The 56952-nt window shown below is 72.3% G+C and carries 48 protein-coding genes (2 of these 48 running past the window's edge); 21 read left to right on the forward strand and 27 right to left on the reverse strand.

Annotation, left to right across the window (positions count from 1 at the left end; all coding sequences use genetic code 11):
- Together AB5J54_RS17140 and AB5J54_RS17145 are read right to left on the reverse strand one after the other, a co-directional pair.
- On the reverse strand, positions 1-594 hold the beginning of the coding sequence (locus AB5J54_RS17140; RefSeq protein ID WP_369144779.1) for an MFS transporter. Its footprint begins 1332 nt before the window's first position; the window shows 594 of its 1926 coding nt (coding positions 1-594); it begins with the start codon at positions 592-594; its stop codon lies off the left edge, out of view.
- 187 nt (positions 595-781) lie between these two features.
- The gene (locus AB5J54_RS17145; RefSeq protein ID WP_369144780.1) at positions 782-3157 is read right to left on the reverse strand and encodes a D-alanyl-D-alanine carboxypeptidase family protein; all 2376 of its coding nucleotides are present in this window, start codon (positions 3155-3157) and stop codon (positions 782-784) included.
- Positions 3158-3340: 183 nt separating this feature from the next.
- Here AB5J54_RS17145 and AB5J54_RS17150 point away from each other — a divergent pair, with 183 nt between their 5' ends.
- The 3 genes from AB5J54_RS17150 to AB5J54_RS17160 all read left to right on the forward strand — a co-directional run bounded on the left by AB5J54_RS17150 (position 3341) and on the right by AB5J54_RS17160 (position 5504).
- A complete protein-coding gene (locus AB5J54_RS17150; protein WP_116160457.1) occupies positions 3341-4039 on the forward strand; it encodes a GPP34 family phosphoprotein in 699 nt (232 codons plus the stop codon).
- Between the two features lie 224 nt (positions 4040-4263).
- Positions 4264-5124, forward strand: a complete 861-nt coding sequence (locus AB5J54_RS17155) for a helix-turn-helix domain-containing protein (protein WP_369144781.1) — start codon at positions 4264-4266, stop codon at positions 5122-5124.
- 179 nt (positions 5125-5303) lie between these two features.
- Positions 5304-5504: a DUF397 domain-containing protein gene (locus AB5J54_RS17160; protein ID WP_093875591.1), complete on the forward strand. Its 201-nt coding sequence runs from the start codon at positions 5304-5306 to the stop codon at positions 5502-5504.
- Between the two features lie 97 nt (positions 5505-5601).
- Here AB5J54_RS17160 and AB5J54_RS17165 read toward each other — a convergent pair whose 3' ends face one another.
- A complete protein-coding gene (locus AB5J54_RS17165) occupies positions 5602-6429 on the reverse strand; it encodes a hypothetical protein (RefSeq protein WP_369144782.1) in 828 nt (275 codons plus the stop codon).
- Between the two features lie 92 nt (positions 6430-6521).
- Between AB5J54_RS17165 and AB5J54_RS17170 the strand changes: the two genes are divergently transcribed.
- Positions 6522-7304: an SDR family oxidoreductase gene (locus tag AB5J54_RS17170; RefSeq protein ID WP_369144783.1), complete on the forward strand. Its 783-nt coding sequence runs from the start codon at positions 6522-6524 to the stop codon at positions 7302-7304.
- 216 nt (positions 7305-7520) lie between these two features.
- On the opposite strand, the gene AB5J54_RS17175 is transcribed toward AB5J54_RS17170, so the two are convergent.
- From AB5J54_RS17175 to AB5J54_RS17185, 3 genes are all read right to left on the reverse strand, one after another.
- Positions 7521-8639, reverse strand: coding sequence for an ADP-ribosylglycohydrolase family protein (locus AB5J54_RS17175; RefSeq protein WP_369144784.1), 1119 nt, complete (start codon positions 8637-8639; stop codon positions 7521-7523).
- Between the two features lie 380 nt (positions 8640-9019).
- The gene (locus AB5J54_RS17180; protein ID WP_369144785.1) at positions 9020-11605 is read right to left on the reverse strand and encodes a bifunctional FO biosynthesis protein CofGH; all 2586 of its coding nucleotides are present in this window, start codon (positions 11603-11605) and stop codon (positions 9020-9022) included.
- A gap of 69 nt (positions 11606-11674) precedes the next feature.
- Positions 11675-12505: an LLM class F420-dependent oxidoreductase gene (locus tag AB5J54_RS17185; protein WP_369144786.1), complete on the reverse strand. Its 831-nt coding sequence runs from the start codon at positions 12503-12505 to the stop codon at positions 11675-11677.
- A 169-nt stretch (positions 12506-12674) separates the two neighbouring features.
- Between AB5J54_RS17185 and AB5J54_RS17190 the strand changes: the two genes are divergently transcribed.
- Positions 12675-13415, forward strand: a complete 741-nt coding sequence (locus AB5J54_RS17190) for a GNAT family N-acetyltransferase (RefSeq protein ID WP_369144787.1) — start codon at positions 12675-12677, stop codon at positions 13413-13415.
- 122 nt (positions 13416-13537) lie between these two features.
- Positions 13538-14005: a carboxymuconolactone decarboxylase family protein gene (locus AB5J54_RS17195; RefSeq protein WP_369144788.1), complete on the forward strand. Its 468-nt coding sequence runs from the start codon at positions 13538-13540 to the stop codon at positions 14003-14005.
- Here AB5J54_RS17195 and AB5J54_RS17200 read toward each other — a convergent pair.
- A complete protein-coding gene (locus AB5J54_RS17200; protein ID WP_369144789.1) occupies positions 13971-14444 on the reverse strand; it encodes an N-acetyltransferase family protein in 474 nt (157 codons plus the stop codon). The genes AB5J54_RS17195 and AB5J54_RS17200 overlap by 35 nt on opposite strands.
- 23 nt (positions 14445-14467) lie before the next feature.
- Here AB5J54_RS17200 and AB5J54_RS17205 point away from each other — a divergent pair, with 23 nt between their 5' ends.
- Positions 14468-14926 (forward strand): carboxymuconolactone decarboxylase family protein, encoded by a 459-nt coding sequence (locus AB5J54_RS17205; protein WP_369144790.1) that lies wholly within the window; start codon positions 14468-14470, stop codon positions 14924-14926.
- Positions 14927-14963: 37 nt separating this feature from the next.
- Positions 14964-15182, forward strand: a complete 219-nt coding sequence (locus tag AB5J54_RS17210; protein WP_369144791.1) for a hypothetical protein — start codon at positions 14964-14966, stop codon at positions 15180-15182.
- A gap of 93 nt (positions 15183-15275) precedes the next feature.
- Here the strand turns inward: AB5J54_RS17210 and AB5J54_RS17215 are convergent, their stop codons facing one another.
- The 8 genes from AB5J54_RS17215 to AB5J54_RS17250 form a co-directional block, all read right to left on the reverse strand.
- Positions 15276-16847 carry an APC family permease gene (locus AB5J54_RS17215; RefSeq protein WP_369144792.1) on the reverse strand — a complete coding sequence of 524 codons (1572 nt, stop codon included), beginning with the start codon at positions 16845-16847 and terminating at the stop codon, positions 15276-15278.
- Positions 16848-17130: 283 nt separating this feature from the next.
- Complete coding sequence (locus AB5J54_RS17220; RefSeq protein ID WP_369144793.1) at positions 17131-18588, reverse strand: aldehyde dehydrogenase family protein; 1458 nt, start codon at positions 18586-18588, stop codon at positions 17131-17133.
- The gene (locus tag AB5J54_RS17225; protein WP_369144794.1) at positions 18585-20318 is read right to left on the reverse strand and encodes an amidohydrolase family protein; all 1734 of its coding nucleotides are present in this window, start codon (positions 20316-20318) and stop codon (positions 18585-18587) included. Before AB5J54_RS17225 ends, AB5J54_RS17220 begins: the two co-directional genes overlap by 4 nt.
- A 431-nt stretch (positions 20319-20749) precedes the next feature.
- Positions 20750-21874, reverse strand: a complete 1125-nt coding sequence (locus AB5J54_RS17230) for an LLM class flavin-dependent oxidoreductase (protein ID WP_369144795.1) — start codon at positions 21872-21874, stop codon at positions 20750-20752.
- Positions 21875-21973: 99 nt separating this feature from the next.
- A complete protein-coding gene (locus AB5J54_RS17235) occupies positions 21974-22735 on the reverse strand; it encodes an SDR family NAD(P)-dependent oxidoreductase (protein ID WP_369144796.1) in 762 nt (253 codons plus the stop codon).
- A gap of 11 nt (positions 22736-22746) precedes the next feature.
- Positions 22747-23664, reverse strand: coding sequence for an LLM class F420-dependent oxidoreductase (locus AB5J54_RS17240; RefSeq protein WP_369144797.1), 918 nt, complete (start codon positions 23662-23664; stop codon positions 22747-22749).
- Positions 23665-23823: 159 nt separating this feature from the next.
- Positions 23824-25071 (reverse strand): hypothetical protein, encoded by a 1248-nt coding sequence (locus AB5J54_RS17245; RefSeq protein ID WP_369144798.1) that lies wholly within the window; start codon positions 25069-25071, stop codon positions 23824-23826.
- 189 nt (positions 25072-25260) lie between these two features.
- Positions 25261-26478 carry an amidohydrolase family protein gene (locus tag AB5J54_RS17250; protein ID WP_369144799.1) on the reverse strand — a complete coding sequence of 406 codons (1218 nt, stop codon included), beginning with the start codon at positions 26476-26478 and terminating at the stop codon, positions 25261-25263.
- 167 nt (positions 26479-26645) lie between these two features.
- Between AB5J54_RS17250 and AB5J54_RS17255 the strand changes: the two genes are divergently transcribed.
- Both AB5J54_RS17255 and AB5J54_RS17260 read left to right on the forward strand, forming a co-directional pair.
- Entirely contained in the window at positions 26646-29690 is a 3045-nt protein-coding gene (locus tag AB5J54_RS17255; RefSeq protein ID WP_369144800.1) for a BTAD domain-containing putative transcriptional regulator, read from the forward strand.
- 210 nt (positions 29691-29900) lie between these two features.
- Complete coding sequence (locus AB5J54_RS17260; protein WP_369144801.1) at positions 29901-30131, forward strand: hypothetical protein; 231 nt, start codon at positions 29901-29903, stop codon at positions 30129-30131.
- A gap of 338 nt (positions 30132-30469) precedes the next feature.
- On the opposite strand, the gene AB5J54_RS17265 is transcribed toward AB5J54_RS17260, so the two are convergent.
- Positions 30470-31117 carry a hypothetical protein gene (locus AB5J54_RS17265; RefSeq protein WP_369144802.1) on the reverse strand — a complete coding sequence of 216 codons (648 nt, stop codon included), beginning with the start codon at positions 31115-31117 and terminating at the stop codon, positions 30470-30472.
- A gap of 92 nt (positions 31118-31209) precedes the next feature.
- A complete protein-coding gene (locus tag AB5J54_RS17270; protein ID WP_369144803.1) occupies positions 31210-32790 on the reverse strand; it encodes a FadD3 family acyl-CoA ligase in 1581 nt (526 codons plus the stop codon).
- Between the two features lie 84 nt (positions 32791-32874).
- Here AB5J54_RS17270 and AB5J54_RS17275 point away from each other — a divergent pair, with 84 nt between their 5' ends.
- From AB5J54_RS17275 to AB5J54_RS17290, 4 genes are all read left to right on the forward strand, one after another.
- Positions 32875-34017, forward strand: coding sequence for a lipid-transfer protein (locus AB5J54_RS17275; protein WP_369144804.1), 1143 nt, complete (start codon positions 32875-32877; stop codon positions 34015-34017).
- Between the two features lie 5 nt (positions 34018-34022).
- On the forward strand, positions 34023-34448 hold the full coding sequence (locus AB5J54_RS17280; RefSeq protein WP_369144805.1) for a Zn-ribbon domain-containing OB-fold protein: 426 nt from the start codon (positions 34023-34025) through the stop codon (positions 34446-34448).
- The gene (locus AB5J54_RS17285) at positions 34445-35221 is read left to right on the forward strand and encodes an enoyl-CoA hydratase/isomerase family protein (RefSeq protein WP_369144806.1); all 777 of its coding nucleotides are present in this window, start codon (positions 34445-34447) and stop codon (positions 35219-35221) included. The genes AB5J54_RS17280 and AB5J54_RS17285 overlap by 4 nt, the downstream gene beginning before the upstream one ends.
- Before the next feature lie 127 nt (positions 35222-35348).
- Positions 35349-36518 carry a hypothetical protein gene (locus AB5J54_RS17290; protein WP_369144807.1) on the forward strand — a complete coding sequence of 390 codons (1170 nt, stop codon included), beginning with the start codon at positions 35349-35351 and terminating at the stop codon, positions 36516-36518.
- A gap of 3 nt (positions 36519-36521) precedes the next feature.
- On the opposite strand, the gene AB5J54_RS17295 is transcribed toward AB5J54_RS17290, so the two are convergent.
- Positions 36522-37139, reverse strand: coding sequence for a hypothetical protein (locus tag AB5J54_RS17295; RefSeq protein ID WP_369144808.1), 618 nt, complete (start codon positions 37137-37139; stop codon positions 36522-36524).
- Positions 37140-37264: 125 nt separating this feature from the next.
- Here AB5J54_RS17295 and AB5J54_RS17300 point away from each other — a divergent pair, with 125 nt between their 5' ends.
- Positions 37265-37861, forward strand: coding sequence for a hypothetical protein (locus AB5J54_RS17300; RefSeq protein ID WP_369144809.1), 597 nt, complete (start codon positions 37265-37267; stop codon positions 37859-37861).
- Here the strand turns inward: AB5J54_RS17300 and AB5J54_RS17305 are convergent.
- Together AB5J54_RS17305 and AB5J54_RS17310 are read right to left on the reverse strand one after the other, a co-directional pair.
- Positions 37858-40332, reverse strand: coding sequence for a PQQ-binding-like beta-propeller repeat protein (locus AB5J54_RS17305; protein ID WP_369144810.1), 2475 nt, complete (start codon positions 40330-40332; stop codon positions 37858-37860). The genes AB5J54_RS17300 and AB5J54_RS17305 overlap by 4 nt on opposite strands.
- A 142-nt stretch (positions 40333-40474) precedes the next feature.
- A complete protein-coding gene (locus tag AB5J54_RS17310; RefSeq protein WP_369144811.1) occupies positions 40475-41266 on the reverse strand; it encodes a VOC family protein in 792 nt (263 codons plus the stop codon).
- A gap of 374 nt (positions 41267-41640) precedes the next feature.
- On the opposite strand from AB5J54_RS17310, the gene AB5J54_RS17315 reads away from it, so the two are divergent.
- On the forward strand, positions 41641-42288 hold the full coding sequence (locus tag AB5J54_RS17315; protein WP_041129739.1) for a TetR family transcriptional regulator: 648 nt from the start codon (positions 41641-41643) through the stop codon (positions 42286-42288).
- 133 nt (positions 42289-42421) lie between these two features.
- Here AB5J54_RS17315 and AB5J54_RS17320 read toward each other — a convergent pair whose 3' ends face one another.
- Complete coding sequence (locus AB5J54_RS17320) at positions 42422-42892, reverse strand: nitroreductase family deazaflavin-dependent oxidoreductase (RefSeq protein WP_369144812.1); 471 nt, start codon at positions 42890-42892, stop codon at positions 42422-42424.
- Positions 42893-44089, reverse strand: coding sequence for an acyl-CoA dehydrogenase family protein (locus tag AB5J54_RS17325; protein ID WP_369144813.1), 1197 nt, complete (start codon positions 44087-44089; stop codon positions 42893-42895).
- A 106-nt stretch (positions 44090-44195) separates the two neighbouring features.
- On the opposite strand from AB5J54_RS17325, the gene AB5J54_RS17330 reads away from it, so the two are divergent.
- From AB5J54_RS17330 to AB5J54_RS17340, 3 genes are all read left to right on the forward strand, one after another.
- Positions 44196-45359, forward strand: a complete 1164-nt coding sequence (locus AB5J54_RS17330; protein WP_369144814.1) for an acetyl-CoA acetyltransferase — start codon at positions 44196-44198, stop codon at positions 45357-45359.
- 123 nt (positions 45360-45482) lie between these two features.
- The gene (locus AB5J54_RS17335) at positions 45483-46745 is read left to right on the forward strand and encodes an FAD-dependent monooxygenase (protein ID WP_369144815.1); all 1263 of its coding nucleotides are present in this window, start codon (positions 45483-45485) and stop codon (positions 46743-46745) included.
- A complete protein-coding gene (locus tag AB5J54_RS17340) occupies positions 46742-47398 on the forward strand; it encodes a pyridoxal 5'-phosphate synthase (protein ID WP_369144816.1) in 657 nt (218 codons plus the stop codon). The genes AB5J54_RS17335 and AB5J54_RS17340 overlap by 4 nt, the downstream gene beginning before the upstream one ends.
- Positions 47399-47446: 48 nt before the next feature.
- Here AB5J54_RS17340 and AB5J54_RS17345 read toward each other — a convergent pair whose 3' ends face one another.
- Together AB5J54_RS17345 and AB5J54_RS17350 are read right to left on the reverse strand one after the other, a co-directional pair.
- Positions 47447-49333: a long-chain fatty acid--CoA ligase gene (locus AB5J54_RS17345; protein WP_369144817.1), complete on the reverse strand. Its 1887-nt coding sequence runs from the start codon at positions 49331-49333 to the stop codon at positions 47447-47449.
- A 108-nt stretch (positions 49334-49441) separates the two neighbouring features.
- Positions 49442-50020 carry a TetR/AcrR family transcriptional regulator gene (locus AB5J54_RS17350; protein WP_369149371.1) on the reverse strand — a complete coding sequence of 193 codons (579 nt, stop codon included), beginning with the start codon at positions 50018-50020 and terminating at the stop codon, positions 49442-49444.
- A gap of 179 nt (positions 50021-50199) precedes the next feature.
- On the opposite strand from AB5J54_RS17350, the gene AB5J54_RS17355 reads away from it, so the two are divergent.
- On the forward strand, positions 50200-53433 hold the full coding sequence (locus AB5J54_RS17355; RefSeq protein ID WP_369144818.1) for a tetratricopeptide repeat protein: 3234 nt from the start codon (positions 50200-50202) through the stop codon (positions 53431-53433).
- Positions 53434-53490: 57 nt separating this feature from the next.
- On the opposite strand, the gene AB5J54_RS17360 is transcribed toward AB5J54_RS17355, so the two are convergent.
- Positions 53491-54831, reverse strand: coding sequence for a dicarboxylate/amino acid:cation symporter (locus tag AB5J54_RS17360; RefSeq protein ID WP_369144819.1), 1341 nt, complete (start codon positions 54829-54831; stop codon positions 53491-53493).
- Positions 54832-55188: 357 nt separating this feature from the next.
- A complete protein-coding gene (locus AB5J54_RS17365) occupies positions 55189-55455 on the reverse strand; it encodes a DUF4229 domain-containing protein (protein ID WP_369144820.1) in 267 nt (88 codons plus the stop codon).
- 135 nt (positions 55456-55590) lie between these two features.
- On the opposite strand from AB5J54_RS17365, the gene AB5J54_RS17370 reads away from it, so the two are divergent.
- Positions 55591-56124, forward strand: coding sequence for an N-acetyltransferase family protein (locus AB5J54_RS17370; protein WP_369144821.1), 534 nt, complete (start codon positions 55591-55593; stop codon positions 56122-56124).
- Between the two features lie 52 nt (positions 56125-56176).
- Here AB5J54_RS17370 and mqnE read toward each other — a convergent pair whose 3' ends face one another.
- Positions 56177-56952: the 3' portion of an aminofutalosine synthase MqnE gene (mqnE, locus tag AB5J54_RS17375; protein ID WP_369144822.1), read on the reverse strand. 388 nt of this gene lie beyond the right edge of the window; 776 of the gene's 1164 nt are visible here — the last part of the coding sequence; the start codon falls outside the window, past its right edge — the gene reads right to left on this strand; the stop codon is at positions 56177-56179.

Consider the following 56952-nt stretch of genomic DNA (forward strand, 5'->3'; position numbering starts at 1 on the left):
GAAGGTGACCCGGCCCGAGAGCGCGTTGCACAGGAAGGCGAAGACGGCCGCGATCGAGCACACCATCGGGTTGCGGACCGCCCGCACCCGCACCAGGATCAGCGCGGTCAGCGCGGCCGACAGCGTGCCGGCGACCATCATCGTGCTGCGGACGCCGAGCACCGACATCAGGTAGGGCGAGACCACGCTGTACGAGACGGGGTGCATCCCGCCGTACCAGGCCAGGTTGTACGCGGAGTCCGGGTGCCGTCCGACGAACTCGGCCCACGCGTCCTGCGCGGCCAGATCCCCGCCGCTGTTCGCGAAGAAGAAGAACCACAGGATGTGCGTGAGGGCGGCGAGCCCGGTGGCCGCCATGACCGTGTAGCGGCGCTTGCGCCGCGGGGCGGCGACGGGGGTTGCCGGGGGCGGCGCGAGGGCCGTGGTCGGGGCGGGCCGCTGGGTCGGGAGCACTATTCGCGAGAGCGAAGTGGGTCCGGTATCGGCGTGCGAGTCGCGGGCGGTGTCCCGGGGGTCACGAGCGTCATGGCCCTCACGGTAGACGTCGGGGTCGGACTCCGCGCGGTCGGCGCGTGTCGGCTCGGCGGTGGTCACTGCGGCCCTTTCCCGTGCTGCCGTCTCGCTTCTCGCGTGGTCACGCGTGCTGCTCGTCCCCCGGAAACGCTAACAGCCGGGCACCACGGAGAACCGGGGTGCCCGGCTGTTGCGGGTGGCCTCTCGCCCGGGCGACGGGCCCGGGCGATGGACTCGGGCGATCGGTCCGGGCGATCGGCCCGGGCCGTCAGCCCACTCGGGTGAGCTTCTTGTCGAAGCCCGGCTCCACCAGGTCCGACTGGAGGGCGACCGGGGAGCTGACCTTGCCGGCGCCCGTACCGATCGACACCTGGCCGACGATGTCGCCCGCCTTGCCGGAGTGCGGCAGGGCCTTGCCGCCGTCGGTGAGCTCCAGCTGCACCTTGAGGCCCGGCCAGCCGACCGCCTTGAGCTCCTTGGTGGCGATCACCGGGGTCTGGCCGCCGAGGCCGTCGTCCACGTAGCCGAGGACCTGGCCCTTTTTGACCACGGCCGCCGAGGTGACGTCCTTCTGGGCCTGCTGGATCAGCTTGAGGCTGTTGTCGATGGCGAGCTGCAGCTTGTCGATGAGCAGCTTGGCGTCCTTCGCCCCCATGACGATGCCGAGGATGCGGCGGTCCTGACCGTCGACGACGGTGTTCGCCGCCCAGAGCAGGTTGCCGCCGGCGGGGGTGGAGGACCCGGTCTTGATGCCGCTCACACCGTCGTGGAGCAGGATGTTGTTGTTGTTCTCGATCCGGCCGGGGATGCCGTCCACCGTCACGTTCGGCATGTTCACGATCTCGCGGAACACGTCGTACTGCATGACCGCCTTCGCCAGCTTCAGCTGGTCCTGCGGGGTCGACATGGTGCTGTCGAGCAGACCGGAGGGGTCCGTGTACGTGGACTGGGTCATGCCCAGTTCCTTCGCGGCGGCGTTCATCTTCTCGACGAACGCGGCCTCCGAACCGGCGTCCCAGCGCGCGAGCAGCCGGGCCACGTTGTTGGCGGAGGGGATCATCAGGAGCTCCAGGAGCTCCCTCTCCGTGTAGGTCTGGCCCTCCTGGACCGGCGCCGTCGACTCCGAGTCGTGCTTCGCCTGGTCGGCGGCCTTCTTGTCGATCGTGATCTCGGGACCCTGCTGCTTCCCCTTGATCGGGTGGTCGCGGAGGATCACGTACGCCGTCATCGTCTTGGTCACGGACGCGATCGGGGCCGGCTTCTGCGCCCCGTACATCCCCATGGAGCCGACGCCCTCGACCTCGACGGCGCCCTGCCCCTCATTCGGCCACGGCATCTTCAGCTCGCCGCCCTCGAACGTGAACGTCGGCGCGGCCGACAGCGTCAGCGCGGGCGCCGGCAGCGGGCGGACCATCTGCACGATCGCAAAGACGATCAGGAGCAGCAGGACGAGCGGCGTCCAGATCCGCACCCGGCGCAGGGTCGTCCGCAGCGGGGTCGGCGGCGGGGGCGGCGTGTTCGTCAGTTCCGCGAGCAGGTCGAGCGGGGGCAGCGGCGGCAGCGGCTGCTGCCGGGTCCGCTCCGGCTCGGCGAGCGCCGCCGGCGTGGGTACGGGGGCGGGCGCGGCCTTCTCCTCGGCCGCGGGCGCCTTGGGCACGGCCGGGGCCTCGGGGGCGGGCGCCGGGGCGGCGGAGGCCTTGGCGGCCTCCTGCGCGGCCTTCTGGGCCTTCTGCTCGGCCGGGATGTCGGGACGCAGCGCACGGAAGACGCTGGTGCGCTCGCTGTCGGAGTCCGCGGTCAGGGAGGACGGCAGCTTCAGGGCGGTCGTCGGCTGGTCCACGACGGGCGGACGGACCATCTTGAACATGGTCGTCGGCTGGTCGACCGGCTTCTCGTCCTCGGAGGAAGAGGAACCGGACGACGCCTCCTCGGACTCCGCCGGCTTGTCGTCGGCGGAGGGCTTGTCGTCGACGGGCTTCTCGTCGGCGGAGGGCTTCCGCGCGGCGAACCAGGACGCGGAGGGGGCCTTGTCGTCGGCGGGCGCCTTGTCGTCGGTGGTCGCCGTGTCCTCGACGGACGCCGTGTCCTCGGCAGACGCCTCGACGGACGCCTCGACGGGCTCCTCGTCCGTCTCGTCGTCGGACTCGTCGTCCGCCTCCTCGGGGCCGGCCTCGGCCTCGTCCCCGGCCTCGTCGTCCGGCTCGTCGTCCTGCGGCTCGTCCTCGCCCTCGGAGTCGTCGGCCTCGGCCTCGTCCTCCGGCTCGGGCTCCTCCTCGGCCGCCGGGTCCTCGTCCTCGGGCTGCTCCGCCGTCGCGACCCAGGCCGCCACAGCGGCCTTCAGACGGTCGCCCTCCGGCTCCGACTCCGCCGTGGCCTCCGCCTCGGGATCCGAGTCCGACTCCGAGTCCGGCTTCGCGTCCGCCGCGGCCGCCGCCGGCTCGTCGTCCTCCGGCGTGCGCGGTGCCAGGGTCTTGAACACGGCCGTCGCCTGGTCGACCTGAACCGCCGAAGACGCCGCCGAGGACGGCGAGGACTCTGACTCACGGAGCACGAAAAGCCGAGGATCCCGGCCGCCGCCGCCCGAGGCCGCCGTCTCCTGAGACGACCCCTGCTGCTCCGCCTTGTCGGGGGACTCGCCCGCCACCGTGCCTCCTCCATGCGTCATACGTACGTCCGAACCGTCTACCAGTGTCCTGTGTGAACCCCTTGGCTCCCGTGCTAGACGAGAACGACATACCTACTGGTTCCCGGATGAACCACCCAGGCACTCTCGACAGATGAATGTGAGAGGGGTCACCCTGTCATTCATCCACGCGGGGAGGCATGGATGGGCAGGAGCCGCAGAACCATTCCGGAAGAGCTTCTGCTGCTCGCTCTGGACCCGACCACGGGTACCACAGCGCAGCCGCAGTCGCTCGACCTCGGTCTGGCCGGAGCACAGCTAGTGGAGCTGGCTCTGGCAGGCCGGATAGCCCCTGACGGGGATCGTATCGCCGTGGTGATGCCACGGCCGACCGGAGATCCGACACTGGACTCCGCACTGGAGCTGCTGCGCAGGCGCGGCAGCCCGGTTCGGGCCGTCCACTGGATCGGCGGGCCCCGGCTGGGGCTCCGTCAGACGTATCTCTCGCATCTGGAGCGATGCGGCATGGTGCATGCCGTGGAGGGCCAGATGTGCGGGGTGTTGCCGACGACTCGCTACCAGGCGACGGACACGGCGATCAGTCGGGAGATCCGTGCCCGACTGGACAGTGCGATCCGCACCGGCGTACCGCCGGACCCGCGGACCGCGGCGCTTGCCGCGCTGGCCCACGCGGTCGGTCTCGGGAAGCACCTGTACCCCGGCAACGAAGGACGGTCGTCGCGGTCCCGGCTGCGCGATCTGATCCGGCACGACCCCATGGGCGGACTCGTGGCGCACGCCGTGATGGACGTCCAGAACGGTGCGGCGGCGCAGCCGCGCCGGAGCGCCGCGGGCGTCCCGGCGCAGCCTCGCGGCAGCATGGCCCGCGCGGCCGCGCACTGAACCATCGCTCGTACGGAACACGCACGACCGAGAACCACGAACCACCTGGAACCCTCCGGGAGCCGCACAGCTGTGCGGGGCGGTCTGGGCGGCCGTCCCGCACATGTGCGTTGCCCGGCTTTCCCGTTGTCCGGGTTTCCCAGCGCACACCCGGCCATTGGTGGCAGTCTGCCAAGCGGTAGATACTCACAGCTACGCAGCAGACAGCCGGAGGTGCAGTTTCCGTGGCGTCCAACGTCAACCCCACCGTCAGGCGACGCCGATTGGGCCAGGAGCTGCGCAAGCTCCGCGAGGCGAAGAACATGACGGCCGAGCAGGTCGCCGAGCGTCTCCTCGTCTCCCAGTCCAAGATCAGCCGGCTGGAGAACGGCCGTCGCTCCATCAGCCAGCGGGACGTCCGGGACCTGTGCGGGGTGTACGAGGTCGAGGACGAGCGCATGGTCGACTCCCTCATGCAGATGGCCAAGGACTCCCGTCAGCAGGGCTGGTGGCACGCCTTCGGCGACATCCCGTACAGCGTCTACATCGGTCTGGAGACGGACGCGGAGAGTCTGCGGATGTACGAGTCGCAGATCATCCCCGGGCTGCTCCAGACCCCGGCGTACGCGGAGGCCGTGATCTCCGGGGCGATGCCGGAGTCGACCGCGGCGGACATCGAGAAGCGGGTCACGGTGCGGACCCGCCGCCAGGAGCGGATCCGGGACGAGGAGCGTCCGCTACGGCTGTGGGCCGTCATCGACGAGGGCGCGCTGCACCGGATCGTGGGCAGCCGGCAGCTGATGGTCGATCAGCTGGAGCACCTGATCGAGCAGTCGCACCTGCCGCACGTCACCGTGCAGGTGATCCCGTTCGAGATGGGCGCGCATCCGGGGATCAGCGGGCAGTACTCGATCCTGGAGTTCCCGGACACCTCGGACTCCAGCGTCGTGTACATCGAGGGCGTGACGAGCGATCTGTACCTGGAGAAGGCGCAGGACGTCGGCAAGTACTCCGTCATGTACGAGCACCTCAGGGCGCAGGCGCTGAACGTCGACCAGACGCGCGAGTTCATCTCGAAAATGGCGAAGAAGCACGCCCAGGGGTGATCGTCCGGGGGCGGGGCAGGCACCGTACACGGGTTGATCGCTCCCACGGAAGCGCAGTTGGAATATGCCACTCGGACGTGTGAACGCCGGTCCCGCCGGACGGGGCCGGCGAGTAGCGTCGATCACGCCATCAAGAACGTTGGCGAGACACCCTACTCGGCAGAACCGGAGTGAGCAGCATGGCGATTATTCAGGGCGGTACGGACACCTGGACGAAGTCCTCGTACTCGGGCGGGAACGGAGCCTGCGTCGAAGTGAAGTCCCCCGTCATGGCCGCGATCGCGGTGCGGGACTCCAAGGCCCCCGAGGGCCCGTCCCTCTCTTTCGGACCGGGCTCGTGGAACGCCTTCGTCGGCGAGGTGAGCAACGGGGCCCTCTGAGCCCCGGTGCGCGCACGCCGCCGCCAGCAGTACGTATGAGCCCTCTCGACCGGTCCGCCGTCCTGGCCGAGGGGGCTCGGCTCTTTTCCGCCGCGCCTCAGCGCAGCTCGTCCACGTACCGGTCCGTGCCCGGGATCGTCGGGATGAACGGGGCCACCAGTTCCACCCGGCCGAGGCCGCCCGCGTCGAGGCCGGTGAAGTGCTGCTCCCAGCACTCCCGCGGATCCGCCTCCAGGAACCAGAGCAGGGTGAGCCGGGTGTCGACCCCCTCGACCTGCTTCACATAGGTCATCCGGTCGCCGGGCAGCGGGGTCGGCCGGAAGACGGTCACCATCGCCGCCGGGGAGCCCGCGAGGCGGCGCGGCAGCTCGCGGGACCGCAGCCACTCCAGGACCTCGGCCCGCTTCCCCGCGTCCTCGGCGTCGATCACCTGGAGGACGAGTCCGCGGTACGGGTGGTCCAGGGCGTGGAAGTCCCGGGGACCGGCGGCGCCGTCGCGGTAGACGGTGGCCTCGTGGTCCTGGAAGGACGTGAAGACGTGGGTCCGGGCCTGGTGGACCCGGGCGTCGCGGTTCAGCCGCTTGTTGATCCCGACCGTCCACTTCATGTGGTCGGCGTAGCGGCCGTCGGTGATCCAGTACGTGGAGAGGTAGCAGCCGGCCGTCACCGGCTGGGCGACCGCGGACTTCTCCGGGTAGCGCAGCTCCTGGAGTTCGCGGGTGGCGACCCAGCGGCGGCCGGCGTACATCCAGGGCATGGCCATGGCGCCGGCGTAGTAGTGGTCGTCCTCGTACCAGCGGTTGTACGCGTACTCGTGGCCCGGATGCGGTTCCACCATGGTGATCAGCGCGTGGCCGGGGCGCACGCCGTACGGGCCGACGGCGGCCAGCTCCGCGTACGTCTCGCTGCGGGTCTCCTCGCTCATTTCCGTACCCCTTCCCATGTCTTCCCTTGTCGTCGACGGGCTTCTACTCTGACGGGCCGTCAGATAGATGGCCAGGGTCGAGGAGGGTCCGGATGCTGCTCCAGGGAAAGACGGTCGTCGTGTCGGGGGTCGGTGCCGGGCTCGGGCACCGGATCGCGGAGACGGTGGTACGGGACGGGGGCAACGCCGTCCTCGGCGCCCGCACCGAGGCCAACCTCGCCAAGTCCGCGGCGGAGATCGACCCGGAGGGGCGCCGCACCGCCTACCGGGCCACGGACATCACCGACGAGGAGCAGTGCGAGGCGCTCGCCGCGCTGGCCGTCGAGCGCTTCGGCGGCATCGACGCGGTGGTCCACGTCGCCGCCTGGGACTCCTACTTCGGGGGCCTGGAGGACGCGGACTTCGCGACCTGGCAGGGGGTCCTGGACGTGAACCTGCTCGGCACGCTGCGGATGACCCGGGCCTGCCTGCCGGCGCTGAAGCAGCGGGGCGGTGCCGTCGTCCTGATCGGGACGCAGTCGGCGATCGCCGCGCCCTCGCAGGTGCGGCAGGCGGCCTACGCGGCCTCGAAGGGGGCGCTGACCTCGGCGATGTACTCGCTCGCGCACGAGCTCGGGCCGCACCGGATCCGGGTCAACACCGTGCTCCCCGGCTGGATGTGGGGGCCGCCGGTCCAGGCGTACGTCCAGTTCACCGCGCACACCGAGAGGGTGCCGGAGGCCGAGGTCCTGGCCCGGCTCACCGAGCGGATGGCGCTGCCGGAGCTCGCGACGGACGGGGACGTGGCGGAGGCCGCGGCCTTCCTGGCCTCGGACCGGGCGCGGGCGATCACGGGGCAGTCGCTGCTCGTCAACGCGGGGGAGCTGATGCGCTGAGCCACCTGATCCCAGCGAGTACAGCGAGCGATGCGGGCGGTGGCAGGCAGCAGCGTGTGGCCCGGGCCCCGCACTGCATGGCCCCTGCGAAGCCGCTGGCGACCTCGCTCGTCCGACACCCCGGAGCGGGACGCGCTCCTGGACCGGCTGGGCACGGACGGGGGGCCGGTCCCGGCACAGGCGGCGGGGGCTCGGACGGATCAGCCTCTGGGCCGATCAGCCTCTGGGGTAGCGCGCCAGCCAGCCCGGCGCGGACTCGGCGGCGCTGTGCAGAGCGGCGCCCTGGGTCATCTCCATCGCGAAGTCGTCCGCGAGCTCCAGGACCGTCGCACGGCCCTCCAGGTCGGCCAGCCAGGCCGGCGGGAGGGCCGTCTCGCCGTGCAGGGCCCCCAGCAGCGCGCCGGTGAGCGCGGCCGTCACCGACGAGGGGCCGTCGTGGTTCACCGCGAGCCGCAGCCCGTGCCGTACGTCCTCGCCGACCAGGGCGCAGTAGACGGCCGCCGCCAGCTGCCCCTCGGCCCGGTCCTCCCCGGCCCCGAGCGCCGTCACCCGGTCCGCGTCCGGCGCCCCCTCCCGTACGGCTCCGAGGGCCCGGCCCAGCGCCTCGGTGACCGGCTCGTGGCCGGGGCGGGCCGCGAGCTGCTCCCGGGCACGGGCCACCGCCGCCTCGACGGAGCCGCCGCGCGCGAGGCCGTGGACGGTGACCGCGAAGGCCCCCGCCGCGAGGCCGGCGGCGGGGGCGCCGTGCGTCTGCGCGGCGCACTCCACGGCCAGCTGGCAGACCAGCTGCGGCTCCCAGCCGACGAGCAGCCCGAAGGGGGCCGAGCGGACGAGGGCGCCGGAATCGCCGGCGTCGGGGTTCTTCGGTCGGTCGAGGGTGCCGAGAACGTCGTCCCCGAGGCCGGTGAGGCAGGCGCGGGGCGGGTTGCGGCGGGCGTAGAGCCACTCCTCGCGGGCGAGCCAGCCGTTGTCCTTGCGGCGCTCGTCGGGGCCCCAGTCGCGCTGGGTGGCGGCCCAGCGCAGGTGCGCCCGGTGGACGTCGGTGGGCGGGTGCCAGGCTCCGGTGTCGCGGCGGACCTGGGCGCGGATGAGGCCGTCGACGGTGAAGAGGGCCATCTGGGTCGCGGCGGTGACGGCGCCGCGGCGGCCGAACGCGGGGACGGGGTCGGTGAGTCCGTCAGGTCCGTGGGCCTCGCGCAGCTGCGCGAGCGTGTGGTCGGCGGCCGCGGCCCCGAGGGCGTCCCCGATGGCCCCACCGAGCAGACAGCCCCGTACGCGGGCCCGGAAGTCCTGCTGTTCGGCGCGGCCCCACACGGCCGCGGCTGTCGTGGCCACGATGTGCCCTCCCCCGTAGACCGGTCTGCGCAGCACTGTAATCGACCGGGTACGCCCGTTCGGGGCCCAGAACGTTATGTAATCCGCACCCCTTCAGCCCCCTTTTGACCGCGTTCCTCGGGCCCCGCCGTTGTGGGCAATCGTTCCGCAGGGCGGAACGGGTGGGCACAACGGACGGCGCCCTTGCCGGCGCCAGAGGCTCCCGCGCCTGGACCCGCACCACGTCGTGCGCCGCGCATCGTGGTGCGGGTCCAGGCTCGGAACGCGGAGGCGCCGCTGAAGGGCGCCGTCCCGTGTGCCCACCCGTCCCGCCCTGCGGGACGATTGCCCACACGGCACGTGGGCACCGCCCGCCCGGGCACGGGCCCGCACCGGCGGGGTCACTCCTGGGGCAGGACCGGGAGGAGTTCCGGGAGGTGGCCGTCCGAGGCGTGGGCCGTGCGCTGCCGCTCCTCCGGAACCTCGCCGTACAGCGTCGTCCGCGGCTTCGCCGGACGCCCCGCCGCCTCCGCGATCGCCTCCAGGTCGCGGATCGAGCGGTACGAGCCGTAACTGGAGCCCGCCATACGGGAGATGGTCTCCTCCATCAGCGTTCCGCCCAGGTCGTTCGCGCCCGAGCGGAGCATCTCCGCCGCGCCCTCCGTGCCCAGCTTCACCCAGCTGGTCTGGATGTTGGGGATGTGCGGGTGCAGGAGGAGGCGGGCCATGGCGATGACCGCGCGGTTGTCGCGGGCGGTCGGGCCGGGGCGGGCGATGCCCGCGAGGTAGACGGGTGCGTTGGTGTGGATGAAGGGGAGCGTCACGAACTCGGTGAAGCCGCCCGTCTCCTGCTGGATGCGGGAGAGCGTGCGGAAGTGCCCGAGCCAGTGCCGGGGCTGGTCCACGTGCCCGTACATCATCGTGGAGGACGAGCGGATGCCCAGCTCGTGGGCCGTCCTGACGACCTCGATCCACGTCGCCGTCGGCAGCTTGCCCTTCGTCAGGACCCAGCGCACCTCGTCGTCGAGGATCTCCGCCGCCGTGCCGGGGATCGAGTCGAGACCCGCCTCCTTCGCCGCCGTCAGCCATTCACGGATCGACAGGCCTGTCCTCGTCGCGCCGTTGACGACCTCCATCGGCGAGAAGGCGTGGACGTGCATCCCCGGGACCCGCTTCTTCACCGCGCGCGCGATGTCGAAGTAGGCCGTGCCGGGCAGGTCCGGGTGGATGCCGCCCTGCATGCAGACCTCGACGGCGCCGACCTCCCAGGCCTGCTGGGCGCGGTCCGCGACCTGGTCGAGGGAGAGGGTGTACGCGTCGGCGTCGGTGCGGCGCTGGGCGAAGGCGCAGAAGCGGCAGCCGGTGTAGCAGACGTTGGTGAAGTTGATGTTCCGCGTGACGATGTACGTGACGTCGTCGCCGACCACCGAGGCGCGGACGTCGTCCGCGATCCGGGTCAGGGCGTCGAGCGCCGGGCCGTCCGCGTGCAGCAGGGCCAGTGCCTGCGCGTCGGTGAGCTTCGTCGGGTCGTCGGCGGCGACGGAGAGCGCCTCGCGGACGTCGCCGTCGACCCGCTCGGGGACCATGCCGGGCGCGGCGGCCTCGCGGAGCGCCTCCCAGTCCCCGTACACCTCGTCGAAGTCGTCGCGCCGGTCGCCCGTGCGGCCCTCGGTGTCGATGGTCGCGTGCAGGTCCGTACGGCCGCTCGCGGTGAACGCCTCGTCGGGCTCCTGCCAGGGCAGGCCGCGCACGGGCGCGTCGGGGTTCGCGAGGCCGGTCTCGGGGTCCGCGAGGGCGCGGACGTGCGGGAGGAGCCGGGGGTCGAGCCAGGGTTCGCCCCGGGTGACGAACTCGGGGTAGACGCAGAGCCGTTCGCGCAGCTCGAAGCCGACGGCCCGCGACCGGGCGGCGAGCTCGTCGATCTGGGGCCAGGGCCGCTCGGGGTTGACGTGGTCGATGGTGAGCGGGGAGACCCCGCCCCAGTCGTCGATGCCGGCGGCGATCAGCCGCTCGTACTCGGAGTCGACGAGGTTCGGCGGGGCCTGGAGGCAGGCGGAGGGGCCCATGATGAGCCGGGCGACGGCGACGGTGGCGACGAGGTCGTCGAGCTCGGCGTCGGGCATCCCGCGCATGGCCGTGTCCGGCTTGGCGCGGAAGTTCTGGATGATGAGTTCCTGGATGGAGTGGTACTGGCGTGCCACTCGCCGGAGCGCGAACAGGGATTCGGCGCGCTCCTCCAGGGTCTCCCCGATGCCGAGCAGCAGCCCGGAGGTGAAGGGGACGGAGGACCGGCCGGCGTCCTCCAGGACCCTGAGCCGTACGGCCGGTTCCTTGTCGGGGGACCCGTAGTGGGGGCCGCCGGGCTCGGACCACAGCCGGGTCGCGGTCGTCTCCAGCATCATGCCCATGGAGGGCGCGACGGGCTTGAGTCGCTGGAAGTCGGTCCAGGACAGGACGCCGGGGTTGAGGTGCGGGAGGAGCCCCGTCTCCTCCAGGATGCGGATCGCCATGGCCCGTACGTACGCGATGGTGTCGTCGTACCCGTGCGCGTCGAGCCACTCGCGGGCCTCGGGCCAGCGGTCCTCGGGCTTGTCGCCGAGGGTGATCAGGGCTTCCTTGCAGCCCAGTTCGGCGCCGCGGCGGGCGATGTCGAGGACCTCGTCCGGCGACATGAACATGCCGTGCCCGTCGCGGCGGAGCTTGCCGGGGACGGTGACGAAGGTGCAGTAGTGGCACTTGTCCCGGCAGAGCCGGGTGAGCGGTATGAACACGCTCTTCGAGTACGTGACGACCCCGGGCCGCCCGGCCGCCTGAAGGCCGGCGTCCCGCACGCGCCCCGCGGACGCCACCAGGTCCGCCAGGTCCTCCCCCCGCGCCCGCAACAGCACGGCGGCCTCGGCGACATCGAGCGCGACCCCGTCCCTGGCCCGCTTGAGGGCACGGCGCATGGCGTTCGCGGTGGGTCGTCCTGCCTGGTGATCCGTCATGAACCGAGCATACGAGCGCACTGCCGGGCGGCGGTTCGGGTCCCCGCAGGAACCCGAACCCGTCTCTCCTCAGAGGTACCGCGCATAGCCGTCCAGGACGCCCAGCACCTCCCTCTCGTCACCCGGCGGCAGCTGGAGGACGACCTCCTCGCAGCCCAGTTCCTCGTAGTGGGCGAGCTTGCCGGGGTTCGGGAGGACCGCGTACGGGACGAGCTGGAGGGTCTCCGGGGCGCGGCCCGCCTTCTCCCAGGCCTCGCGGAGGACCGGGAGGGACTCCGTCAGGCCGCGGCCGCCGATCGGCATCCACCCGTCGGTCTGCGCGGCGATCTGCGCGAACAGCTTCGGGCCCGCCGCGCCGCCGAGCAGGACGCGCGGTGCGCCGCCCACCGGCTTGGGCCAGACCTCCGAGGCGCGGACGGACTCGCCGTACTCGCCCTCGTACGCCGTCGGTTCCGGCGCCCACAGGGCCCGCATCAGGTCGAGCCGGTCGCGGCCGAGCTCCCGGCGGCGGGGCCAGTCGACGCCGTGGTCGGCGGCCTCCTCCCGGTTCCAGCCGAAGCCGACGCCCAGGGTGAACCGGCCTCCGGAGAGGTGGTCGAGGGTGGCGACCTGCTTGGCGAGCACGATCGGGTCGTGCTGGGTGATCAGGGTGATGCCGGTGCCCAGGCCGAGGTGCTCGGTGACGGCCGCCGCCTGCCCCAGGGCCACGAGCGGGTCGAGCGTCCGCGCGTACTCCCGGGGCAGCTCCCCGCCCGCCGCGTAGGGCGTCTCGCGGGAGACGGGGATGTGGGTGTGCTCGGGGAGGTAGAGCCCCGCGAAGCCGCGCTGCTCCAGCTCGCGGGCGAGCCGCACCGGGCTGATGGTCTCGTCGGTCAGGAAGATCGTGGTCGAGATCCGCATAGCGGCACGGTAGGGGGTGGGGCGCGGATTTCCGAGGCCTGCGGCAGCCCTCTCGCGCCCTCCTCCACCTCGACCCCTTGACCTCAACCTTGGTCGACGTATGAGGCTCCCCCCATGACCACAGGGAAATCCACCTGTCCTTCCGTAGCCCGGCTGCTTGGATGAGCTGGTGCTGAACCGAATCGAGACGTACTACGACGCCGTCCCCCGTTCCTCCGCCCGCGCCGAGGAGTTCGGGCCCCTGACCCTGTTCGTGCAGGAGGGACAGGGCTGGCCCTACTACGCCCGCCCGGCCCTCGGCCACGAGGGCGACGTCCCCGTGGCCGCCGTGGAGAAGGTGCGGGCCCGGCAGCGGGAGCTCGGGGTGCCCGAGGCCTTCGAGTGGGTGGCGGAGACCACCCCGGGGCTGCGGGCCGCCGTGGAGGCGACCGGGCTGACCGTGCACGAGCATCCGCTGATGGTCCTGGAGGGCGAACCGCTGCCCGTGCCGGAGCCCGAGGGCTTCACCGTACGGCTCGTGGGCGCGGACGACGCCGCCCTGGACACCGCCGTCGCCGCCCCGTTCGCCGCCTTCGACGCCCCGGTCGCGCCCGGCACCTCCGCGCGGGTCGCCGACCGGATCACGGCCGGCCTGACCCGGCTCGCGGCCGCCCTGGACGCCACCGGCAGCGCCCACGCGGCCGGCCAGCACCAGCCCGTCGGCACCGTGACCGAGGTCGTCGGCGTCGGCACCGTACCGGCGGCCCGACGGCAGGGCCTGGGGCTCGCGGTCACGGCCGCCCTGGTCGCGGACGCCCGCGCCCACGGGACGGAGCTCGTGTTCCTGACGGCCTCGGACGCGGACGTGGCCCGCCTCTACGGGCGGCTCGGCTTCCGCACCATCGCGACGGCCCTCATCGCGGAGGCCTGACGCCGCGGACGTCTGAAAGAAAATCTCGAAAAGGTTCTCCCGTCGTGTCACATCCTCGGCGCGCGCTCCGTCAGTGCAGTGGAAGCAGCGAACAGACGGAAAGAAACCGAGGAGCGATCACCATGGCGCACCAGCCCAAGGCCCGTATGACCAACCCCGCCTACGTCCTGGCCGACGCCGGTCCGGCGATCCAGAACCTGATCAAGGCCACCCGTCAGGGCGGCGTCGACGATTCGATCCTGGAGCTGGTGCACCTGCGGGCCAGCCAGATCAACAACTGCGGCTTCTGCGTCGACTACGGCGTCAAGAGCGCCAAGAAGACCGGCGTCAGCGACGAGAAGCTGTTCGCCGTCGCGGCCTGGCGCGAGGCGCCGTACTTCTCCGACGAGGAGCGGGCGGCCCTCGCGCTCGCCGAGGCGGCGACCCGGCTCGCGGACGCCTCGGACGCGGTGCCGGACGAGGTGTGGGACGCCGCCGCCGACCACTTCGACGAGAAGCAGCTCGCCGCGATCGTGCTGATGGTCGGCGTCACCAACCTGTTCAACCGGCTCAACGTCACCGTCCGGCAGCCCGCGGGCGTGGGGTTCTGACCATCACCACGTCCACCGGGTCCTCGGACTCGAAGGCGAACCCCTCCCGCTCGTAGAGACGGCGGGCCGCGCTGCCCTGCAGGACCACCAGACGGACCGGTACGCCGTCCGCGTCGGCCCGGTCGAGCAGCCCGCGCAGCACCGCCGTCCCGAGGCCCCGGCCCTGGGTCTCGGGGGCCAGGTAGAAGTGCTCCAGGTAGAGCCCTTCACCGTCCTCGTACGGGCGCACCGTCACGCATCCGGCGAGCGCGCCGTCCAGTTCGATCACCGAGGTGTGCGCCGGCGAGAAGCCGTCCCGCAGCCTCTGGCGCACCCGGTGCTCGTCGTAGCGGCCGAGGCGCACCAGGTCCTCGCGCATGACCTCGGCCCGCAGCTCGGCGATCGCCTCGACGTCCTCCGCGCGGCCGGGGCGCAGCGCCCAGTTCGTTTCCCGATACATGTACGCATCCTAAGGAGCCCTCCGTGTCCGCTCGCATGCCCAACCCCGTCGCCGTCCTGCCCGACGCCGGTCCGGCGATCTTCCAGCTGATCAAGGCCGTCCAGTCGGGCGGCCATGTGGCCGGTTCCACCCTCGGCCTGGTCCACCTCCGGGTGAGCCAGATCAACGGCTGCGGGTACTGCGTGGTCGGCGGGGCCCTGAAGTCGCAGGAGGAGGGCGAGGCGGACGAGCGGCTGCACTCCGTGGCGGCCTGGCGGGAGACGCCGTACTTCACGGACGAGGAGCGGGCGGCGCTCGCCCTCGCCGAGTACGCGACCCGGCTCGCGGACCGCCCGGACGCCGTGCCGGACGCGGTGTGGGACGAGGCGGCCCGGTACTACGACGAGAAGCAGCTGGCCCAGCTCGTGCTGTGGATCGGCGTCAGCAACCTCTTCAACCGGCTCAACGCGACGACCCGGCAGCCGGCCGGCGGGACCTGGTAGTCGTAACCGGACCCGCGCCGTCCGCGTTACGACGGGCATGAAGAGGATCCTCACCGCAGCCGCCCTGACCGTCTTCGCCGCCGCGGGTGCCGCGGGCGCCGCCGCCGGGACCGCGGCCGCCGACACCGGCGGCATGAACCTTCCCTCGGTGGTCCCGCTGAGCGGCGTCCTGACCCCCAGGGCGAAGCCGGCCCACACCCCCGACCTGCCGCCCGCGAACGCGGCGGTGGAGCGCCTGCTCCCCGGGCACCACTGACCCCGGACGGCACAAAGACAGCGGGACCCCCCACGGGCCCGCTGTCTTTGCGTTTCGGGGACGCCTCAGGAGGGCGTCAGCCGGTGACCACCGTCAGTCCGCGACCACCAGGGACGGGGTCTCCTTCGTCAGGATCTCGCCGCGGAAGAAGGCGGGGCTCCTGCGCTGCATGACCAGCATGATCACCACGCCGAGGAGCAGCAGCCCGACGCCGATCACGAAGACCGAGCCGACGCCGAAGACCGCGGAGCCGGAGCCGTACGCCGGGTCCCACATGTCGTAGAGCGTCTTGCCGAAGACGGCGGTCAGCATCAGGCCGCCGAGGAACGGGATCACGCCCTTGAAGGCGAGGTCGCGGACGGAGCGGAAGAGCTCGGCGCGGAAGAACCAGACGCAGGCGAAGGCCGTCAGCGCGTAGTAGAAGCAGATCATCAGGCCGAGCGCGTAGATCGTGTCGACCAGGACGTTCTCGCTGACCAGGGTCATCACCGTGTAGAAGACGCCGGTCGCGACGCCGGCGACGATCGTCGCCTTGCCGGGGACCTTGAAGACCGGGTGGACCCGGGCGAAGGACGGCGGCAGCGCCTCGTAGCTGGACATGGCGAGGACCGTGCGGGCGACCGGGATGAAGGTGGTCTGCAGGCTCGCGGCGGCGGAGGCGAGGACGGCGACGAACAGCGCGATGCCGAGGACGGGGCCCATGACCGGGCCCGCGAGGGCGGCGAAGACGTTGTCGGAGGTCTCCGGGTTGGCGAGGCCGAGGCCCTTGTCGCCGGAGCCGACGACCATCTGCGCGGCGATGCCGGTGGCCAGGTAGGAGCCGACCAGGACGACCATCGAGATGAGCGCGGCGCGGCCCGGGGTCCTGTCGCTGTCGGTGGTCTCCTCGTTGGCCGTGAGGCAGGTGTCCCAGCCCCAGTACATGAAGATCGACAGCGAGAGGCCGGCGGTGAAGGCCGCGAAGGAGCCGACGGAGAAGGGGTTCAGCCAGGACCAGGAGAAGCTCGCCCCGGTCGGGAAGTCGACCGAGCCGGCCTTGGAGAAGGCCATGACGACGAAGACCGCGAGGACGGCCAGCTGGAGGCCGACCAGGGTGTACTGCACGCCCTTGGTGGCGGTCATGCCGCGGTAGCTGATCGCGGTCGCGGCGGCGATCAGGGTGAGGCAGGTGAGGATGTGGACGGCCTTGTTGTCGTCCAGGGCGGCGATCGAGTCGTTGCCGCTGATCTCGCCGGCGAGCAGCCAGAAGTACGAGGTCGCGACGCCGGCCAGGTTGGACAACACGATGATCGTCGCGATGACCAGGCCCCAGCCGCACATCCAGCCGACCTTGGGGCCGAAGGCCTTCACGGTCCAGGTGAAGGAGGTGCCGCAGTCGGGCATGCGCTTGTTGAGCTCGCGGTACGCGAACGCGACGAGCAGCATCGGCAGGAAGCCCGCGAGGAAGACGGCGGGCATCTGCAGTCCGACCTCGCCGGCGGTGGAGCCGAGCGTGGACGTCAGGCAGTAGACGGGGGCGACGGTCGAGATGCCGATGACGGCGCTGCCGAGGAGGCCCACGGAGTTGCCGCCGAGGCCCTTGGTGCGCACACCGGAGGTGCCGCCCGGGGCGTCGGCGCCCCTTACCGTGTCTCCGGCCTGCTGCCGTACGTCCACCTGAGTCATGAACTTGACGTTAAATGCTGCGGTTTCCATATCCGGAGGATCGGACTCCGCTCACTTGATCGATCATGACCTTGTATTGCACGGGTCGAATCGGACACTCGCCGTTGATTGAAAGATCGACCAGTCGGGCGAGTCGCTCAACCGGCAACTCTGACGACGGGTGTCCGATATGCGGGAACCGCAGCTGTGCCCCAAATGTCCGTTTCGAAAATTTCCCATGGAATTTTCGAGACGGTTCTCACCCCGGCCGTCCAGGGCGCGTCACCCGGCCGTCACCCGGCCGTCACCCCGGCCAGACGACCGCCTGCAGCTCGCTGTACGCGTGCAGCGCGTACGAGCCCACGTCCCGCCCGACACCGCTCTTCTTGAAGCCGCCGAACGGCGCCTCCATGTTCCGGCCGATCGTGTTCACGCCCACCCCGCCCGCCCGCAGCCGGGCCGCGACGCGGAAGGCGCGGGCCACGTCGCCGGACCACACGTAGTCGATCAGCCCGTAGTCGCTGTCGTTCGCGAGCGCGATCCCCTCCTCCTCGTCGTCGAAAGGCACGACCACCACGACCGGGCCGAAGATCTCCTCCCGGACCACCCGCATCTCGTTGGTGCAGTCGGCGAGCAGCGTCGGGGCCACGTAGAAGCCCCGGGCGAAGTCCGGACGCTCGCCGCCCGCGACGACCCGCGCCCCTTCCTTCCTCCCCAGTTCGACGTACGACTCCACCCGGTCGCGGTGCGCCGCCGAGATCACCGGGCCGACGACCGTCCCCTGCGCGGCCGGGTCCCCCACCTTCATGAAGGCCAGATAGCCGGTGAGCTTCTCGATCAGCCGCTCGTACACCCCGCGCTGGGCGAGCACCCGGGTCGGGGCGGTGCAGATCTGCCCGCTGTAGAAGGCGAACGTCGTCCCGATGCCCATCACCGCCGAGTCCAGGTCGGCGTCGTCGAAGACGAGCGCGGCCCCCTTCCCGCCCAGCTCCATCAGCTGCCGCTTGAGCGAGCGGCCGCAGACCTCGCCGATCGCCTGCCCGACGGCCGTGGAGCCGGTGAAGGAGACCATGTCGACGTCCGGGGAGTCGACGGCCGCCTCCCCCACCGCCTGCGCGGAGCCGGTCACCACGTTCACCACGCCCGCCGGGACCCCGGCCTCCTCCAGGGCGCGCGTCATCGCGTACACGGAGAGCGGATCCTGCGGGGCCGGCTTCACCACGACCGTGTTGCCCATCGCGAGCGCCGGGGCGATCTTGCCCGCCGGGTTGGCCCAGGGGTTGTTGTACGAGGTGATGCAGGTGACGACGCCGACCGGGCGCCGTACCGCCACCGCGCCGAACACCCCGGCCTTCCCCATCGGGCCGGCCTCGTTGATCTGCGGGGGCAGCGCCTGCTCGACCGGCTCCATCGCCCCGCGCGCGTACCGGCGGAAACGGGAGGAGCCGACCGCGACCTGCATCCCGCGCGCGGTGCCGGTGGTGGCGCCGGTCTCGGCCCGGGCGAGGAGCGTGTTCTCCTCGGCGTCCCGGGCCATCAGGTCCGCGGCCCGGTCGAGGATCGCCGCCCGCTCCTCCGGTTTCGTCCGGGACCAGGTCGCGAAGGCCTCGCGGGCGGCGGCGGCCGCCTCGTACACCTGCGCCCGGGAGGCCTCCGGCGCGAGGCCGACGACCTCCTCGGAGGCCGGGTCGATCACCTCGTAGTGGCCGCCGTCGGGCTCGACCCACTCTCCCCCTATGTAGAGGCGCTCGATCCGGGTCATCGCGTGCTCACCGTCCTCGTGTCGCGGCCCGAGCGCAGCACCTTCCCCGGTACCGCGCCGGTCACCTCGTCGTCCCGTACCGTCTCCACGCCGTTGACCCGCACCGACACGATCCCCACCGCGCGCGAGTCGAGGCGCGGGCTGTCCCCCGGCAGGTCGTGCACGAGGGTCGCCGGGCCCGCGTCGATCCGCTCCGGGTCGAAGAGCACCAGGTCGGCGTGGAAGCCCTCCGCGATCCGGCCCCGCTCCCGGAGCCCGAAGAGCCGCGCCGGGTCGTCGCTCAGCATCTTCACCGCGCGCTCCAGCGGGACCAGCTTCCGGCCGCGCAGACAGTCGCCGAGGAAGCGGGTGGTGTACGGGGCGCCGCACATCCGGTCCAGGTGCGCGCCCGCGTCCGAGCCGCCGAGCAGCACGTCCTCGTGGTCCCAGGTCTCCCGGCGCAGCGCCCAGGAGGCCGGGTCGTTGTCGCTGGGCATCGGCCACAGCACGGTCCTCAGGTCGTCGTTGGCGCAGATCTCGACGAGGGCCTGGAAGGGGTCCTGGCCGCGCTCGGCCGCGATGTCCCGCACGACGCGGCCGGTGAGGCCCTCGTTCTCCCGGCTGTACGTGTCGCCGATGACGTACCGGCCGAAGTGCGCGAGCCGCCGGAAGACCCCGGCCTCCTTCGAGTCCGCCCGCCGCAGCATCTCGGCCCGTACGTCGGGATCGCGGAGCTTGCGGATCCGCTCGGGCACGGGAAGGCCGAGGATCTCGCCCCACCCCGGGATGAGGTTGAGGGCGCAGAAGGTCCCGAGGGACATGTTCATGGGGGTGAGGATCGGCATCGTGAGGGCGACGATCCGGCCGCCGGACTTGCGGGCCCGCTCGGAGGCGGTGAGCTGGCGGGGGACGCGCTCGGGGACGGCGGCGTCGATGGTGAGGACGTTCCAGTTGAGGGGCCGCCCGGCGGCGGCGGTCATCTCGACGAACAGCTCGATCTCGTCGTCGGAGAACTGGTCGAGACACCCGGCGAGGATGGCCTCCAGCTGCGTGCCCTCGTGCTCACCGACGGCCTTCGACAGGGCGATCAGCTCGGCGGGCGTGGCGTGCCGGGAGGCGACGGGGGCGCCGTCGCCGTCGGAGTGGGTGGCGGACTGGGTGGTGGAGAGCCCCCAGGCGCCGGCGTCCATGGCCTCCTTGAGCAGACCGACCATCTGCTGCAGCTGTTCTTCCGTGGGCTGTCCGCCGACGGCGTCCGCGCCCATCACGTACCGGCGCAGGGCGCAGTGGCCGACCATGAAGCCCGCGTTCACGGCGATGCGGCCGTCGAGGGCGTCCAGGTACTCGGCGAAGGACGACCAGCTCCAGTCGACGCCCTCCTCCAGGGCCTTGAGGGCCATGCCCTCGACCCTCGACATCATGCGGCGCGTGTAGTCGGCGTCCTCGGGCCGGTCCGGGTGGAGCGGAGCCAGGGTGAAGCCGCAGTTGCCGCCGGCGACGGTGGTGACGCCGTGGTTCATGGACGGGGTGGCGTACGGGTCCCAGAACAGCTGGGCGTCGTAGTGCGTGTGCGGGTCGACGAAGCCGGGCGCGAGGACGAGGCCGGTGGCGTCCTCGGTGGTACGTGCGGTCGCCTCGGTGCCGGGCTCGGGGAAGACGATCCGCCCGTCGCGGATGCCGACGTCGGCGACGCGGGCGGGGGCGCCGGTGCCGTCCACGACGGTGGCGCCCGTGATCAGGTGGTCGAGCATGGCGGTCCCTCTCTGTCCTCTGTCCGTTCTCCGTGGACGCGGGTGTGCCCCGGACCGGGGCCGCCGCGGGGCCCCGGCCGGGGCGGTGACGGGGCGGCGGTCCGGGAAGACACCACCCCGCGCTTCGGATGCACCTCGTTGTGGGCCGCGCTTCCGCCGTTGTGGGCATGCGTTCCGCCGGGGCGGTGCCCTCCCTCGTTGTGGGCATGCGTTCCGCCGGGGCGGAACGGGTGGGCACAACGGACCCGCGCCTTGCCGGCGCCAGAGGCTTCCGCGCCTGTACCCGCACCCGCAGGTACGGCGCACTCGTGGTGCGGGTCAAGGCGCGGAACGCGGAGGCGCCGCGAGAGGGCGCCGTCCCGTGTGCCCACCCGTCCCGCCCCAGCGGGACGATTGCCCACACGGGGCGCGGGCCCGCACGGGGGGGTGCGTCAGGAGCCCGCGGACTGGCGCATGCGGGTCGTGCGGTGGACCGGGTCCGTGTCGATCCTAGGAATCACGTGCTCCCCGATCAGCTTGATCGAGTTCATCGTGTCCTCGTACGAGATCCCGATCGGCAGCCCGAAGGACAGCTGGTCGGCCCCCGCCTGCTCCCAGCGCTTGCACTGCGCCAGGACCTCGCTCGGGTCGCCGCAGATCATCAGCTCCTCCTGGATGAGGAGTTCGATGATCTCGGCCGAGTACTCCGGCAGGAGTTCCGGCCACTCGGGGATGCCCTCCGGCCGCGGGAACGTGTCGTGGTAGCGGAACAACAGGGACTGGAGGTAGTTCAGTCCGCCGCCCACCGCGATCTCGACGGCCTTCTCGTGCGTCTCGGCGCAGATCGCGGTCGAGGTCACCATGACGTTGTCGTTGACGAAGTCGCCGACCGCCTTGGCCTCCTTGATCGCGTTCTTGTAGGACTCGACGACCCACTCCATGTCGGAGACCTTCTGGACGCTGAAGCCGAGGACGCCCAGGCCCATCTTGCCCGCCATCGCGTAGGAGCTCGGCGAACCGGCCGCGTACCACATCGCCGGGTGGGACTTCCCGTACGGCTTGGGGAGGACCTTGCGGGGCGGCAGCGACCAGTGCTTGCCCTGGAAGCCGGCGTACTCGTCCTGGAGCCACATCTTGGGGAACTCGGCGATGGTCTCCTCCCAGATCTCCTTCGTGTGGTTCATGTCGGTGATGCCCGGCATGAACCCGAGGATCTCGTGGGAGCCCGCCCCGCGCCCGGAGCCGAACTCGAAGCGGCCGCCGGAGAGGTGGTCGAGCATCGCGACCTTCTCGGCGACCTTGACCGGGTGGTTGACGGGGGCGAGGGGGTTGAAGATGCCCGAGCCGAGGTGGATCCGGTCGGTGGCGTGGGCGAGGTAGCCCAGGTAGACGTCGTTGGCGGAGAGGTGCGAGTACTCCTCCAGGAAGTGGTGCTCGGAGGCCCAGGCGTACTTGAAGCCGGACTTGTCGGCCTGGATGACGTACTCGGTCTCCTCCATGAGGGCCTTGTGCTCGGCTTCGGGATCGGTCTCGGCGCGCTTGCCGACGTATCCCTGTACGAAGATCCCGAATTCCAAGGGGGTTCACCGTCCTCGTCTTATCTGACGATGCGTCAGATTCCTTGATGTGCCCGACTCTCGCACCACCGCGCAGGTGCGTCAATACCTGACGAGCCGTCAGAAGAGGCTCACGCCCGCCAGCCAGCCGCCGTCGATCACGAACGGCTGGCCCGTGATGTACGCCGAGTCCTCCCCGGTCAGGAAGAGCGCGAGGGCCGCCACCTCCTCCGGCCGGCCGATCCGCCCGAGCGGCACGAGCCTGCGGTACAGCTCGGCGGTGGCCGCCGGGTCCACGCCCTCCGGGTTGCTCATCGGGGTGTCGATCGCGCCCGGACAGACCGCGTTGACCCGGATCCCCTTCCCCGCCAGCTCCAGCGCCGCGACCCGGGTCAGACCGAGGACCGCGTGCTTGCTCGCCGCGTAGGCGCCGACCCCGGCCATGCCGGTGATCCCCGTGTACGAGGCGGTGTTGACGATCGTCCCGCCGCCGGCCGCCGCGATCTCGGGCGCGACCGTGCGGATGCCCAGGAAGCAGCCGGTCTGGTTGACGGAGACGATCGCCCGGAACTCCTCCAGCGGCGTCGAGACCAGCTCGTTGAAGCGGAGGATGCCCGCGTTGTTCACGAGCCCGTCGATCTTCCCGAACCGCTCCCTGGCCGCCGCCACGGCCGCCGCCCAGTCCCCCTCGCTCGTCACGTCCAGACGGACGTACGCGGCCCTGTCCTCCCCCAGCTCCTTGGCGAGCGCCTCCCCGGCGTCGTCCAGGACGTCCCCGAGGACCACCTTCGCCCCCTCGGCGGCGAACAGCCGCGCCTCCTGCTCGCCCTGCCCGCGCGCCGCCCCGGTGACGAGGACGACCCGCCCGTCGAGCTTGCCCATGTCCGCACTCCTTAGAGGTGGGGTGCGACCTCCGTGCCGAAGGCCGCCATCTGGTCGATGAGTTCGGTACGGCTCCGGGACCGGAACCGGACCTGGATCTGGTGCACGCCCATCTCGCCGTACGCCCGCAGGGAGGCGGCGAGCTCCTCCGGACGGCCGCTCAGGGTGCGCCGGCCGACCTCCCAGCCGGGCGTACCGACGTACAGCGCCTCGGTGATCGCGCCGACCGTGATCGGCTCGGCGATCCCGGCCCCGGTACGCAGCCGCAGCAGCTTCCGGATCTGCTCGGCGAGCTTCTCGCGGGGGTCGCCCTGCGGCAGCCAGCCGTCGCCCTTGAGGGCGGCGCGGCGCACGGCGGCCGGCGAGGAGCCGCCCACCCAGAGCGGGACCCGCCGCTGCGCGGGCCGGGGCAGCTGCCCGAGGTCCTTGAAGGCGAAGCGCTCCCCCAGGTGCTCCGGGTACTCCTCGGGCCCGAGGGCCGCCCGCAGCGCGTCGACCGTCTCGTCGAGCACGGCGCCCCGGCGGGCGAAGTCCACCCCGAGCGCCTCGAACTCCTCCTGGACGTGCCCGGCGCCGACCCCGAGGACCAGACGGCCGCCGGAGAGGTGGTCGAGCGTCGCGTACGCCTTGGCCGTGACGAGCGGATGGCGCAGGCCGACGACGGCGACGTGCGAGAGGAGCCGGACCCGCTCGGTGGCGGCGGCGAGGAAGGAGAGCGTGGCGACCGGGTCGTACCAGACGGTGCTCATCGGCCCGGCGAGCCGGCGCGGGATGGCGACGTGGTCGCAGCTCGCGAGGTAGTCGAAGCCGTGCGCGTCGGCGGCGCGGGCGACGGCGAGCAGATCCGCCGGGCCCGCGGCCGCCTCCCAGGGCTCGGCGTAGAGGGTGCTCTGCGACTGGACCGGCAGCTGCATGCCGTAGACCACCATGGGGGACCCCCGAATCTGACGGATCGTCACTTCAACGAGCAGGCCCATGCTCGTACCTGACGATCCATCAGGCAAGGGGTAGGAGGTTCCCGGTGCCGGACACGCCCCCGCCCGGGCAGCGCGGCGCTGCCCGGGCGGGGGTCTTCGTACTCCGGTGGGTCAGGTGCTGTCCGCCGCGCCGGCCGCCCTCGCGTGGCGCACCACGGCCGCGCCGGCCAGGCAGACGATGCCCACGGCGCTCAGGAGGGCCAGCGCCTTCGCCCAGGCGAAGGTGGTGCCGAGGCTGCCGCTCAGCAGGTCGACGGTGCGCGCGCCCGCGACTCCGTGGAGCGCGATGACGAACACGGCGACACCCGCGGCTGCGGCCCAGGCGATCAGGGTGTCCCGGGCCGCGAGCCACACCGCGCAGGCCAGGCAGAGCACGGTGACGACCACGGACAGCGCCTGCGCGTCGCCGCCCGAGCGGAGACCGTCCAGGTCCGTCGGCAGATGGATGAGGCCGCAGGCGAACAGCGCGACCGCCGCGGGCCAGCGCAGCACCGACCGCAGCGCGGGAGAGCTGGTGTGGCTGCCGGGGCCCGAGGCCAGTGCGCCGTCCAGCGGGGACTTCCGCCCCTTGGAGGCGCCCCGGCCACGCTTCGGGACGGTGGCGGCCGGCCCGGCTCTTTCGGGTTCGGCCTTCCGCGGCTCGGCGTCCCCGCCCCCGGTGGACTGCCAGTCGCTGCTGTCGGCGCCGAGGATGCCGACGAGCTGGACCACGTCCTCGACCGGCCGGCCGACCGCCGCGGCGCGCAGCGTGGTCTCGGCCTGGTGGAGGTCGTACCCGGAGGCGTTGAGCAGCGCGAGGAGCTGGCGCACCTCGTCGAGCGGGCGGCTGACGGCCGCGGCGCGGAGCGCCACGTCGGCGGGGCTGGAGACCTCACCGGTCTCCTGGAGACGGGCCACCAGCGTGGCGACCTCCTCGACGGGCCGCTCGGTCGCCGCCGTCGTCAGCAGCGTGTGGACGGCTTCGTCACCGGTCTCCTCCTGGGCCACCGACTCAGGAGCGGCCTCGGAGGCGAGGGGGGACGTCGCATCGACGAGGGACTCCGAGTCGACGAGGGACTCCGAAGCGGTCAGCGACTCCGGTTCGGCGGCCAGGGACTCCGAAGCGGTCAGCGACTCCGGTTCGGCGGCCAGGGACTCCGAAGCGGCCTGCGACTCCGAAGCGCTCTGGGGCTCCGGGGCGGCCGGGGCCTCCAGTACCGCCGATACGGCGGGGGGCGCCGCCGGACGATCGGGGAAGGGAGGCACGACGAGCGCCGGGGACGAGGAGACAACCGACGGGTGGGACGGAACCTGGCGGGGCTCTGCGGTCGGTTCTATGTCGTGGTCCGCCGGATGGATGTGCGGGAGGTCGGGGGTCATGTCACAGGCTCCGTTCGCGAACGTCCCGGGGGACGTCCACCGTGGCTGTCTCGTGATGGGCGCAAGAAGCGCACACTTGACTACTATTTGCGCGCAGTCCATGACACTCCGCTATCAGGGGGCCGCCTCGTTGGGCCATTGGGGCGACAAACGGCCGGGCCCCCCGAGGACCCGGCCGTGGTCACGGGACTAGGCCCGCCAGAGCCCTTCCGGGGACAGTCCCAGGAGGTCGATCGCGTTGCCGCGGACGATCCGCTCGACGACGTCGGCGGGCAGGTGACCCATCTGGGCCTCGCCGACCTCCTTCGACTTGGGCCAGGTGGAGTCCGAGTGCGGGTAGTCGGTCTCGTACAGGACGTTCGCGGCCCCGATCGCGTCGAGGTTGCGCAGTCCGAAGGCGTCGTCGAAGAAGCAGCCGAAGACGTGGTCCGCGAAGAGTTCGGACGGCGGGCGCGTGACCTTGTCGGCGACGCCGCCCCAGGCGCGGTTCTCCTCCCAGACGACGTCCGCGCGCTCCAGGATGTACGGGATCCAGCCGATCTGGCCCTCGGCGTACATGATCCTCAGGTTCGGGAAGCGCTCGAACTTGCCGCTCATCAGCCAGTCGACCATCGAGAAGCAGCAGTTCGCGAAGGTGATGGTGGAGCCGACGGCCGGCGGCGCGTCGGCGGAGGTGGACGGCATCCGGCTGGAGGAGCCGATGTGCATGGCGATGACCGTGCCGGTCTCGTCGCACGCGCGGAAGAAGGGGTCCCAGTGGTCCGTGTGGACCGAGGGAAGCCCGAGGTGCGGCGGGATCTCGGAGAAGGCGACGGCCCGGACCCCGCGCGCGGCGTTGCGCCGGACCTCGGCCGCGGCGAGCTCGGGGTCCCAGAGCGGGATGAGGGTGAGCGGTATGAGCCGCCCGTGCGCCTCGGGCCCGCACCACTCCTCGACCATCCAGTCGTTGTAGGCGCGGACGCAGAGGAGGCCGAGCTCGCGGTCGCCCGCCTCGGTGAAGGTCTGCCCGCAGAAGCGGGGGAAGGTGGGGAAGCAGAGCGCGGACTGGACGTGGTTGACGTCCATGTCGGCGAGGCGGGCGGCGACGTCGTACGAGCCCGGCCGCATCTGCTCGTAGGTGATGACTTCGAGGCGTATCTCGTCCCGGTCGTAGCCGACGGCGGTGTCGAGGCGTGTGAGGGGTCGGTGCAGATCCTCGTACACCCACCAGTCGCCGATCGGCCCGTCGTCCCCCTTGGCGCCCATGACCGGGGCGAACTTGCCGCCGAGGAAGGTCATTTCCCTGAGCGGGGCGCGGACGATCCGGGGTCCGGTGTCGTGGTACCGGGACGGGAGCCGGTCCCGCCAGACGTGCGGGGGCTCCACGGTGTGGTCGTCCACCGAGATGATCTTCGGGAAGGTCTCCATGGGTTTCACGGTAGCGCTGATCTGACGGGCCGTCAGCTAGTGGGGCCCAGAACGCCCCGGGCCACGGCCGCACAACGGCTTCACAACGGCCGACCCGATGCTGACGGACTCCCTCCGGACAAGGCAGACTGTCCAGGGCGAAACCAGCGGTAGGGGCAGGGGGAGCGATGGACCGTGAGAACGGGCCGCGAGTTCCGGTGCAGCGGGCTCCGAGGATGGGCCCGACGGCCCCGGTGCGCGAAGAGAAGAGCACCGACACGAGCACCGACACGAGCGCGGGCGCCGACGTACGCGCCGGCACCGCCACGAACGGGGACGCCTCCGGCGGGCTCCGCTTCGGCGTGCTCGGCCCCGTCCGCGCCTGGCGCGACGGCGAACCCGTCCCCACCGGCTCCCCGCAGCAGCGGGCCCTGCTGGCCGCGCTGCTCCTGCGCGGCGGCCGCACCGCCACCGCGCACGAGCTGATCGACGCGCTCTGGGGCGAGGAACCGCCCTCCCAGGCGCTCGCCGCGGTCCGTACGTACGCCTCCCGCCTCCGCAAGGCCCTCGACCCGAAGGTCCTGGTCAGCGAGTCCGGCGGATACGCCCTCCGGACGACCGCCCTCGACGTGACCGAGGCCCAGGAGCTGGCCGCCGAGGCGGACAAGCTCCGCGCGGCCGGGGACCGGACGGCCGCCCGGGCGAAGCTCGCCGAGGCGCTGGACCTGTGGGACGGCGAGGTCCTCGCGTCCGTACCGGGGCCGTACGCCGAGACGCAGCGCACGCGCCTGGAGGAGTGGCGGCTGACGCTTCTGGAGACACGCCTCGACATCGACCTGGAGGTCGGCGCGCACGCGGAGGCCGTCTCCGAACTGACCGCGCTGACCGCCGCGCACCCGCTGCGGGAGCGGCTGCGCGAACTCCTCATGCTCGCGCTCTACCGCAGCGGACGGCAGGCGGAGGCCCTCGCCGTGTACGCGGACACCCGTCGGCTCCTCGCGGACGAACTGGGCGTCGACCCGACCCCCGAGCTCTCCCGGCTCCAGCAGCGCATCCTCCAGGCCGACGCCGAGCTCGCCCGCCCGGTCGAGGAGCCGGCCCCGACGGCCGCGCCCGTCGCCCGCCCGGCCCAGCTCCCGGCGACCGTCCCGGACTTCACCGGCCGTGCCGCGTTCGTACGGGAACTGGGCGCCCGGCTCGCCACCGCCGAGGGCCACGTCATGGCGGTCTCGGCGCTCGCGGGCATCGGCGGCGTCGGCAAGACGACGCTCGCCGTGCACGTCGCCCACGAGGCCCGCCCGCACTTCCCGGACGGGCAGCTGTACGTGGACCTCCAGGGCGCGGGCCACCGCGCCGCCGCGCCGGAAACGGTCCTGGGCTCCTTCCTGCGCGCCCTGGGCACACCGGATTCGGCCATCCCGGACTCGCTCGACGACCGGGCGGCGCTGTACCGCTCGACGCTGGACGGACGCCGGGTCCTGGTCCTGCTCGACAACGCCCGCGACGCGGCCCAGATCCGCCCGCTGCTGCCGGGTACGGCGGGTTGCGCGGCGCTGGTGACGAGCCGTATCCGCATGGTCGACCTGGCGGGCGCGCACCTGGTGGACCTGGACGTGATGTCCCCGGAGGAGGCGCTCCAGCTGTTCACGAGGATCGTGGGCGAGGAGCGGGTGCAGTCGGAGCGGGAAGCGGCCCTGGACGTGGTCGCGGCCTGCGGCTTCCTGCCTCTGGCGATCCGCATCGCGGCCTCGCGCCTTGCGGCCCGCCGCACGTGGACGGTGTCGGTGCTCGCGGCGAAGCTGGCGGACGAACGCCGCCGGCTGGACGAGCTCCAGGCGGGCGACCTGGCGGTCAAGGCGACCTTCGAACTCGGCTACGGCCAGCTGGAACCGGCCCAGGCCCGCGCCTTCCGCCTCCTGGGTCTGGCGGACGGCCCGGACATCTCCCTGGCGGCAGCGGCGGCGGTCCTGGACCTGCCCCTCTGGGACACGGAGGACCTCCTGGAGGCCCTGGTCGACACGTCCCTGGTGGAATCGGCGGCCCCCGGCCGCTACCGCTACCACGATCTGGTCCGCCTCTACGCGCGTGCGTGCGCGGACCGCGACGAACAGCCGCCGTCGGAGAAGGAGGCGGCGCTCTCCCGCCTCCTGGACTTCTACCTCTCCACGGCCGCGAGGGTCTACGCGATCGAGCGCCCGGGCGACCGCCTGGTGGACCACCTGGAACCGACGGCCTACGAGGGCCTCACCGTCACGGACCGCCACGAGGCCCAGGACTGGCTCTACGCGGAGGCGAACTGCCTCCTGGCCACGGTCCGCCAGTCGGCGGCCTCCCCGGCGACCCTCCGCCGGGGGGTGGACCTCCTGTGGGCGTCCCTGGACCTGGCGGAGTCGGGCGCGAACTCGAAGGAGTACGAGGCGGTCGCGACGGTCCTGCGGGAGGCGGCGAACGGGGCGGGGGACGTCCGGGCGGAGGGGCGCGCGGCACTGACCCTGGCGTACGTCCAGCACGTGGCGGGCCGCTTCGACGAGGCCGACGGTCACGCCCACGAGGCCATGGACCTCGCCTCCACGACGGGCGACGGCCTTCCGCTGTGCTGGGCGGCCAACGCCCTTGGCATCATGGCGCTCTATCAGGGACGCAACGCCGACGGAGAACGCTTCCTCACCCAGGCGACGGCATCGTTCCGTGCCTGCGACGACGCGGCCGGCGAGGCCAGCGCCCTGTGCAACCTCTCCCGGATCCACCTGGCGATGGGCCAGACGGACACCGCCGTCGAACTGGCCCAGCGTGGCACCGACATGTACGACGCCATGGGTCACGCGCTCAAGGGTGCCAACGGTCGCTACGCACTGGGACTCGCACTGACCCAGAGCGGACAACTGGTCGAGGCCGCTGCCCGGCTCGCCGAGGCACTCGCCGTGTTCCAGGACAGCAGGCAGCGTCTCTGGGAAGGTATGTCGCTCTTCAGGATCGCCGAGGTGGACATCGCCGCCCGTCGCTTCGCCCCGGCCGCGTCGAACTCCGAGATGGCCCTGGTCATCCTCAGGGGAGTGGGCGGCGAGTGGCGGCGCGGTCAGGTCCTCGTCGTGCTGGGGCGCGCGCTGTCCGGCATAGGGCAGCACGGGCGGGCACGGGTCTGCTGGCAGGAAGCACTCGACATCTTCGTGGAACTGGGCTCGCCCGAGGAATCCGAGGTGCGAACCCTGCTGTTGGAAACCGCTGCCGTCTGACCACTGAGCTGCCCGTTCATCGTTCGTTTATGACCGTGCGGCAGTCTTCTCTCATCGATCCGCCGCGTCGGGGGGCAGACGGGTCGGTGGTACGGCCGTCACACCGTCGCACTAGGGTGAACGGCTCCGAGTGGGCCCCCGGCTGTCCACGGGGGAACGGCCGGCAGGGCCCACTCGCCCCATCCGAAGTCATCACGGGAGTTGATCACCATGGCCGACCTGGACCCGACCACGCCCATAGCCAAGCCGACGAACATGCACGCCACCGGCGAGGACATCGTCAGCAAGAACATGCACGCGACGGACGCTCCGCTCGCCGACGCGGTGGCCGAGAAGCTCGGCATCAGCGGCAACATGCACGCCACCACGGAGCCCATCGAGGGCAGCGCCGGCACGGCCACCACGGACAACATGCACGCCACCACGGAGCCGGCCAAGTAGACCACTCCCGACGGGGAACGGCCGCGGCGGCGACTTCGGGGGAGCTGCCGGGGCCAGCCACAGGAGGTCCGGTCGACGGGGGAGCACACGGACTCGGGGGACACCCGGGACGGAACCAGGGGGGATCCGTCCGGGCAGGGCCCGTGCGCAACGCGATCGGACCACCGCACAAGGAGGGGCCGGGCAGATGCCCGGCCCCTCCGGCTGTGCGCAGGGCGTCAGCCGGACGGGCGAGCGCACGCCGGGAAGCGGGCCACCAGGCGCGCCCCGCGCGCCGAGTCCTCGACCGTCAGGGTCCCCGCGTGGTGCGTGGCGATGGGGATCGTGGTGCCGGCCCGTCAGCGGGCGTAGGAGCCGAGGCCGACGAGGCAGTAGACGTACTCGCTGATGGTCGTGCCGTTCATCGTGTAGCGGTGGGAGAAGGCGTACTCCGTCTTCGGGTTGGCGTTGCAGTTGTTCATGTCGGAGGTGAAGGGGAAGGTCTGGATGACCTTGTAGTGGGCGTCCGAGGCCGAGCACGACACCTCTTCGACGCCGCTGACGCTCTGCGCGGTCTCCGAGTTCGGGAGGGTGCCGTTGAGGCAGGTGCCCTTCTCGTACGGGTCGGGTTCCTCCTCCGTGGGGGTCGCGACGGGGAGCGGTTCGTAGGAGTACGAGGAGGAGGCGGAGGTCGGCGTGGGGAGGGGGCCCGCGCTGCCGGGACTCTCGTCCTCGTCCTTGTTCAGGAGGTACGAGCCGCCGACCAGCGCTCCGATGACGCAGAGCGCGACCAGGCAGCCCAGGCCGGAGGACTTCTTCGGGGCCGCCCCGGCGACCGTGATGCGCAGGTACACCGTGCCCTCGCCGAGCCGGGCCGCGACGAGTTCGCCGTGGCGGCAGGGGCGGACGGTGATGTGGGCGGGACCGGACGGCAGCTGGACGGTGAGGATCACGCCCTGGGCGGCCTGCTGCGGGGTGAGCGTGAGGGGGATCTCTTGCGTCGGCACCGGCTGCTCCTGGAGGGAGAAGGTACGTACACGAAGGCTTGCCCGTATGACGTGTACACGGAGGGAGTTGGTTGCGGTTTCTCCTCCCTTCGTCAGCCCCGCTCCCTCAGCTCCCCCTTCACCACTTTCCCGCTCGCGTTCCTCGGCAGCTCCGGCACGAACTCGACCTCCCTCGGCACCTTGTAGTTCGCCATCTCCCGCCGCGACCAGGCGATCAGGTCGTCCGCCGTGACCCCCGCCCCCGGCCGCCGTACGGCGAAGGCCTTGCCGACCTCGCCCAGGCGCGCGTCCGGGATGCCGATGACGGCGACGTCCGCGATGTCGGGGTGCAGGCCGAGGAGCTGTTCGATCTCGGCCGGGTAGGCGTTGAAGCCGCCGACGATGAACATGTCCTTGAGCCGGTCGGTGATCCGGAGGTTCCCCGTCTCGTCCAGGACGCCGATGTCCCCGGTGTGCAGCCAGCCGTCCGCGTCGATCGTCGCCGCCGTCGCCTCCTCGTCCTCGAAGTAGCCGCTCATCACGTGGTGGCCCCGGACCAGCACCTCGCCCGTCTCCGAGAGGCGCACCTCCGTGCCGGGGACCGGGCGGCCGGAGGTCCTGGCGATCGTCCCGTCCGGGTCGTCGCGGCGGCACATCGTGACGATGCCGCTCGCCTCCGACAGGCCGTACGCCGTGAGGACCGTGCCCACGCCCAGTTCGGAGCGGAGGCGTTCGACCAGCCGGAGCGGGACCACGGCCGCGCCCGTCACGACGAGGCGGAGGGTGGCGAGGTCGTGCGCGGGGCGGGCCGGGTGGTCCAGGAGGGACTGGTGGAGGGTGGGCGGGCCGGGGAGGACGGTGATGCGTTCGGCGGCGATGTTGGCGAGGACGGTGTCGACGGTGAAGACGGACTGCGGGACGATCACCGCGCCCCGCATGAGGCAGGCGAGGATGCCGGCCTTGTAGCCGAAGGTGTGGAAGAAGGGGTTCACCACGAGGTAGCGGTCGCCTTCCGCCAGGCCCGCGAGATCGGACCAGATCGCGTAGCAGCGCAGGGACTGGGCGTGGCTGATGACGGCGCCCTTGGGACGGCCGGTGGTGCCCGAGGTGTAGATGATGTCGGAGGGGGCGTCGGGGTCGATGCCGTCGGCGCGGGCGCGGACCCGGGCGGCCGGGACGCTGTCGCCCTCCGCGAGGAAGGCCTTCAGGGTCGTCCAGCCGGCCTCGTCGGGGGCGGTGTCGCCGAGGACCACCACCTTTTCCAGGTCGGGGAGTTCGATGCCCGAGCGGCGCAGGGAGGCCACGTACGAGGTGCCGAGGAAGGTACCGGTGACGAAGAGCAGCCGGGCGCGGGAGCGCCGGAGGACGTCGGCGGCCTCGGTGCCCTTGAAGCGGGTGTTCAGGGGGACGAGGACGGCGCCGGCGGTGACGGCGCCGAGGGCGGAGACGATCCAGTCGAGGGTGTTGGGGGCCCAGATGGCGATCCGGTCCCCGCTCCGTATCCCGGTGACGAGGCAGGCCGCGGCGGCCCGTTCGACGCGTTCGCCGAGTTCGGCGTAGGTGACGCGGACGCGGCCGTCGACGACGGCCTCCCGCCGTCCGTACCGCTCGGCCGCCGCCCGTACGAGTCCGGGGATCGTGCCCCACTCCAGGTCGCCGCGCGGGTCATCACCCGGGTCCATGCTGACGTCCATGCCCCACCTCCCTGTAGCTGACTATCCGTCAGATTAGTTGTAGCCTGACGCGCTGTCAGCAGTGCTGCCCCATGAGGAGGTTCGGTGCTCAAGGACGCCACGGCCATCGTCGGGATAGGACAGACCGCCTTCGCGAAACAGCTCCACGAGACCGAGAAGACCCTCGCCTGCCGGGCGATCCTCGCCGCTCTCGACGACGCCGGCATCGACCCCTCCGAGGTCGACGCCTTCGCCTCGTACACAATGGAGGAGACCGACGAGGTCGAGGTGGCCAAGGCCATCGGGGCCGGCGACGTCACCTTCTTCAGCAAGGTGGGGTTCGGCGGAGGCGGCTCCTGCGCCACCGTCGGCCACCTCGCCGCCGCCGTCGCCACCGGCCAGGCGAGCGTCGGCGTCGCCTGGCGGTCCCGGAAACGGGGCTCGGGCCCCCGCCCCTGGAAGAACACCGCCGTCCAGCTGCCCACCCCCGGCCAGTGGACCCGCCCCTTCGGGCTGCTCCGCCCCGCCGACGAGATCGGCATGCTCGCCCGCCGCTACATGCACGAGTACGGCGCCACCCGCGACCACCTCTTCAACGTCGCCCTGGCCTGCCGCAACCGCGCCAACCAGAACCCCGCCGCGATCATGTACGAGCGCCCGCTGACCCGCGAGATGTACATGACGGCCCGCTGGATCAGCGAACCCCTCTGCCTCTTCGACAACTGCCTGGAGACGGACGGTGCGCTCGCCTGCGTGATCGTCTCCGCCGAGCGCGCCCGCGACTGCCGCCGGAAACCCGTCTACGTGCACTCCGCCGCCCAGGGCCTGCCCGCCCAGCACCACGGCATGGTCAACTACTGGAACGACGACCCGCTCTCCGGCCCCGCCTGGACCGCCGCCCGCCACCTCTGGAAGCAGGCCGACTTCGGCCCCGCCGACGTGGACGTCGCCCAGATCTACGACGCCTTCACCCCGCTCGTCCCGCTCTCCCTGGAGGGCTACGGCTTCTGCGGCAGAGGAGAAGGGGCCGCCTTCACCGAAGGGGGCGCCCTGGAGATCGGCGGCAGGCTGCCGCTCAACACCGGCGGCGGCGGGCTCTCCGAGGCGTACGTCCACGGCTTCAACCTCATCAACGAGGGCGTCAAGCAGCTCCGCGGCACCTCCACCGCCCAGGTCCCCGACGCGGCCACCTGCCTGGTCACGGCGGGCGAGGGCGTCCCCACCTCGGCCATCCTCCTCAGGAGCTGATCCCCTTGCTGAACCCCGTCATCGACGAAGACGGCGCCCCCTTCTGGGAGTACGCCGCCCGCGGCGAACTCCGCGTCCAGGCCTGCGCCGACTGCGGCGAGCTCCGCTTCCCGCCCCGCCCCTGCTGCCCGCACTGCCGGTCCTTCGACAGCGAGTGGCGGCTCATGTCCGGACGCGGCCGCATCTGGTCGTACGTCCTCCCCCACCCGCCGCTCCTGCCCGACTACGCCGCCCAGGCCCCGTACAACGCGGTCCTCGTCGAACTCGCCGACGCTCCCCGCATCCGCCTCGCCGGCAACGTCGTCGCCGCGCCCGACGCCCCCCTGAACTCCGTAGACCCGGCCCGGCTCCGCATCGGCGCCCCCGTCCGGGTCGCCTTCACCGAGATCGACGGCCTCGCCGTCCCCCGCTGGCTCCTGGAGCGCCCATGACCGTCCGCGTGGAACGCGACAAGGAGACCGGGGTCGCGGTCGTCACCCTCGACCGGCCCGCCAGACACAACGCGATCACCCTGGAGATGGCCCGCGAACTGGGGGCCGTCTGGCGGAGCTTCCGGTACGAGGACGAGGTCCGGGCCGTCGTCGTCACCGGGGCCGGCGGGCGGGCCTTCTGCACCGGGATCGACCGCGAGGACGCCGGAAGGATCCCGCAGCCCTCCTCCCCGTACACGATCGACGACCCCCTCCTCACCATCGGCCCCAAGGCGAACGACCTGTGGAAACCGGTGATCGCCGCCGTCGAGGGCATGGCCTGCGGCGGCGCCTTCTACCTGCTCGGCGAGGCGGAGTTCCTGATCGCGGGCGAGAGCGCCACCTTCTTCGACCCGCACACCACCTACGGGATGGTCAGCGCCTTCGAGACCGTCCACATGGCGCAGAAGATGCCGTACGGAGAAATCGCCCGGATGGCCCTCATGGGCACCGCCGAACGGGTCTCCGCCCGCCGCGCGTACGAGACGGGCCTGGTCAGCGAGGTGACGGAACCCGGCGGAGCCCTCGATGCCGCGCTCCGCGCCGCCGCCGTCATCGCCTCGTACCCGACCGGGGCCGTCCAGGGCACCGTCCGGGCCCTCTGGTCCACCAGGGACGCCTCCCGCACCCCGGCCCTCGCGCACGCCCCGCACCTGGTGACGCTCGGGAACCTGCCGGCGGACCGGCAGGCGGAGCTTTTCACCCGGAGGAGCGACGGGCACCGGCTCCGATAGCGGTTGCAACATTCTGTTTTAATGGATCTTGATTTGATGAAACACCGTCAACGGCGGTGGGACAGCCCCGCGTTCGCAGCCGGATCGGGCCTCGCCCGGCCGCTGTGGCACGCAACGGGGAGCTGTGATGGGACGACGAATCGCCAAGGCCGGACTCGCGGCCGGAGCCGCACTCCTGCTGGCCGCCTGCGGCGGCGGCAACGACCCGGTGACCGGCGCGGGCACCGGCGGCGGGGGCGGCGGTGAGGCCGGCCAGGGCGACGGCGACGGCGGCGCGGCGAAGACCGCCTCGCTCGCGCAGCCGGGCAGCCTCACGGTCGCCTTCTGCCAGACCCTCGAAGACGGCACCGGCGGCAAGGGCTACCAGGTCATCCTGCGCTCCTTCGCCGCGAAGGACGGCGCCTTCGTCGGCGAGCGCGCCACCACCATGCCGGCCGGCACCGAGCCGATCACCGGCTGCGACGGCGACGGGCCCAGCTACCGCGTCAACTCGGCCTTCAACAAGGACCTCACGCTCGTCGCCGGCCTGGTCGACGGCGACCGCGCCGCCGCCTTCGACCTCGCCACCGGCCGCGAGGTCGCCCCGCCCGACCCCGATTCCTTCACGAAGCGCCCGGACAACGGCGGCGCCGCCTTCCACCCGGTGACCGACCGCCTCTGGTACGACATGGGGCGCCTCGACACCTCGTCCGCCGACGCCGGCGCCGTCGCCTCACGGGACCCCAAGGGCGGCCTGAAGACCGAGGAGAAGACCCCCGACGAGAAGATCCCCGGTCTTCTGGAGAAGGACGGCGCCACGGCGGAGACGGTGCTCGCGACGGACGACATCCACGCGCCGGCGGTCCCCGCCGGCGGAGTCGTGGCGACGGGCAACACGACGTACGGCGTCCGCCTGAGCAAGGTCCGCCCCGACGGTGACGGCATCGGCGCCGGGGTCTACCTGACCGACATCAAGACCCAGGGCCTCGACGAGGACAACCGGGAGTTCTGCGAGCCGGCCTTCTGGCGGAACGCCACCACCCTGGTCTGCGACTTCAAGCAGCTGACGTTCTCCGCCGACTACACGAAGCTCCTGAAGACCGAGGACCTCGTCCCCGAGAACGACCGGATCAACGGCCAGCCGGTCCTCTCCGCGGACGGCAAGAGCTTCGCGTTCCTCTCCAAGGGCGAGGACGGCAGGCGAGGCCTCTTCCGCGGGGACTTCAACGGCGGGGCCCCGGTGAAGATCACCAGCGTGGACCCGCCGGTCGCCGACCCGGAGGACAACCTCCGCACGGCGCTGATCCGCTGGAACTGACGGTCAGCTGCTGGGGGACGCGGTCGCGGAAGCGGACGTGGAGGCGGTCGGAGAAGCCGTCGCCTTCGCGCGCACGTCGTAGACGTAGCAGTCCTTCACCTTGTCGACGGCCTTCGGGGTCTTCATCGCGACCTCGAAGGTCTTCGTCTCGTAGGACCCGACGGTGACGACGGTCGTGACCGAGTCGACCGCCGAACCCGTGACGCCCTTGAACTCCAGCGTCACCTCGTACGTCCCCGCCACCGCGTCCCGCGAGGTGATCCTCAGGGTGGACGTCGTGTCCGCCTTGCGGGCGGGCTTGCCCTTGCGCTTCTTCTGGGCCGGCTTCACGCAGTCGACGACCACGACCTCGACCTTCGCGGAGGTGGGGGAAGGGCTGACGCTCGGCGTGGAGCCGCCCGAGCCGTCGTAGTCGTTGTAGTCGTTGTTGCCCTGCTCGTCGCTGGAGCAGCCGCCGCCCGAATCGTCGTCGTCGGAGTGGCTCCGGCTCTTGCTCTTCCCGCTCTTGCTCTTCCCGCTGCCACCGCTGCTGCCGTGGCCGCCCTTGCCGGTGTGGAAGCCGGTCAGCGCGAGGACCACCACCGTGAGCGTCGCCGCGAGCTTCAGGCGTGTCCGTACCATCGCCGCCCTCTCCTCTGTCTGTCGTGTCCGCGCCACCCTAGCGTCGGGTCCGTGCCACGTGGCGGGGCCCCCTCACCCGGCGTAGCGTCGGGAACGAGGGCCGGACCGCCGAGGAGGCCGCATCGATGATCCGCAACATCGCCGGCTCGGTCCTGGCTCTCGCCGGAGCGACGGCCGCCGTCTGGAGCCCCTTCCGTGCCTGGTACGACGGCCGTCACGGGCGCGACTACGCCATCGGGGAGCTGTTCACCGGCGTCACCGACAAGAAGGCCGAAGTCCTGGGCTCGATCCTGCTCCCCCTCGCCTTCGCAGCCCTCGTCGCCCTGGTCGGCGTGGTGCTCCGCTCCCGGCTGATCGTCGCCCTCGCCGGGCTCGTCGTCCTGGGCTTCACGATCCTGTGGATGGTGCGGGTGGGGGAGGCGGAGGGCAGCCTCACCATCGACGCGGACGGCACGGGGCTCGGCGAAGGGGTCGCCGTCGCCTTCGGCGGCGGCGTCCTGATGCTCCTGGGCGCGCTCGTCATGTCGGGACGGAGACGCACGCACCGGGTGGACCGGGCGCCGGCGCGCGGCCGCCCGCCCCTGGACGGCCCGCCGACGGGCCCGCCGGGGCCCTCGGCACCTCCGCCGGACCGGCCCCCGGCGGACCCGAGTCCGTCGGAGCAGACGCTGACGTGGCCCCAGCAGGAGCCGCCCGGGCAGGACGGCCCCCGGGGTCCCTAGCCGCGCGGCGCGGCCGCGCCCCTGCCGGTCGCCGTGCCCTTGACCGCGTCCAGCGCGTACACGCAGCGGTCCTTGCTGCACGCGTACACGACCCCGCCCTTCGCCACCGGCGAGCCGGTGATCTCGCCGCCGGTGGCGAGCTTCCAGCGGAGCTGCCCGCCGGTCGCGTCCAGGGTGTACAGGACGTGGTCGGCCGAGCCGAAGTGCACCCGGCCGTCGGCGACGACCGGGGAGCCGACCAGCTCGCCGCCCGCCGCGAACCGCCACCGGGGGGTGCCGGTGACCGCGTCGAGCGTGTAGAGCGCGCTGCCGCTGCCGACGTGCACGTTGCCGTCGGCGACGAGCACCGGCTCGGTGGACTGGCGCGGCTCGGTCGCGATCCGCCAGCGGTCCTGCCCGGTGGTGGCGTCGAGCGCGTACACCGTGCCGAGGTGGTCCGAGAGGTACACCCCGCCGCCGGTGACGGCCGGTCCCGGCGCGAACGCGGGCGGGGAGAGGAAGACGGCCGGCGCCTCGAAGTGCCAGCGGACGTGCCCGCCGGCGATGTCGATCGACAGGACCCTGGTCCCGGCGGAGACGTACACACAGCCGTCCTCGGCCGGGGCCACCCGGACCGGCACGTTGCCGCAGGAGGCGGCGTCGCCGATCGGGTACGACCAGCGCTCCACGCCCGTGCGGGCGTCGAGGGCCTGGAGCCGGGCGTCCCGCCACACGTACACGGTGTCGCCGTGCACGGCGGGCCCCGCCTCCGGGGTCTCGAAGTCGGTCTGGGCGCCGGTGAGCTCCCACAGCTTGGCGCCGTTGGAGGCCTCCCAGCCCTGCACCCCGCCGCCGCGCGTACCGGTGACGACGGTGCCCCGGTCGACCTGGAGCGCGTACACCCAGGCGTCCGTGTGCAGCCGCCAGCGCTCGCTGCCGTCGTCGGCGTCGAGCGCGTAGAGGGTGGGGCCGTCGGAGGCGTGGATGCGGCCCGAGGAGACCGCCATCGACCAGGCGACGTCCCGGGTCTTGAACTGGCGCCGGCCACTCCCCGTGTCCAGGGCGTGCACCTCGAAGGAGGTCACGTACAGCAGATCGCCGTCGACGACCGGGGTGCCCCAGACGTCGTTCGACATCCGGAAGCGCCAGGGCCGCCAGTGGCCGGGCTCCGGCGGCGGCTGCGGTGCCGTCTGGTCGGTGCCCTGCGAGGGCACGGACACCGGGCGCGAGCCGTGCTGCGGGGCCTGCTCGGCGCCGTGCGGGCCGCCGCCGGGCGGGCGGATCCAGCCGGTCGCGGGGCCCGCGTCGGCGCCCCGCCCGACGGCGAGCGCCGCCCGGGTGTCGGCGACCCGGGGGCCGGGGCCGATCGGCACGGTCGCGCCGCCGAGGCGCACGGGACCGCCCGCGCTCTCGGAGGGCCCGGCGTGCCGGCCGCCGACGGGCGCGTGCTCCGGCGCCCGCCCGGGTGACCGCTCCGGCGCCCGCTCCGGTGCCCGCTCGGGTGCCCGCTCCGGTCGCTCCGGGAAGCGGGGGTCCTGGCGGGGGCCCGGCGGGTCCGCCGGGGGCGGGGGCGGCGCGGTCGGGCTGGGCAGCTGACGGCCGCCGCCGCGACGGCGCTCGATCATGGCGGTGGCGCTCAGCGGCAGCCACGCGGAGGCGGTGCCGCTGTCGTCGCTGCCGGGGCCGAAGAGGTGCGGGGCCAGCTGCGCCTGGAGGTCGGCCGGGGTGGGCCGGCGCGTGACGTCCATCTGCATGCAGGAGTCGATGAGCGGCCGCAGCTCGTCCGGGAGGCCCTCCAGGTCGGGGCCCTCCCGCAGCAGCATGAAGACGGTCTCGACGGGGTTGGCGCCGTGGAAGGGCGCGTGCCCGGTGGCGGCGAAGACCAGCATCGAGCCCAGCGAGAAGACATCGCTGGCGCCGGTGACGCTGCGCGAGTCGCGGGCCTGCTCGGGCGACATGTAGGCCGGGGTGCCGACGGCGACATTGGTCATGGTCAGGCGCGTGTTGGAGACGCCCGACGCGATGCCGAAGTCGATCACCCGGGGGCCGTCCTCGACGACGAGGACGTTGGAGGGCTTGAGGTCTCGGTGGACCAGCCCCGCGCCGTGGATGGACTGCAGGGCCTCGGCGACGCCCGCGGCGAGCCAGCGGACGGCCTGGGCCGGGAGCGGCCCGCACTCGTTCACTATCTCTTCGAGGGAGGGCGCCGGGACGTAGGCGGTGGCCAGCCAGGGCACGGCGGCGCGCGGGTCGGCGTCGACGACGGCGGCCGTGTAGAAGCCGGAGACCGCCCGGGCGGCCTCCACCTCCCGGGTGAAGCGGACCCGGAACAGCTGGTCCTCCGCGAGCTCCGTGCGCACGGTCTTGATCGCCACGCGCCGGCCCGAGGCCGAGCGCGCGAGATAGACCAGGCCCATTCCGCCCGCGCCGAGCCGGCCCAGCACCTCGAAGGGCCCGATACGTCTCGGGTCGTGCTGCGTCAGCTGTTCCACTTGCCTGCCACCTCCCCGTACGGGCCATGAGGGTACGGCCCCGTGGACCCTGATTCTTCCTGTCCGAGGGCCCGGTTGCGAACCCGGGGGCGGATCGGGGTGTCACACCTCATAAGCACCGGGCAGCGCAGGTGCGGACGGTTCAGGCCTTACCGGACGGTTTCGGTTCGGCGAGGACGGCGAAGCGGGCGCCCTGGTTGTCGTGGAGGACGGCGATGCGGCCGTGCGGGGTGTCGAAGGCCGGGGTGGCGATGCGGCCGCCGAGCCGGACGGTGGTCTCGCAGGCCTCGTCGGTGTCGGCTACGGCGAAGTAGACGAGGACGTGGCCGGGCATCTCGGCGGGGAAGTCGTCGGTGATCACGGCCCGTCCGCCGAAGGCGCTGTCGTCGCCGGGCCGGGAGCCGGGGGGCGACCAGACGCGGTAGTCGAAGCCGGAGTCCCTGCCCTCCTCCTCGGCGTCGGCCTGGCGGCCGAGGTAGCCGAAGACGGTGGCGTAGAAGGTGTCCACGGCGTCCGGGCGGCGGGTGTAGACCTCCATCCAGCAGAAGGCACCGGGCTCGTTCATGACTTCAAAGCCGTCGTCGTCGCCCTCCTGGCGGATGCCGAAGACCGCGCCGCCGGGGTCGGCGGCGAGGGCGTAGATGCCGAAGGGGCCGACGGGGTAGGGCTCCATGACCATCTGCCCGCCGGCGGCCTTGATCCGGGCGGCGAGGGTGCCCGCGTTCTCGGTGGCGAGGTAGAGGGTCCAGGTGGTGGGCATGCGCCCGTCGCGCTTGGGGACGAGCCCGGCGACCCGGCGGCCGTCGAGGAGGGCCTCGTCGCGCTCGGGGTCGAAGGTCCAGCCGAAGAGCTCGCCGTAGAAGCGCTTGCCCGCTTCGAGGTCGGGGAGCTGTGCGTCCACCCAGCAGGGGGTGCCCTCAGTACGTACGGCCATGTCCACACGCTAGGGCGGCGGGGGCGGTCCCGCACGCCCCGACATACGAACAAAGGGACGATTTATCGGGGCGGAACCCTTGTGCCGCCTGGGTTGTCCACCGAAGTTGTCCACAGCCTGTTCATAAGCCTATTCGAGTACGGGCAGGGCGCGGGCGGGGTTCGAGCCGGGCGAGGACCGGGTGCGGGCCGGGCGAGGGCCGGGTGCGGGCCGGGCGAGGGCCGGGTGCGGGGGTCTCCCGGCAGGCTCCGAAGGTGGCTCGAACCCGCCCCCATGCTCCCGCGCCGGGACCGTGCCGACCTCGCGGAACGGGCGTGCACCCCATTTGCAGTCGGCCGAATCGCGCGCCGACCCCCCCTCGGTAAGCTGACGGCATGACAGGACAAGTACGCACCGTCGACGGCCGCGTGGCCGGACGACGCGGTCAGGCGACGCGGCAGAAGCTGCTCGACTGCCTCGGTGAGATGCTCAGCTCCTCGCCCTACCGGGACGTCAAGGTCATCGATGTGGCCCGGAAGGCGGGTACTTCACCCGCGACGTTCTATCAGTACTTCCCGGACGTCGAGGGAGCGGTCCTCGAGATCGCGGAGGAAATGGCCAAGGAGGGCGCCGCGTTGACCGAGCTGGTCTCCGGCCGCTCCTGGGTCGGCAAGGCCGGCTGGCAGACCTCGGAGGAACTCGTCGAGGGCTTCCTGGACTTCTGGCGGAAGCACGACGCGATCCTGCGGGTCGTGGACCTCGGCGCCGCCGAGGGCGACAAGCGGTTCTACAAGATCCGCATGAAGATCCTGAACTCGGTCACCAACTCCCTCACGGACGCGGTGAAGGAGCTCCAGGCCAAGGGCAAGGTCGACAAGGACGTCAGCCCCGCCGCGATGGCCGGCTCCCTGGTGGCGATGCTGGCCTCGGTCGCCGGCCACCAGAAGGGCTTCCAGACCTGGGGCGTGAAGCAGGCCGAACTCAAGCCGAACCTGGCCCTGTTGGTGCACCTGGGCATCACCGGCAAGAAGCCGACCAGATAGCCCCGGACCCCTCTCCTTCACCCGTCCTGTCGCCGACGCCGGCGGCGGCCCGCTCCCCCGAACCGGAGCGGACGCCGTCGGCGTCGCCGTGTCCGGGGCCGGACCGCCCTTCGCCGTGTCCGGGGCCGGGCTCTCATCTCCGGGTCAGCCGGAAGAGCCGGATCTCGCGCTCGATCCGCGCCTGGTACGTGGCGTACGGCGGCCAGAACTCCAGCGCCGCCTTCCAGGCCGCCGCCCGTTCCTCACCCGTGAGCAGCTCCGCCCGTACGGGTACGTCCTCGCCCCGCCAGTTGACCTCGACGTCCGGGTGGGCGAGCAGGTTCGCGGTCCAGGCCGGGTGGCCCGGGCGGCCGAAGTTGGAGCCGATCAGGAGCCAGCGGCCGTCCCCCTCGGGCATGCAGGCCAGCGGGGTGACCCGGGGCTGCCCGCTCCTCGCGCCTTTCGCGGTGAGGATCACCCCGGGCAGCATCCGGGCGCTGAGCAGCACTTTTCCTCCGGTCAGCCGGTGCACGGCCCGGTCCATGGCCGGGATGACGTGCGGGGCGACCTTGGCGAAGGTCCGGGTCGAGGACACCTTCTGCACGAGCTTCCGTCCGACGGGCATCTACGCCGCCTCCTCTCCGAAGAGTCCGGTCCGTTCCGCGGCGCGGGCGCGCAGCCGCCGTGCGGGGCCGAAGAGCAGTTCGTCGGAGGCGGCCCGCCTGAAGCAGAGGTGTGCCTCGCCCTCCCCGGCGTGGGACTCGTCGGCGGTGGCGCGCAGGGCCTCCAGGGCGTGGGCGAGGGCGAGCGGGCCGCCGTCGGGTCCCGGCCCCGGTTCGCGGGCCGCGCAGTAGGTCAGCGCACGCGCCGCCTCGACCTGGACGTACAGCTCGGCGAGGCGGTGCCGGGCGGCGTGGAGGGAGCCGTCGGCGGGCCGGGCCGCGCGCTCCCGGGGGCCGAGGTGAGCGACCGCGCGGTCGAGGGCGGCCGCGGCGGCGCCGACCGCCTCGGCGGCGAGCATGACGGCGGCGGTGCGGCCGGTGGCGGCGAGGGCGCCGAGGACGTCGGCGGGTTCCTCGCCGAGGAGTTCGGCGGCGGTGTCCCGGAACTGGACGGTGGCGCGCGTCCGGGTGGCGTCGAGGGCGGGCTCCCGGGTCCGTACGAGCCCGGGGGCGTCCGCGGGTACGAGGAAGAGGAGGGTCCGGCTGCGGGCGAAGCCGCCGGCGTGGGCGGCGACGAGGAGCAGTCCGGCGCTGTGTCCGTCGATGACCTGGGCGGCCTCGCCGTAGAGGCGCCAGCCGGCGTCCGCCGTGCGCGCGGCCTGGATGCCGCCGGCGCGGCCGCCGCCGGACCAGTCCCCGGCGGTGTTGTCGCCGGTGAGGCCGAGGGCGAGGGCGAGGCCGGTGGGGGCGGCGAGGGCGCAGGTCAGGCTGCCCGCGGCGATGCGCGGGAGGTGCTCGGCGCGCTGGGCGGGGGTGCCGAGGGCGGCGAGGAGCGGGGCGGCGAGAACGGTGGTGGCGAGGAGCGGGGAGGGGGCGAGGGCCCGGCCGGTCTCCTCGCAGGCGAGGGCGAGTTCGGCGGGGCCGCGGCCGGTGCCTCCGTACTTCTCGGGGAGGGCGAGTCCGGCGAGGCCGGGGCCGGCGGACAGCTGGGCCCAGAGCGCGGTGTCGTACCCCTCGGGGGTGGCGGTGGCCGCGCGGTTCGCGTGCGGTCCGGCCCGTTCGGCGAGCAGCTCGCGCAGGGTGCGGCGGATCTCCTGCTGCTCCTGGGTGAGCGGGACGGTGAGCGGCTGCGCCGGCGGGGCGGATGGCGAGGTGTCCATGGAGCTCCCTCCGTATCTGACGGTGCGTCATGCTAGGGCGGTGCAGGGGTGGTTGCCCAGAGAAGCGCCGGTCCCGATTCAGAGAATCTGATGTACCGTCAGATTCATGCCCACCACCACACGCAGCGCCCGCCGCGTCGCCGTCGTCGGCGTCTCCCTCTCCGACTGCGGCCGGGTCGACGAGGCCACCCCCTACGCCCTGCACGCCCAGGCCGCCCGGCGCGCCCTCGCCGACAGCGGCCTCGACCGCTCGCTGATCGACGGCCTGGCCTCGGCGGGCCTCGGCACGCTCGCCCCGGTCGAGGTCGCCGAGTACCTGGGCCTGCGGCCCCGCTGGGTGGACTCGACCGCCGTCGGCGGCGCCACCTGGGAGGTCATGGCCGCGCACGCCGCCGACGCGATCGCCGCGGGCCACGCGAACGCCGTCCTGCTCGTGTACGGCTCCACCGCCCGCGCCGACATCCGGGCCCGGCGCCGCACCTCGAACCTCTCCTTCGGCGCGCGCGGCCCGCTCCAGTTCGAGGTCCCGTACGGGCACACCCTGATCGCCAAGTACGCGATGGCCGCCCGCCGCCACATGCACGAGTACGGCACGACCCTGGAGCAGCTCGCCGAGGTGGCGGTGCGGGCGCGGGCGAACGCCGCGCTGAACCCGGAGGCGATGTTCCGCGAGCCGATCACGGTCGACGAGGTCCTGGACGGGCCGATGATCGCGGACCCCTTCACCAAGCTGCACTGCTGCATCCGCAGCGACGGCGGCTGCGCGGTGCTGCTGGTGGCCGAGGAGTACGTCCAGGACTGCCGTACGACCCCGGTCTGGGTGCTCGGCACGGGCGAGCACGTCTCGCACACCACGATGTCCGAGTGGGAGGACTTCACGGTCTCCCCCGCCGCGGTCAGCGGCCGGCTGGCCTTCGAGCGGGCGGGCGTGCGGCCCGCGGACATCGACGTCGCCGAGATCTACGACGCCTTCACCTACATGACCCTGGTGACCCTGGAGGACCTGGGCTTCTGCGCGAAGGGCGAGGGCGGGGCCTTCGTCCAGGAGAAGGACGGCCTTCCGGTGAACACCGACGGCGGCGGGCTCTCGGCCTGCCATCCGGGCATGCGGGGCCTGTTCCTGCTGGTGGAGGCGGTGCGCCAACTCCGCGGCGAGGCACCCGGGTTGCAGGTGCGGCGGCCGGACGGGTCGCTGCCGCGGCTGGCGGTGGCCTCGGGGACGGGGGGCTGGTTCTGCTCCTCGGGGACGGTGGTCCTCGGCCGCGACTGACCCTCGCGCAAGAATCTATACAAGCGATCTACACAAGCGTCATAGACAACCGTGTAGGACATCCGTATAGTCATGTCTGCGGGCAGGGGAACGGCCCGCAGACACCCGACAAGGAGTCCTGCCATGACCAGCAACACGCACACCGCCAAGACCGTCCTGATCTCCGGCGCCTCCATCGCCGGCCCCGCGCTCGCCCTCTGGCTGCACCGCTACGGCTTCGCCCCCACCGTCGTCGAGCGCGCCCCCGAACTGCGCACCGGCGGCTACAAGGTGGACATCCGCGGCACCGCGATCGAGGTCTGCCGCCGGATGGGGATCCTCGACGAGATCCGCGCCAAGTCCACCGACATGCGCGGCGGTTCGTACGTCGACGCCGCCGGCCGCACCATCGGCGAGCTGCCCGCCGACATCTTCGGCGGCCGCGTCGAGGAGGACGACGAGATCATGCGCGGCGAGCTCGCCCGCATCCTCTACGACCGGACCCGCGAGGACGTCGAGTACGTCTTCGGCGACTCGATCGCCACGCTCGCGGAGGACGCCGACGGCGTCACCGTCACCTTCGAGTCCGGCACCGTCCGCCGCTTCGACCTGGTCGTCGGCGCCGACGGCCTCCACTCGAACACCCGGAAGCTCGCCTTCGGCCCCGAGGAGCGGTTCAAGCGCCACCTCGGCGCGTACATCTCCATCTTCACGGCCCCCAACCACCTGGGCCTGGACCGCTGGGAGACCTACCACGCGCTCCCCGGGAAGCTGGTCTGCGTCTACAGCTCGTCCGGCGAGACCGACGCCAAGAACCTCTTCATCTTCTCCTCGCCGGAACTCCGCCACGACCCCCGGGACGTCACCGCCCAGAAGCGCGCCCTCACCGACACCTTCACCGGTGACGGCTGGGAGATCCCCCGGCTCCTCGGCCACGCCGCCCAGGCCGACGACTTCTACCTCGACTCCATGTCCCTCGTCGAGATGGACAGCTGGTCCCGGGGCCGCGTCGTCCTCCTCGGCGACGCCGCCCACTGCTCCTCCCCCGCCTCCGGCCAGGGCACCGGACTCGCCCTCACCGGCGCCTACGTCCTGGCGGGCGAACTGGCCCGCGCCGGCGGCGACCACACCGTCGCCTTCGCCCGCTACGAGCAGCTCATGCGGCCGGGCGTGGAGCAGAACCAGAAGATGGCCGAGGGCTTCGTCAAGGAGATGACCGTCGGCTCGAAGTGGAAGATCGCCCTGCGCATGTTCATGGTCCGGACGCTGCCGAAGACCCCCTGGAAGAACCTCATCGCGAAGAAGATCCGCGACAGCATCCAGGCCGCGGCCAACGCGGTCCCGCTGGTCGACTACACGGCACCGGCCGCCGCCGGCACCACCGCACGCCCTACCGTGACCGCATGACCGACTTCCACCACGCCCTCCGCTCCCTCAGGGTCTGGGACACCGAACTCCCGTCCTTCGACCCGGCGAGCGCCCCGCCCGAGCCGCTCCCCCTCTTCCACGACTGGTTCACGGCGGCGGCCGCGGCCGGCCAGACCGAGCCGCACACCCTCTCCCTGGCCACCGTGGACGAGGACGGCAGGCCCGACGTCCGTACGGTGATGCTGCACGACGCCGACGCCCGCGGCTGGCACTTCGCCTCGCACGCCGGCAGCGCCAAGGGCCGCCAGCTCGCCGCCCGCCCCGAGGCCGCGCTCGGCTTCTACTGGCCGGTCCAGGGCCGCCAGGTCCGCATCCGGGGCCACGTCACCACCGGCACCCCCGAGGAGGCGTACGAGGACCTCCACGCCCGCACCACCGGCGCCCTCGCCGCGGCGCTCGTGGGCCGGCAGAGCGAGGTCCTCGACTCCCCCGGGACCCTCGCCGAGGCGAGCGAGGCGGCCTGGCGGCGGGCCGAGGCGGAACCGGACGCGCCCGCCCCCAGCTGGACCCTCTACGTGGTCGAACCGGCCGAGGTCGAGTTCTTCCAGGGCGACGCCCGCCGCCGCCACGTCCGCCTCCGCTACCGCCGCACGCCGGACGGGGACTGGACCCGCGAACTCCTCTGGCCCTGACCGCTCCTGCGCGTCCGGCACAGCCTCCGCGCCGGGCTCCGGGCGCCGCTACGGGCGCGTCCCCTCGGAGCCGTACATCTCCTCGATGTCCCGGGCGAAGTCCCGCAGCACCGCCCGCCGTTTGAGCTTCAGGGACGGCGTCAGATGCCCGGAGGTCTCCGAGAACTCGGTGCTCAGGACCCGGAAGGCGCGGATCGACTCGGCCCGCGAGACCAGCCGGTTGGCGTCGTCCACCCCCCGCTGGAGCGCGGCGAGCAGCTCCGGGTCACGGGCCAGCTCCCAGAGCGCCAGGTGGTCCTTGTGCCGCATCCGCCGCCAGTGCGTCAGGCCCTCGTGGTCCAGGGTGATCAGGGCCGTGATGTACGGGCGGTCGTCGCCGAGCACCATGCACTGGGCGACCAGCGGGTGGGCGCGCAGCCAGTCCTCCAGCGGGGCCGGGGCGACGTTCTTGCCGGCCGAGGTGATGAGGATGTCCTTCTTCCGGCCGGTGATCCGCAGATAGCCGTCCGCGTCGAGCGAGCCCAGGTCCCCGGTGGGGAACCAGCCGCCGTCGGTGTACGGCAGGGCCGCCCCGCGCTGCGCGTCCCAGTAGCCGGCGAAGACGTGGGCGCCCTTGAGCCAGACCTCGCCGTCGTCGGCGATCCGGACGGCCGTGCCGGGCAGCGGCCAGCCGACGGTCCCGGTGCGCGGCCGGCGCGGCGGGGTGACCGTGGAGGCGGCGGTGGTCTCCGTCAGGCCGTACCCCTCGAAGACCTCGACGCCGGCGCCCGCGAAGAACTCGGCGAGCGGGGCGCCGAGCGGTGAGCCGCCGCAGATCACGTACTTCACGCGGCCGCCGAGCGCGGTGCGGATGCGGCGGTAGACGAGCGGGTCGTAGAGCGCCCGGGCGGCCCGCAGGGAGAGCGAGGGCGAGGGCTCCTGCCCGTACCGGCGGGCGATCTTCGCGGCCCGGTCGAAGCCGGCGCCCTTCCCGCCGCGCTCGGCGGTGGCGCGGGCCTTGTTGAAGACCTTCTCCAGGACGTACGGGATGGCGAGGAGGAAGGTGGGCCGGAAGGCGGCCAGGTCGGTGAGGAGCTCCTCGCCCTCGACGGAGGGCGCGTGCCCGACGCGGACGCGGGCGCGGACACAGCCGACGGCGACCATCCGGCCGAAGACGTGGGAGAGCGGCAGGAAGAGGAGGGTGGCGGCGGGCTCCTTGCTCTCCGAGACGAAGACGGGGTGGAGGAGCCGGACGGCGTTGTCGACCTCGGCGAAGAAGTTGGCGTGGGTGAGGGCGCAGCCCTTGGGCCGGCCGGTGGTGCCGGAGGTGTAGATGAGGGTGGCGAGGGTCTCCGGGGTGAGCAGTCCCCGGCGGGCGGTGACGGCCTCGTCGGCGACCCGGGCGCCGGCCCTGCGGAGCTGGTCGACGGCGCCGGTGCCGAGGACCCAGAGGTGGGCGAGGCCGGTCAGCTGCCGCCGCTCGGCGGAGACGAGCCGGGCCTGCTCGGCGTCCTCGACGACACAGGCCGTGGCACCGGAGTCCTGGAGGATCCAGCGGGTCTGGAAGGCGGAGGAGGTGGGGTAGACGGGGACGGTGACGAGTCCGGCGGCCCAGGCGGCGAAGTCGATCAGGGTCCACTCGTAGGTGGTGCGGGCCATGAGGGCGAGCCGGTCGCCGGGGCGCAGGCCGTGGGCGATGAGGCCCTTGGCGACGGAGTGCACCTCGGCGGCGAAACGGGCCGCGGTGACGTCGCGCCACTCCCCCTCCACGTCCTTCCGCGAGAAGAGGACGGCCTCGGGATCCTGCCGGGCGTTGTCGTACGGCAGGTCGGCGAGCGAACCGCGGGCCACCTGGGGCACGAGCGCGGGCACGGACACTTCCCGCACCACACCGTCCACGACGACCCGGTGCGGCTCGACGGGATCGGTCCCGGCTGCGGCGGTGACGACGGACACGGGCGGCTCCTCGGTCTGCGCGATGAACTGAGGTCGTGCGTCGGTACGTTGAGCCCTGTGGTGCCTCGACTGCCTTGACTAGCCGGTAACCTTACTGTGCGGTAAGCCTCAACGGGGAGACCAGCGCCCGCTTTTCATGAGGTTTCCGAGCCCCGCCCAGGCGAAGTTCATCAGCGTCGCCGCGGCCTCCTTCGCCGTCACCCCGGGGGTCTCGTTCGCCCAGCTCGCCAAGGACTCGGCGGACCCCACGAGCGCCTGCGCCAGCGCGTCGACGTCCCGCCCGGTGATGCCCGACTCCCCCGCCGCCTCCCGGATCAGCCCGGCCACGAAGGCCACGATCTCGTCCCGCATCCGCGCGACCTCCCCGGCGAACGGCTCCCCGTGCGTCCGCGCCTGCCGGCTCAGCACCACCCACGAGTCCGGCTGCTCGGCGGCATACGTGAAGAAGGCCAGCAGCCCCGCCCACAGCCGCTCGTCGGGCGGCACCCCGGGCCCCCCGACCCCGGCGGCCACAGCCCCGAGCAACGCCCCGGCCTCCCGCCGGATGACGGTCGTGAACAGCTCCTCCTTGGACCCGACATACAGATAGACCAGTGGCTTGGAGACCCCGGCGAGCTCGGCGATCCCGTCCATGGAAGCCGCCTGATACCCCTGCCGCGCGAAGCACCGCACGGCCGCGTCCACCATCTGCCGCTCCCGCACCACCCGCGGCAACCGCCGCCCCTTCGCCCCACCGGCCACGGCGTCCAACCTTCCCGAGTACTCCCTCCGCCAGCCTACAAAGCTCCTAGACTCGGCCTGGATCGCAGCGACGACGGGATGACGGGGGCGCGCCACATGCAGGTCCGGATCACGAGCGGCGGCCCATGACACCGGCCCGCACCTCCCGCGCGGTCCTGTTCGGTGTCCACGCCTACCGGCACCTCGCCGCCCTCGACGGCGTACGGCACAACGCCCCCGCCCTGCGCTCCCTGCTCGTCGCGGACGACCTCGGCGGCCTCGATCCGGCCCACTGCGTCACGGTCCCGCCCGACAGCACCGCCGCCGCCTTCCTCGACGCCGTGCAGGACGCGGCCGACGAGGCGGGCGACCTGCTCCTCGTCTACTACGCCGGACACGGCCATGTCGGGCGGGACGACAAGCAGTTGCTGCTCAGCACCCGGGAGTCCCGGAAGGCGAGGCCCTTCCACTCGGTCCCGTACGACGAGGTCCGCGCGATCGTGGCCGCCTCCCAGGCCCAGCGCAAGATCGTGATCGTCGACTCCTGCTTCAGCGGCGGCGCCCTCCACATGGCCGCCCACCCACCCGCCACCGAGCGGGACTTCGAGATCGAGGGCGCCTGCGTCCTCACCTCGGCGGCCGAGACCGAGCGCTCCCTGTGCCTGACCGAGGGCAGCGTCTTCACCCTCGAACTGCTCGCCGTCCTCGCGAGCGGCCTCCCCGCCGTCCTGCCCGACGGCCGGCGCGGCGACCAGCAGCCCGCCCTCACCATGGCCGATCTGTACGACACGCTGTGCGCCCGCCTCGACGGCCGGGTCATCGACGGCCACGCGATCCCGAAGCCACGCATGAGCACCCGCGACAACGGCCACCGCATCCGTCTCGCGGCGAACCGCTCCTTCGCCACGCCCGCCCCCGCCCTCCACCCCGGCCGCGGAGCCTCCCTGGACCGGCCGGGCGAGATGGGCCCCGGCCGCACCCGCACCGCCCCGGCCTTCGCGCCCCGCACCCAGCTCGCCCCCACCAAGTACTTCACGGGCCGCACCGAGGAACTCGCCGAGCTGGAGGCGATGGCGGCGGCCGCCCCCGCCGTCTGCCTCATCCACGGCCGCGGCGGCCTGGGCAAGTCCGAACTGCTCCGAACCGTCGCCACCCGCGTCTCCGAGCGGTTCCCCGGCGGCTGCCTGGAGATCGACCTGCGCGGCTGGACCCCGGGCGAGACGCCCCGCTCCCCCGACGCCGTGATCGCCGAACAGCTCCTCCACCTCGGGCACGCGGCCCAGGACATCCCGTCCGACCCCGTCGCACGCGCCGAGTCCTGGCGCCTGTCCCTGGAGCGGAGAGCGGTCCTCCTCGTCCTCGACAACGCCCGCGACGCCGCCCAGCTGGCCCCGCTCCTCCCCGGAGCCGGCTCGCAGAGCCTCGTCCTGGTCTCCAGCCGCTCGGCGCTCACCGACCTGACCTGGGACTGGAGCCGCGAGCTGAAGCCCCTGAGCAAGGCCGAATGCGCCGACGCCTGGCACCGGATGGGCGTCCCCGAATCCACCACCGGACTCGACGAGATCGCCGACCGCGTCCACGGCAGTCCGCTCGCCGTCCGCGCCCTCAGCACCCGCCTGCGCCGCGGCGCCCCGCCCGAGGCCGTGCTCGCCTCGCTCGCCGACTCCTCCCCGTACCGCGCGTTCCCCGACATCGACGCCGCCGAGCGAGCCGCCTTCACCAGCGCCTACGACGCCCTCGACCCGGAACTGCGCACCCTCGTCCGCCACGCGGCCGTACACCCGGGCCCGGACTTCGGGGCGGACTCGCTGGCGGCGATGAGCGGCCTGCCGGAGCACGTCACGCAGCTGCGCCTCACCGAGATCGAACAGCTCCTCACCCACCGCGAGGGCCGCTACGGCTTCCACGACCTGAGTCTGGGATACGCGAGGGAACGCGCGACCCAGGACGCCCCGGAGGAGACGGAACCGAGCCGGAACCGCTTGTACGCCTTTCTCCTCGCGCGCCTGGGGCAGGAGCGGGAGGCCCTGCGCAGCAGCCCCGAGGACGACGAGCCGATCCGCCGGGCCCGCCGCTGGCTGGACGCCCACGCCCAGGAGTTGAGCGCGGCGGCCCGCGCGGCGGCCTTCGACGGCTGGGAGGACGCGTCCGCCTTCCTGCTCGCGGTCGGCCGGCTCTGGATCGGCGGATCCCGGATCGTGGAGGCGCAAGGGCTGTTCGACCTGCTGCTCACCGTAGCGACGGAGGGGTCGCTGGAGCACGCCCACGCGCTGACCGGCCTGGGCAGGACGTACCGGAAGCAGGAGCGTCACGCGGAGGGCATGGACCGCCAGCGCGAGGCCCTCGCTCTCTACGAGACCCACGGCGACACCGACGGGCAGGCCGACGCCGTCCTGGAGATCGCCACGATCGACTACCTGCTCGAGCGGAGCGCCACGGCGGCCGACGGATTCGAGCGGGCCTATGCCCTGTACCTCTCCACCGGGAACGAGCACGGCCAGGCCGAGGCGCTCCTGCGTCTGGGTGACAACCGCCGGAACCAGCACCGGCTCGTCGAGGCCGAGGACCGCTACCGGCCCGCCCTGGAGCTCTACCGGATCCTCGGGAACCGCGGCGGCGAGGCCAAGGTGTGCATGGGCTACGCAAGCATCCTCAGGTATCGGCAGCAGTACAAGGAGGCCGCCGAGCTGTTCGAGGAGTCGTACCGCCTCTTCGACTCCCTGGGCGACCAGGGAGGCCTGGCGGACACGCTCGCGAATCTGTCCATCGTCCGCCTGGAGCAGGGCCTTGTGGCGGAGGCGCTCGCCGCCGCCCAGGAGGCCCTCGCCATCTACACGGCCCTGGGTGACGTCCGCGGCCAAGGCATCGGGCTCGGCGCCTTGGCCCACGTCAGCCGGACGCAAGGACGGCTGGACGAAGCCCTGCAGTTCCACACGCAGGCCCACCGGCTCCACAGCGAAATCGGTGACCGGAGAGGACGGGCCATCGAGCTCCTCGGCATGGGCTATGTCCACCTCGACACCAAGCACTTCGACGCGGCACGGGAGTCCCTGCGCGAGTCCCTGGGTCTCTGGCGGGACATCGGCGACCCGAATGGCGAAGGGGACGCGCTGTGCGGGCTGGCGCGGCTCGAACTCCACCTCCGGCAGCACGGGGCGGCGGCGGCCACCGTCCGGAAGGCGCTGCGCCGCTACGAGACCACGGGGACCCGGTTCGACCAGGCCTACGCCCTGGTCCTCCTGGCCGACGTCGCCGCCGAGGATCCGGCTCAGGGCGACCCCGCCGAGCTCTACCGGTCCGCGGCCGGCCTCTACAGCGCGGCCGGCAAGGAGGACATCGCGGCCTGGTGCCACGCCCGCGTCGCCGAGCTCACCCCCTGACGCGAACGTGCCCCGGACCAGGGAGGTCCGGGGCACGGAGGCGCTGGGCGAGGAGGGTCAGGCGGCGGCCGTGACCGCGACCTTCTCGTCCTTCTCGCCGATCGCGGTCAGGTCGTCGATCGGGGACGACGAGGCGTTCTCGTACGCGGTGAGGTCGAGGATCTTCTCGCGGGCCGAGACGATCACCGGGATCAGCGCCTGACCCGCCACGTTCGTGGCCGTGCGCATCATGTCCAGGATCGGGTCGATCGCCATCAGGAGGCCGACGCCCTCCAGGGGGAGGCCCAGGGTGGAGAGGGTCAGGGTGAGCATGACCGTCGCGCCGGTGAGGCCGGCGGTGGCCGCCGAGCCGATGACCGAGACGAAGGCGATCAGCAGGTAGTCGCCGATGCCGAGCTGCACGTCGAAGATCTGGGCGATGAAGATCGCGGCGAGCGCCGGGTAGATCGCGGCGCAGCCGTCCATCTTGGTGGTGGCGCCGAACGGGACGGCGAAGGAGGCGTACTCCTTCGGGACGCCGAGGCGCTCGGTGACCTTCTGGGTGACCGGCATGGTGCCGACCGAGGAGCGGGAGACGAAGGCCAGCTGGATGGCCGGCCAGGCGCCCTTGAAGAACTGGAGCGGGTTGACCTTGGCGACCGTGGCGAGCAGCGTCGGGTAGACGACGAAGAGGACCAGGGCGCAGCCGATGTAGATGTCGGCGGTGAAGGTCGCGTACTTGCCGATGAGGTCCCAGCCGTAGTCGGCGATGGCGAAGCCGATGAGGCCGACGGTGCCGAGCGGGGCGAGGCGGATGACCCACCACAGGGCCTTCTGGAGGAGTTCCAGGACCGACTCGGAGAGGGTGAGGATCGGCTTGGCGCGGTCGCCGAGCTTGAGGGCGGCGATGCCGGCGACGGCGGCCATGAAGACGATCTGGAGGACGTTCAGCTCGGTGAAGGGGGTGATGACGTCCGTCGGGATGATGCCGGTGAGGAAGTCGATCCAGGAGCCCTCGCGCTTCGGCAGCTTGCCGTCCTGCGGGGTGAGGCCGGTGCCGGCGCCCGGGTTGGTGATCAGGCCGATGGCGAGGCCGATGCCGACCGCGATCAGCGAGGTGATCATGAACCAGAGGAGCGTGCGGGTGGCGAGCCGGGCGGCGTTGTTCACCTTCCGCAGGTTGGTGATCGAGACCAGGATCGCGAAGAAGACGAGCGGCGCGACGGCCAGCTTGAGCAGCTGGACGAAGATGTCGCCGACCTGGCCGAGGGTCTCCTTGAGCCAGGAGACGTCCTGGCTGCGGGCGATCCAGCCGAGCAGGGCACCCAGGGCCAGACCGGCGATGATCTGGGCCCAGAAGGGGACCTTGGGTATGCGCGAGGAAGCCGGGGACTTCGTCTCGGACGCGGACGCGGACACAGGCACACTCCACAGGTGCGTATCGGGCAATACGGGACGGGGGTGCGGCACGCACGCGCTCGGGCGCGGGCCGCTGCATGATGCCGGATCAGAAGGCGCGGCAACAGACCGCGGACATACAGCGGCAGAGATCGACGTGCAGGCGCGCCACGAGCGGGGTGCCCGCGGCAGGGGAGAGGCGCACTGTTGTCGTCATGTCGAACACGTTAACACTTGAACTTTGAGAACCTCAAAGCCATTCTTTGAGATGCGGAGAGCCCCGTACGCCTCCGAAACGCAGAACACCCCAGGCCGGAGCCTTGGAAGGCCCTGCCCGGGGTGGATGTCTGTGAGGAAGCTTACGCAGCCCTTATACGGCTACAGCGCGTCCTCCTGGGACCGGTTCGAGTCCAGTCGGCCCTTCGCGCGCTCGACCTTCGCCACGACCTCGGCGCTCGCCTCGTCCCGCACCTTGCGCAGGAGGACGAAGCTCAGCGGGGCGGAGACGACGAGGGCGAGGACGAGGACCCAGAGGAGGTTCGAGTCGCCCAGGCCGCGCGGCAGCACGCCGACGTAGACGAGACCCCACAGGGCGAGGAAGCACCCGGCGAAGATCCCGAGCCGCATCAGCGTGTAGCGGAGCATGTCAGTCCACTCTTCCGTTCCGAAAGATCCCAAAGTTCCCGTGAGGGACGAGCGCCCTCCAGTGAAGCACGCGGCGGAGGCGGCTCCGGGACCGGGCCTCTTGAGCGCGACCAGAGTAATAGATAACCTTCCAGCATGACCCTTACCTTTGAGGTGGACCCGGCAGTCGACCCCGCTCTGCGCGACGGCGTGCTCTCCCTCTGGGCGGACGTCTCCAACGCGGGCGGCGCCGTCGGCTTCGTACCCCCCGTGACCCCCGACGAGATACGCCCCGCGCTGCTCAAGCACCTCGTCGCGATGACGGAGGGCGGCACCCGCCTGCTCGTCGGCCGGGACGCGGACGGCACGGTCGCCGCCACCGCCTTCTTCACCTTCAACAAGCACCGGCTGATGACCCACTGGGTGTGGCTCTACACCGTGATGGTCCACCCCCGTTACCAGGGCAAGGGGTACGGCCGCGACCTCATGGCGGCGGTCGAGCACACCGCCCGCACCGCCGAGGGCTTCGAGGAGATCGAGGCGATCCGGCTGACCTGCCGCGGCGGCACCGGCGTCGACGGCTTCTACGCCAGGTCCGGTTACAAGGAGGTCGGCCGCGTCCCCGACGCGATCCGGGTCGCGCCCGGGGACGACCGCGACGACATCATCATGCTGCTGCCCCTGAAGTGAGCATGGGAAAGGGCCGGCGGGGACGTCCCCGCCGGCCCTTCCCGCGATCAGCTCAGAACCGCATCGACTGCGGCGTCTCGCGCCGCTCCGCGTCCGGACCCGGGTACTCGCGGATGATCTCGTACCGCGTGTTCCGCTCGACCGGCCGGAAGCCCGCGTCGCGGATCAGCTCCAGCAGGTCCTCGCGGCCCAGCTTGTTCGGCGTGCCGTAGTTGTCGGCGTCGTGCGTGATCTTGTACTCGACGACCGAGCCGTCCATGTCGTCGGCGCCGTGCTGGAGCGCCAGCTGCGCCGTCTGGACGCCGTGCATGACCCAGAAGACCTTGACGTGCGGCACGTTGTCGAAGAGCAGCCGGGAGACCGCGAAGGTCTTCAGGGCCTCGGCGCCGGTCGCCATCGTGGTGCGCGCCTGGAGCTTGTTGCGGATCTTGCCGTCCTGCATGTCGACGAAGTCGTGCTGGTAGCGCAGCGGGATGAAGACCTGGAAGCCGCCGGTCTCGTCCTGGAGCTCACGGAGCCGCAGCACGTGGTCCACGCGGTGGCGCGGCTCCTCGATGTGCCCGTAGAGCATCGTCGACGGGGTCTTGAGCCCCTTCTCGTGCGCGAGGCGGTGGATCCGGGACCAGTCCTCCCAGTGGGTCTTGTGGTCCACGATGTGCTGCCGGACCTCCCAGTCGAAGATCTCGGCGCCGCCGCCGGTCAGCGACTCCAGGCCGGCCTCGATCAGCTCGTCGAGGATCTCGGAGGCCGAGAGGCCGGAGATCGTCTCGAAGTGGTGGATCTCGGTGGCCGTGAACGCCTTGAGGGAGACGTTCGGCAGGGCCTTCT

It is taken from the genome of Streptomyces sp. R44 (genome assembly GCF_041053105.1).
Classification (GTDB): domain Bacteria; phylum Actinomycetota; class Actinomycetes; order Streptomycetales; family Streptomycetaceae; genus Streptomyces.

Bases quoted from the DNA above. Each gene is read 5' to 3' on its own strand.
- AB5J54_RS17310 (WP_369144811.1), bottom strand. From the start codon at position 41,266: ATGGCCGTACGTACTGAGGGCACCCCCTGCTGGGTGGACGCACAGCTC.
- AB5J54_RS17295 (WP_369144808.1), bottom strand. From the start codon at position 37,139: ATGGTACGGACACGCCTGAAGCTCGCGGCGACGCTCACGGTGGTGGTC.
- AB5J54_RS17285 (WP_369144806.1), top strand. From the start codon at position 34,445: ATGACCGTCCGCGTGGAACGCGACAAGGAGACCGGGGTCGCGGTCGTC.
- AB5J54_RS17245 (WP_369144798.1), bottom strand. From the start codon at position 25,071: ATGACCCCCGACCTCCCGCACATCCATCCGGCGGACCACGACATAGAA.
- AB5J54_RS17170 (WP_369144783.1), top strand. From the start codon at position 6,522: ATGCTGCTCCAGGGAAAGACGGTCGTCGTGTCGGGGGTCGGTGCCGGG.
- AB5J54_RS17315 (WP_041129739.1), top strand. From the start codon at position 41,641: ATGACAGGACAAGTACGCACCGTCGACGGCCGCGTGGCCGGACGACGC.
- AB5J54_RS17240 (WP_369144797.1), bottom strand. From the start codon at position 23,664: ATGGTGGTCTACGGCATGCAGCTGCCGGTCCAGTCGCAGAGCACCCTC.
- AB5J54_RS17340 (WP_369144816.1), top strand. From the start codon at position 46,742: ATGACCGACTTCCACCACGCCCTCCGCTCCCTCAGGGTCTGGGACACC.
- AB5J54_RS17180 (WP_369144785.1), bottom strand. From the start codon at position 11,605: ATGACGGATCACCAGGCAGGACGACCCACCGCGAACGCCATGCGCCGT.
- AB5J54_RS17210 (WP_369144791.1), top strand. From the start codon at position 14,964: ATGAAGAGGATCCTCACCGCAGCCGCCCTGACCGTCTTCGCCGCCGCG.
- AB5J54_RS17195 (WP_369144788.1), top strand. From the start codon at position 13,538: ATGGCGCACCAGCCCAAGGCCCGTATGACCAACCCCGCCTACGTCCTG.
- AB5J54_RS17150 (WP_116160457.1), top strand. From the start codon at position 3,341: ATGGGCAGGAGCCGCAGAACCATTCCGGAAGAGCTTCTGCTGCTCGCT.
- AB5J54_RS17300 (WP_369144809.1), top strand. From the start codon at position 37,265: ATGATCCGCAACATCGCCGGCTCGGTCCTGGCTCTCGCCGGAGCGACG.
- AB5J54_RS17225 (WP_369144794.1), bottom strand. From the start codon at position 20,318: ATGCTCGACCACCTGATCACGGGCGCCACCGTCGTGGACGGCACCGGC.
- AB5J54_RS17200 (WP_369144789.1), bottom strand. From the start codon at position 14,444: ATGTATCGGGAAACGAACTGGGCGCTGCGCCCCGGCCGCGCGGAGGAC.
- AB5J54_RS17215 (WP_369144792.1), bottom strand. From the start codon at position 16,847: ATGACTCAGGTGGACGTACGGCAGCAGGCCGGAGACACGGTAAGGGGC.
- AB5J54_RS17335 (WP_369144815.1), top strand. From the start codon at position 45,483: ATGACCAGCAACACGCACACCGCCAAGACCGTCCTGATCTCCGGCGCC.
- AB5J54_RS17185 (WP_369144786.1), bottom strand. From the start codon at position 12,505: ATGCGGATCTCGACCACGATCTTCCTGACCGACGAGACCATCAGCCCG.
- AB5J54_RS17160 (WP_093875591.1), top strand. From the start codon at position 5,304: ATGGCGATTATTCAGGGCGGTACGGACACCTGGACGAAGTCCTCGTAC.
- AB5J54_RS17270 (WP_369144803.1), bottom strand. From the start codon at position 32,790: ATGGACGTCAGCATGGACCCGGGTGATGACCCGCGCGGCGACCTGGAG.
- AB5J54_RS17165 (WP_369144782.1), bottom strand. From the start codon at position 6,429: ATGAGCGAGGAGACCCGCAGCGAGACGTACGCGGAGCTGGCCGCCGTC.
- AB5J54_RS17320 (WP_369144812.1), bottom strand. From the start codon at position 42,892: ATGCCCGTCGGACGGAAGCTCGTGCAGAAGGTGTCCTCGACCCGGACC.
- AB5J54_RS17355 (WP_369144818.1), top strand. From the start codon at position 50,200: ATGACACCGGCCCGCACCTCCCGCGCGGTCCTGTTCGGTGTCCACGCC.
- AB5J54_RS17365 (WP_369144820.1), bottom strand. From the start codon at position 55,455: ATGCTCCGCTACACGCTGATGCGGCTCGGGATCTTCGCCGGGTGCTTC.
- AB5J54_RS17370 (WP_369144821.1), top strand. From the start codon at position 55,591: ATGACCCTTACCTTTGAGGTGGACCCGGCAGTCGACCCCGCTCTGCGC.
- AB5J54_RS17330 (WP_369144814.1), top strand. From the start codon at position 44,196: ATGCCCACCACCACACGCAGCGCCCGCCGCGTCGCCGTCGTCGGCGTC.
- AB5J54_RS17290 (WP_369144807.1), top strand. From the start codon at position 35,349: ATGGGACGACGAATCGCCAAGGCCGGACTCGCGGCCGGAGCCGCACTC.
- AB5J54_RS17235 (WP_369144796.1), bottom strand. From the start codon at position 22,735: ATGGGCAAGCTCGACGGGCGGGTCGTCCTCGTCACCGGGGCGGCGCGC.
- AB5J54_RS17325 (WP_369144813.1), bottom strand. From the start codon at position 44,089: ATGGACACCTCGCCATCCGCCCCGCCGGCGCAGCCGCTCACCGTCCCG.
- AB5J54_RS17250 (WP_369144799.1), bottom strand. From the start codon at position 26,478: ATGGAGACCTTCCCGAAGATCATCTCGGTGGACGACCACACCGTGGAG.
- AB5J54_RS17255 (WP_369144800.1), top strand. From the start codon at position 26,646: ATGGACCGTGAGAACGGGCCGCGAGTTCCGGTGCAGCGGGCTCCGAGG.
- AB5J54_RS17260 (WP_369144801.1), top strand. From the start codon at position 29,901: ATGGCCGACCTGGACCCGACCACGCCCATAGCCAAGCCGACGAACATG.
- AB5J54_RS17220 (WP_369144793.1), bottom strand. From the start codon at position 18,588: ATGACCCGGATCGAGCGCCTCTACATAGGGGGAGAGTGGGTCGAGCCC.
- AB5J54_RS17350 (WP_369149371.1), bottom strand. From the start codon at position 50,020: ATGGTGGACGCGGCCGTGCGGTGCTTCGCGCGGCAGGGGTATCAGGCG.